At 58.3% G+C, this 56,659-nt stretch carries 55 protein-coding genes and 3 tRNA genes (2 of these 58 running past the window's edge); 16 read left to right on the top strand and 42 right to left on the bottom strand.

The genetic code is table 11. The features are described 5' to 3' along the window. The 6 genes from CQ018_RS08230 to arfB all read right to left on the bottom strand — a co-directional run. A protein-coding gene (locus CQ018_RS08230) for a bifunctional hydroxymethylpyrimidine kinase/phosphomethylpyrimidine kinase (protein WP_105549513.1) crosses the window boundary here: on the bottom strand, positions 1–133 show its start. The gene continues 680 nt to the left of window position 1, outside the view; the window shows 133 of its 813 coding nt (coding positions 1–133); it begins with the start codon at positions 131–133; the stop codon falls past the left edge of the window. Between the two features lie 12 nt (positions 134–145). After that, positions 146–961: a YggS family pyridoxal phosphate-dependent enzyme gene (locus CQ018_RS08225; RefSeq protein WP_105549512.1), complete on the bottom strand. Its 816-nt coding sequence runs from the start codon at positions 959–961 to the stop codon at positions 146–148. Between the two features lie 119 nt (positions 962–1,080). Next, on the bottom strand, positions 1,081–2,142 hold the full coding sequence (locus tag CQ018_RS08220) for an NAD(P)/FAD-dependent oxidoreductase (RefSeq protein ID WP_105549511.1): 1,062 nt from the start codon (positions 2,140–2,142) through the stop codon (positions 1,081–1,083). Between the two features lie 176 nt (positions 2,143–2,318). Beyond that, the gene (locus tag CQ018_RS08215; protein WP_105549819.1) at positions 2,319–2,669 is read right to left on the bottom strand and encodes a zinc ribbon domain-containing protein YjdM; all 351 of its coding nucleotides are present in this window, start codon (positions 2,667–2,669) and stop codon (positions 2,319–2,321) included. 75 nt (positions 2,670–2,744) lie between these two features. Beyond that, complete coding sequence (locus CQ018_RS08210) at positions 2,745–3,164, bottom strand: hypothetical protein (protein ID WP_105549510.1); 420 nt, start codon at positions 3,162–3,164, stop codon at positions 2,745–2,747. Between the two features lie 212 nt (positions 3,165–3,376). Further along, positions 3,377–3,799: an alternative ribosome rescue aminoacyl-tRNA hydrolase ArfB gene (gene arfB / locus CQ018_RS08205; protein WP_105549509.1), complete on the bottom strand. Its 423-nt coding sequence runs from the start codon at positions 3,797–3,799 to the stop codon at positions 3,377–3,379. A gap of 134 nt (positions 3,800–3,933) precedes the next feature. Here arfB and CQ018_RS08200 point away from each other — a divergent pair, with 134 nt between their 5' ends. Further along, complete coding sequence (locus CQ018_RS08200) at positions 3,934–4,713, top strand: alpha/beta fold hydrolase (RefSeq protein ID WP_105549508.1); 780 nt, start codon at positions 3,934–3,936, stop codon at positions 4,711–4,713. A 43-nt stretch (positions 4,714–4,756) separates the two neighbouring features. Here the strand turns inward: CQ018_RS08200 and CQ018_RS08195 are convergent, their stop codons facing one another. Then, the gene (locus CQ018_RS08195; protein ID WP_105549507.1) at positions 4,757–5,206 is read right to left on the bottom strand and encodes a carboxymuconolactone decarboxylase family protein; all 450 of its coding nucleotides are present in this window, start codon (positions 5,204–5,206) and stop codon (positions 4,757–4,759) included. 207 nt (positions 5,207–5,413) lie between these two features. On the opposite strand from CQ018_RS08195, the gene CQ018_RS08190 reads away from it, so the two are divergent. The 6 genes from CQ018_RS08190 (at position 5,414) to CQ018_RS08165 (ending at position 12,082) form a co-directional block, all read left to right on the top strand. After that, entirely contained in the window at positions 5,414–6,916 is a 1,503-nt protein-coding gene (locus tag CQ018_RS08190; protein ID WP_105549506.1) for an amino acid permease, read from the top strand. A gap of 270 nt (positions 6,917–7,186) precedes the next feature. Continuing rightward, the gene (locus CQ018_RS08185; protein ID WP_105549505.1) at positions 7,187–7,510 is read left to right on the top strand and encodes an SdpI family protein; all 324 of its coding nucleotides are present in this window, start codon (positions 7,187–7,189) and stop codon (positions 7,508–7,510) included. Positions 7,511–7,959: 449 nt separating this feature from the next. After that, positions 7,960–8,367 carry a hypothetical protein gene (locus CQ018_RS08180; RefSeq protein WP_146111850.1) on the top strand — a complete coding sequence of 136 codons (408 nt, stop codon included), beginning with the start codon at positions 7,960–7,962 and terminating at the stop codon, positions 8,365–8,367. Between the two features lie 181 nt (positions 8,368–8,548). After that, complete coding sequence (locus CQ018_RS08175) at positions 8,549–10,525, top strand: AarF/ABC1/UbiB kinase family protein (RefSeq protein ID WP_105549503.1); 1,977 nt, start codon at positions 8,549–8,551, stop codon at positions 10,523–10,525. A gap of 319 nt (positions 10,526–10,844) precedes the next feature. Continuing rightward, positions 10,845–11,447, top strand: coding sequence for an FAD-binding oxidoreductase (locus CQ018_RS08170; RefSeq protein ID WP_105549502.1), 603 nt, complete (start codon positions 10,845–10,847; stop codon positions 11,445–11,447). Then, positions 11,381–12,082, top strand: a complete 702-nt coding sequence (locus CQ018_RS08165) for a hypothetical protein (protein WP_181149795.1) — start codon at positions 11,381–11,383, stop codon at positions 12,080–12,082. The genes CQ018_RS08170 and CQ018_RS08165 overlap by 67 nt, the downstream gene beginning before the upstream one ends. Positions 12,083–12,141: 59 nt before the next feature. Here the strand turns inward: CQ018_RS08165 and CQ018_RS08160 are convergent, their stop codons facing one another. Continuing rightward, a complete protein-coding gene (locus CQ018_RS08160; protein WP_105549500.1) occupies positions 12,142–12,846 on the bottom strand; it encodes a TetR/AcrR family transcriptional regulator in 705 nt (234 codons plus the stop codon). 131 nt (positions 12,847–12,977) lie between these two features. Between CQ018_RS08160 and CQ018_RS08155 the strand changes: the two genes are divergently transcribed. After that, complete coding sequence (locus CQ018_RS08155) at positions 12,978–13,901, top strand: NAD-dependent epimerase/dehydratase family protein (protein WP_105549499.1); 924 nt, start codon at positions 12,978–12,980, stop codon at positions 13,899–13,901. A gap of 108 nt (positions 13,902–14,009) precedes the next feature. Here the strand turns inward: CQ018_RS08155 and CQ018_RS08150 are convergent. From CQ018_RS08150 to CQ018_RS08090, 11 genes are all read right to left on the bottom strand, one after another. Further along, a tRNA-Ala gene (locus CQ018_RS08150) sits at positions 14,010–14,085 on the bottom strand. A gap of 73 nt (positions 14,086–14,158) precedes the next feature. Continuing rightward, complete coding sequence (rsfS, locus tag CQ018_RS08145; protein ID WP_105549498.1) at positions 14,159–14,572, bottom strand: ribosome silencing factor; 414 nt, start codon at positions 14,570–14,572, stop codon at positions 14,159–14,161. A gap of 44 nt (positions 14,573–14,616) precedes the next feature. Further along, positions 14,617–16,317 carry a hypothetical protein gene (locus CQ018_RS20690; RefSeq protein WP_146111848.1) on the bottom strand — a complete coding sequence of 567 codons (1,701 nt, stop codon included), beginning with the start codon at positions 16,315–16,317 and terminating at the stop codon, positions 14,617–14,619. Between the two features lie 14 nt (positions 16,318–16,331). Next, the gene (gene nadD, locus CQ018_RS08125) at positions 16,332–17,042 is read right to left on the bottom strand and encodes a nicotinate-nucleotide adenylyltransferase (protein WP_374954182.1); all 711 of its coding nucleotides are present in this window, start codon (positions 17,040–17,042) and stop codon (positions 16,332–16,334) included. Then, on the bottom strand, positions 16,963–17,184 hold the full coding sequence (locus tag CQ018_RS08120; RefSeq protein WP_105549494.1) for a hypothetical protein: 222 nt from the start codon (positions 17,182–17,184) through the stop codon (positions 16,963–16,965). The genes nadD and CQ018_RS08120 overlap by 80 nt, the downstream gene beginning before the upstream one ends. A gap of 101 nt (positions 17,185–17,285) precedes the next feature. Further along, complete coding sequence (locus tag CQ018_RS08115) at positions 17,286–18,605, bottom strand: glutamate-5-semialdehyde dehydrogenase (RefSeq protein WP_105549493.1); 1,320 nt, start codon at positions 18,603–18,605, stop codon at positions 17,286–17,288. 109 nt (positions 18,606–18,714) lie between these two features. Next, positions 18,715–19,857: a glutamate 5-kinase gene (proB, locus tag CQ018_RS08110; protein WP_105549492.1), complete on the bottom strand. Its 1,143-nt coding sequence runs from the start codon at positions 19,855–19,857 to the stop codon at positions 18,715–18,717. Between the two features lie 6 nt (positions 19,858–19,863). Further along, the gene (obgE, locus tag CQ018_RS08105) at positions 19,864–21,429 is read right to left on the bottom strand and encodes a GTPase ObgE (RefSeq protein WP_105549491.1); all 1,566 of its coding nucleotides are present in this window, start codon (positions 21,427–21,429) and stop codon (positions 19,864–19,866) included. Between the two features lie 152 nt (positions 21,430–21,581). Then, complete coding sequence (gene rpmA / locus CQ018_RS08100; protein ID WP_105549490.1) at positions 21,582–21,836, bottom strand: 50S ribosomal protein L27; 255 nt, start codon at positions 21,834–21,836, stop codon at positions 21,582–21,584. Positions 21,837–21,884: 48 nt separating this feature from the next. Then, on the bottom strand, positions 21,885–22,193 hold the full coding sequence (rplU, locus tag CQ018_RS08095) for a 50S ribosomal protein L21 (protein WP_105549817.1): 309 nt from the start codon (positions 22,191–22,193) through the stop codon (positions 21,885–21,887). A gap of 195 nt (positions 22,194–22,388) precedes the next feature. Beyond that, positions 22,389–25,868: a ribonuclease E/G gene (locus CQ018_RS08090; protein WP_105549489.1), complete on the bottom strand. Its 3,480-nt coding sequence runs from the start codon at positions 25,866–25,868 to the stop codon at positions 22,389–22,391. Positions 25,869–26,486: 618 nt separating this feature from the next. Between CQ018_RS08090 and CQ018_RS08085 the strand changes: the two genes are divergently transcribed. Together CQ018_RS08085 and CQ018_RS08080 are read left to right on the top strand one after the other, a co-directional pair. Continuing rightward, a complete protein-coding gene (locus CQ018_RS08085) occupies positions 26,487–27,122 on the top strand; it encodes a vitamin K epoxide reductase family protein (protein ID WP_105549488.1) in 636 nt (211 codons plus the stop codon). After that, on the top strand, positions 27,115–27,522 hold the full coding sequence (locus tag CQ018_RS08080; RefSeq protein ID WP_105549487.1) for a DUF2809 domain-containing protein: 408 nt from the start codon (positions 27,115–27,117) through the stop codon (positions 27,520–27,522). The genes CQ018_RS08085 and CQ018_RS08080 overlap by 8 nt, the downstream gene beginning before the upstream one ends. On the opposite strand, the gene CQ018_RS08075 is transcribed toward CQ018_RS08080, so the two are convergent. The 5 genes from CQ018_RS08075 to ileS form a co-directional block, all read right to left on the bottom strand. Then, entirely contained in the window at positions 27,519–28,007 is a 489-nt protein-coding gene (locus tag CQ018_RS08075) for a hypothetical protein (protein ID WP_105549486.1), read from the bottom strand. The genes CQ018_RS08080 and CQ018_RS08075 overlap by 4 nt on opposite strands. A gap of 196 nt (positions 28,008–28,203) precedes the next feature. Continuing rightward, positions 28,204–28,620 (bottom strand): nucleoside-diphosphate kinase, encoded by a 417-nt coding sequence (gene ndk / locus CQ018_RS08070; protein WP_105549485.1) that lies wholly within the window; start codon positions 28,618–28,620, stop codon positions 28,204–28,206. A gap of 90 nt (positions 28,621–28,710) precedes the next feature. Then, positions 28,711–29,154, bottom strand: a complete 444-nt coding sequence (locus CQ018_RS08065) for a DUF4233 domain-containing protein (protein WP_105549484.1) — start codon at positions 29,152–29,154, stop codon at positions 28,711–28,713. A gap of 5 nt (positions 29,155–29,159) precedes the next feature. Then, on the bottom strand, positions 29,160–30,530 hold the full coding sequence (locus tag CQ018_RS08060; protein ID WP_105549483.1) for a folylpolyglutamate synthase/dihydrofolate synthase family protein: 1,371 nt from the start codon (positions 30,528–30,530) through the stop codon (positions 29,160–29,162). Then, a complete protein-coding gene (gene ileS, locus CQ018_RS08055; protein WP_105549482.1) occupies positions 30,527–33,832 on the bottom strand; it encodes an isoleucine--tRNA ligase in 3,306 nt (1,101 codons plus the stop codon). Before ileS ends, CQ018_RS08060 begins: the two co-directional genes overlap by 4 nt. Before the next feature lie 406 nt (positions 33,833–34,238). On the opposite strand from ileS, the gene CQ018_RS08050 reads away from it, so the two are divergent. Continuing rightward, a complete protein-coding gene (locus tag CQ018_RS08050) occupies positions 34,239–36,068 on the top strand; it encodes an HNH endonuclease signature motif containing protein (RefSeq protein WP_105549481.1) in 1,830 nt (609 codons plus the stop codon). Positions 36,069–36,141: 73 nt separating this feature from the next. Next, the gene (locus tag CQ018_RS20040) at positions 36,142–36,282 is read left to right on the top strand and encodes a hypothetical protein (RefSeq protein WP_181149793.1); all 141 of its coding nucleotides are present in this window, start codon (positions 36,142–36,144) and stop codon (positions 36,280–36,282) included. Positions 36,283–36,467: 185 nt separating this feature from the next. Here CQ018_RS20040 and CQ018_RS08045 read toward each other — a convergent pair whose 3' ends face one another. From CQ018_RS08045 to CQ018_RS08035, 3 genes are all read right to left on the bottom strand, one after another. Beyond that, positions 36,468–36,782 (bottom strand): YjgN family protein, encoded by a 315-nt coding sequence (locus CQ018_RS08045; protein WP_258142458.1) that lies wholly within the window; start codon positions 36,780–36,782, stop codon positions 36,468–36,470. Between the two features lie 126 nt (positions 36,783–36,908). Next, entirely contained in the window at positions 36,909–38,618 is a 1,710-nt protein-coding gene (locus tag CQ018_RS08040; RefSeq protein WP_181149792.1) for an alpha/beta-hydrolase family protein, read from the bottom strand. 97 nt (positions 38,619–38,715) lie between these two features. Continuing rightward, on the bottom strand, positions 38,716–39,480 hold the full coding sequence (locus CQ018_RS08035; RefSeq protein WP_105549479.1) for an SDR family oxidoreductase: 765 nt from the start codon (positions 39,478–39,480) through the stop codon (positions 38,716–38,718). A 158-nt stretch (positions 39,481–39,638) separates the two neighbouring features. On the opposite strand from CQ018_RS08035, the gene CQ018_RS08030 reads away from it, so the two are divergent. Both CQ018_RS08030 and CQ018_RS08025 read left to right on the top strand, forming a co-directional pair. After that, a complete protein-coding gene (locus CQ018_RS08030; protein WP_105549478.1) occupies positions 39,639–40,433 on the top strand; it encodes a helix-turn-helix transcriptional regulator in 795 nt (264 codons plus the stop codon). Positions 40,434–40,509: 76 nt separating this feature from the next. Beyond that, positions 40,510–41,799, top strand: coding sequence for an amidase family protein (locus CQ018_RS08025; RefSeq protein WP_105549477.1), 1,290 nt, complete (start codon positions 40,510–40,512; stop codon positions 41,797–41,799). A gap of 4 nt (positions 41,800–41,803) precedes the next feature. On the opposite strand, the gene CQ018_RS08020 is transcribed toward CQ018_RS08025, so the two are convergent. Then, positions 41,804–42,190 carry a DUF488 domain-containing protein gene (locus CQ018_RS08020; RefSeq protein ID WP_105549476.1) on the bottom strand — a complete coding sequence of 129 codons (387 nt, stop codon included), beginning with the start codon at positions 42,188–42,190 and terminating at the stop codon, positions 41,804–41,806. Between the two features lie 161 nt (positions 42,191–42,351). On the opposite strand from CQ018_RS08020, the gene valS reads away from it, so the two are divergent. Further along, on the top strand, positions 42,352–44,979 hold the full coding sequence (valS, locus tag CQ018_RS08015) for a valine--tRNA ligase (RefSeq protein WP_105549816.1): 2,628 nt from the start codon (positions 42,352–42,354) through the stop codon (positions 44,977–44,979). Positions 44,980–45,572: 593 nt separating this feature from the next. On the opposite strand, the gene CQ018_RS08010 is transcribed toward valS, so the two are convergent. The 11 genes from CQ018_RS08010 to CQ018_RS07960 all read right to left on the bottom strand — a co-directional run bounded on the left by CQ018_RS08010 (position 45,573) and on the right by CQ018_RS07960 (position 53,177). Beyond that, positions 45,573–46,196: a DsbA family protein gene (locus CQ018_RS08010; RefSeq protein WP_258142456.1), complete on the bottom strand. Its 624-nt coding sequence runs from the start codon at positions 46,194–46,196 to the stop codon at positions 45,573–45,575. A gap of 74 nt (positions 46,197–46,270) precedes the next feature. Further along, positions 46,271–47,563 (bottom strand): ATP-dependent Clp protease ATP-binding subunit ClpX, encoded by a 1,293-nt coding sequence (gene clpX, locus CQ018_RS08005; protein ID WP_105549474.1) that lies wholly within the window; start codon positions 47,561–47,563, stop codon positions 46,271–46,273. A gap of 172 nt (positions 47,564–47,735) precedes the next feature. Next, positions 47,736–48,395, bottom strand: a complete 660-nt coding sequence (locus tag CQ018_RS08000) for an ATP-dependent Clp protease proteolytic subunit (protein ID WP_105549473.1) — start codon at positions 48,393–48,395, stop codon at positions 47,736–47,738. 44 nt (positions 48,396–48,439) lie between these two features. Then, the gene (locus tag CQ018_RS07995; protein WP_105549815.1) at positions 48,440–49,033 is read right to left on the bottom strand and encodes an ATP-dependent Clp protease proteolytic subunit; all 594 of its coding nucleotides are present in this window, start codon (positions 49,031–49,033) and stop codon (positions 48,440–48,442) included. A 299-nt stretch (positions 49,034–49,332) separates the two neighbouring features. Further along, complete coding sequence (gene tig, locus CQ018_RS07990) at positions 49,333–50,697, bottom strand: trigger factor (protein ID WP_105549472.1); 1,365 nt, start codon at positions 50,695–50,697, stop codon at positions 49,333–49,335. Between the two features lie 85 nt (positions 50,698–50,782). Continuing rightward, positions 50,783–50,857: transfer RNA gene (locus tag CQ018_RS07985), tRNA-Pro, on the bottom strand. 282 nt (positions 50,858–51,139) lie between these two features. Then, entirely contained in the window at positions 51,140–51,640 is a 501-nt protein-coding gene (locus CQ018_RS07980) for a lysoplasmalogenase (RefSeq protein ID WP_181149791.1), read from the bottom strand. A gap of 2 nt (positions 51,641–51,642) precedes the next feature. Next, complete coding sequence (locus tag CQ018_RS07975) at positions 51,643–51,867, bottom strand: hypothetical protein (RefSeq protein ID WP_105549470.1); 225 nt, start codon at positions 51,865–51,867, stop codon at positions 51,643–51,645. A gap of 301 nt (positions 51,868–52,168) precedes the next feature. Further along, a tRNA-Gly gene (locus CQ018_RS07970) sits at positions 52,169–52,242 on the bottom strand. Positions 52,243–52,395: 153 nt separating this feature from the next. Beyond that, entirely contained in the window at positions 52,396–52,845 is a 450-nt protein-coding gene (locus tag CQ018_RS07965; RefSeq protein ID WP_105549469.1) for a MarR family winged helix-turn-helix transcriptional regulator, read from the bottom strand. A 47-nt stretch (positions 52,846–52,892) separates the two neighbouring features. Next, on the bottom strand, positions 52,893–53,177 hold the full coding sequence (locus tag CQ018_RS07960; RefSeq protein ID WP_146111846.1) for a hypothetical protein: 285 nt from the start codon (positions 53,175–53,177) through the stop codon (positions 52,893–52,895). Here CQ018_RS07960 and CQ018_RS07955 point away from each other — a divergent pair. Continuing rightward, positions 53,176–54,540, top strand: a complete 1,365-nt coding sequence (locus CQ018_RS07955) for an MFS transporter (protein ID WP_105549814.1) — start codon at positions 53,176–53,178, stop codon at positions 54,538–54,540. The two genes, CQ018_RS07960 and CQ018_RS07955, sit on opposite strands and share 2 nt — an antisense overlap. Before the next feature lie 39 nt (positions 54,541–54,579). Here the strand turns inward: CQ018_RS07955 and CQ018_RS07950 are convergent, their stop codons facing one another. The 3 genes from CQ018_RS07950 to CQ018_RS07940 all read right to left on the bottom strand — a co-directional run. Further along, the gene (locus CQ018_RS07950) at positions 54,580–55,548 is read right to left on the bottom strand and encodes an Fpg/Nei family DNA glycosylase (protein ID WP_105549467.1); all 969 of its coding nucleotides are present in this window, start codon (positions 55,546–55,548) and stop codon (positions 54,580–54,582) included. A 17-nt stretch (positions 55,549–55,565) separates the two neighbouring features. Next, positions 55,566–56,039 carry a ribose-5-phosphate isomerase gene (locus CQ018_RS07945; protein ID WP_105549466.1) on the bottom strand — a complete coding sequence of 158 codons (474 nt, stop codon included), beginning with the start codon at positions 56,037–56,039 and terminating at the stop codon, positions 55,566–55,568. A gap of 131 nt (positions 56,040–56,170) precedes the next feature. Beyond that, positions 56,171–56,659, bottom strand: the end of a protein-coding gene (locus CQ018_RS07940) for a DUF1648 domain-containing protein (protein WP_105549465.1). It continues 549 nt past the right edge of the window; 489 of the gene's 1,038 nt are visible here — the last part of the coding sequence; its start codon lies beyond the right edge, outside the window; it ends in the stop codon at positions 56,171–56,173.

Genomic DNA, 56,659 nt, shown 5'->3' with positions numbered 1-56,659 from the left:
CCACCCGGTGGTGGTGTCGTTCGATAAGTCGAGCGATAACGTTATTACCCACCGAGCCGAAGGCCAGTTGAGAACTGATGACCACGGCTGCTACCGAGCGCTGGTCAAGCTCATAGGGAAGCGAATGATTCATGCTTTGAAGTGCTTACTCGGCTGCTGGCGTGTTGGCAGCAGGCTTTTCACCAGCAAAACCAGGCCAGTAGTAGCTATCCGGTAGTGCTCTGGCACCAAAGATTCCCTGCCCAACGCGTACGACAGTTGCACCTTCTTCGATTGCTAGTTCAAAGTCTCCACTCATACCCATGGAGAGCTCTTCAATCTTCATGCCAGCTGGGGCGGTCTCACGGAGCATGTCGCGAATTTCGCGCAGACGGATAAAGCAGGCACGAACCGCTTCTTTATCGTCGCTAAAGAGAGCAAGAGTCATCAGGCCCTTGACGTGCAAGCGATCAAATTGTGGGAGCTGGTCAACGAATTCTTGGACAGCCTCCGGCGCCAATCCAAATTTGCTTTCTTCGCTTGAGGTGTTCACCTGAACGAAGACATCAAGTTGACGATCCTCAAGTTCAAGGCGGCGCTGGAGTGCTTCGGCCTGCCGGATGTTATCTAGCGCCTGGAATTCGTCGGCGAACCGGGCAACATACTTAGCCTTATTCGTTTGCAGGTTTCCAATGACGGAGAACTTAAGTCCTGGGATATCTGCGAGGTTTTCTGCCTTACGGGCAGCTTCCTGAACCTTATTTTCACCAAGGAAAGTTGCTCCGGCAGCAATGGCCAAACGTAGTCGATCTTCCGGAACTGTCTTACTCACTGGCAGTAGTCGGATCGATTCCGGGTCACGCCCGGCCTTGATCGCCGCTGTTTCAATGCGGCGTTTAATCGAGGCAAGGTTGTGTTCGAAGTCTTCGATCGAATTTGCGTGTTCAGCAGCCGGGCCGGAGGAATTAGTTGACTGAGTCATGAGGGCGAGAAATCTTTCACACTAAGGAACCATTAAGGCACGATGAAACCCATGAACCTTCATGGATGCACCACCGCCAACTTAGCATGTTGTGTTCGGCTCCGCCCTAAGGGCAACTCCTATGAGGCGCGCGAGAATGCCAAGTGACGCACCAAATACCCAGCGTCGCGAGCAACTCCACCGATGATGCCAGAGCTTAGTCCGTACTGAAAAGGCAATCCCATAAATCCAAGCCCGGGAAATTGCTCACTAATCCCCCGGTGATGGATTGGCAGACCATAGGCATCGGTGCGAAGTCCTTCAATCCAGGAAAAGTCTGCCCGAAAACCTGTGGCCCAGATTACCGTCGCTACATCAAGCTTTTCGCCCTCAGCAGTAACCATCGCTCCATCAAGTACGTCTTCGATACGACCCGCACGTAGCACCCCAGCCGCTTCGGTATCCGCCACCGAGGTTCTAATGAGCGGTGAGCCATGATCGCCAATCTTCGTTGCAAGTTTTCGCCCGACTGGAGTTCCTCGGGTCAGGATGTGGTGAATGAGAAACCAATAAAGTACTGGTGCGTAACGAATCAGCCGTTCGGGAACCTCCGGTGTAGGGGTTCCACACAAAGTCACTGGATGGGTTGTTGCGAGCTCGCAGGCAATCTGTGCTCCTGAGGTTCCAAACCCAATGACTGCAACTGCTCCGCTAGCCACCGAGTCTGGATTTTTGTAGTCACTGGAATGCAGCTGCCGAATGCTACCGTCCAGCTTTTCGGCAACGGTCGGAATATGAGGTATCTGATGTCCACCGGTGGCGACGACTACGCGTCGGGTATGAATTGGGCCATCCGCGGTCTCTAACTCAAAGCCACCGGCAGGATCAACGCGCAGCTTACCGACTTGAACATTGGTGTGCACCGGTAATTGAAAATTCCGTGCATAATGCTGCAAATAGTCGACCATTTGGTTTGCGGTGGGGTACAGACCATTTTTGGCGGGGAAGCGACTGCCCGGAAGCCCGTCGTGTTCGGCTGGTGTAAAAAGCTCTAGGGAGTCCCAGCGGTGACTCCAACTGCTTCCCGGCTCCGAATTCCCCTCAAGCACGAGGCATTCTTCATCGCGTTGATGCAAGAGATATGCGATCGCCAAGCCGCATTGACCAGCACCAATAATTACCGTATCCATCATGCTTTTCATGGGGTTCACCAACCGGCAGAGCGCTTAGATCTATTACTGGTTATTAGACTACGCTCCGTGAAAGCAGCGAAGTAGAAATAGTGCCATGAAGTTTGTACGTTAGAGGTATCCGGTGGCTCGGGCACCCTAGCTTCGGGTCCGTCATCAGTGCTGACGGACCCGACATTAAAGAAATCTTAGACCTTCTTAACAACCGAGGATTTCAGGTGCATGGGACCAAAGCCATCAACCTTGCAGGAAATATCGTGGCCATCAATCGGATCGACAAGGCGGATATTGCGCACCTTGGTACCGACCTTGATTGACTGGGCCTGACCCTTGACTTTGAGGTCTTTCATCACCGATACGGTGTCACCATCGGCAAGCACATTGCCAACCGCATCCTTGACCACAGTTTCCTGTGGCTCATCGGCTTCGGCGACCTCGGCCGACCACTCGTGGGCGCATTCTGGGCATACCAGGAGGGCGCCCATCTCGTAGGTGTAGGGACTTGAACATTGTGGGCACGCTGGCAGAACATCACTCATGCCCATAAGTTTAGGTGGCTTTATTCAATCGTGCTCAGAAGAGCTCGCGTGCGGCGTGCCCGTTGGTGCTGACCATCACAGAGCTTCGGTTTTGACCTTGAAAAGGACTACAAAGTAGCCGATAGCCGCCAAGATCAAACAAAGGACTCCGCTGCCCACCGCAACGAGAGCAGGAATCGTGAACCCTTGTGCCAACTCGCCAAAACTATTCATGCTCCCTCCCCCGGAAATCATAAACAGAACTACCGGCAAGACGTAGATCACCAGTCCAAGCGCGATAAGGGCAGGACAAGCAATGAGCAAGGAAAAGCTGAGCTTGCCTAATTTACATCGAGATTCTGTGGAGTCCTGCACCAAACCTCGTAGGGAACAGCAACTGGTCGTAGCGTCGGCCCGAATATCTAGGCCCGGCGCTGCAACGGCAAAATGAGCAGGGCTCTGAGAAGTTGGCGTTGACTGCACGCCTGCCGCCAGCTTCCTCTTCGAATCGCTCATGTTCCCAAGCCTACGTTGCCAAAGCACTGTATGTACAGTGAATGGATTTTATGTTTCAAGCTGTGACAACCCGACCATTTGGTAACTCTCGATGCATTCTTGAGAACTAAACCGCTCATTGTGCGGTGCCTAGACAACAATATTTGCGGCCAATCGGAACGAATATATCCATCCACGAGCCAGAACTTCCTAGCTACCTCGTAGCTGGAAGATTAGTCGGAGCTGGGGCGCTGACGTTGTTTCTTTGTTTCCGATCGGCGACCCTTGGCAGCAAGCCTTCGTTTCACCGATCCGCGTGTGGGTTTTGTTGCACGGCGTTTTGCGGGCCCCGGTGCAAGCGCCAAAACAATAAGCTCGGCCAGTTTTTCCAACGCAATCTCACGATTGCGCAGCTGGGAACGCTGAGTTGAGGAGGCGATAGTGAGCACACCGGCAATCAGGCGAGAATCGAGTCGGTCTAAAACCCGTTCCCGTTGCACATCTGTAAGGACCTCTGAATGTGCAATATCCCAAGAGAGTTCAACACGCGAATCCGAGGTATTGACGTGCTGCCCACCGGGTCCCGAGGAGCGTGAAAACCTCCAGCTAAGTTCGGCAGCCGGAATACTCAGCGTCTTTGAGACTTCAAGAACCATGCTTCAAGCATCCCATGCCACCTTGCCCAGCGCCCCCATTCATTGCCTAGCGTCGAATGCGGGCATAGCATCCAAAGTAGAGAGGAAAAACACAAGCGTACTCATAACAAAAGTACTAACCTCGTGGGGTAGCAATGACAAGTAAAAGGATCGCCCGTAGTGAGGACTCGGTCATTTCCTATACCGTTTCATCGGGGACGGGCCCCGAAGTATTCTTCCTCAATGGTGCATTTTCCGGTAGCAAGAGCTGGCACAAGGTGTTGCAAGCACTACCCACAGATTTTCACACAGTCACCTTTGATGCTCGCGGTCGCGGGCACTCCCCCAGCCACACGGATTATTCGTTCGCCGGAGCACTAGAAGACGTTGGATCTGTTGTTTCGGCAGCAAAGCTTTCCCGACCCATCTTGGTGGGCTGGTCCCATGGCGCAACACTTGCCCTGCGCCATGCCGCCACCCATCCGGGCACGGTTGCCGGGATCGTACTGATTGATGGGGCATTTCCCATACGCGTTTTCCACGAAAAAGCGCAACGTCGTATCCGCCATCAATATCGGCTGCTCAGGGCACCCATGGCGGCGCTCGGCGCCTTGGGAGTTCTGTCCAAGATGGCCCACGATCAGGCGGCCGAACTTGTCGTTGAACTCGATGAGATTGATGCAGGATTGATTCCCGATTACCAGGTTTTGGATTGCCCGGCATTGCTGATCGTCGGTTCTGGGCCTCATCCGGGCTCACCCTCCCAGGAAATGCTGTTAATGCGTAGCGCGGCTTCTACCGCCTGCAAGGCCAACAAGTTGGTAAGGGTTCAGGCAACTGTTGACTCGAACCACCTACAGATCCTGCGTCGTGACGCTGATGTAGTGGCTCAGGCAATCATTTCCATCGCTTCGGGAGTCACGTTCGCTTCCTAGCAGCCCATTACCAATGGGCACCCCGGTTTCCAAGATCCGTCTACTAAGGATTGGGTAGTGCCTGATGGGTTGCAATGGCCAACCGATTCCAAACATTGATAGCCGAAATTGCCATCAGCAGTTCAACGGTTTCCTGCTCGAAAAATTTATCTTTCACGAAATCCCACACCTGCCGTGAAACCCCGTTTTTACTGATTAAAGTGACGGCCTCGGTCAGTGCCAACGCTGCTTGTTCACGGGCAGAATAAAGTTCCTTGGCTTCATGCCATCCCGTCAGCACGTCCATGGAACGCTGGGAAACTCCGGCTTCCCTACCTTCGCGCGCTTGCATGTCCAGGCAATACGCACAACCATTAATCTGCGAAGCCCGGAGCTTGATCAACGCCAAGAGGTTTTCGCCCAAGATCCCAGCACGGATGTATTTCTCCATGGCAAACATTGGTTGGTAGGCGGCAGGATCGATCTGTTGGATCTCGATGCGTTGGGAATCCATGATTCCTCCGAAACAATAGCTGGGAGTCTGTAATTCCACCTTCTCGCTGCAATGACACGGACTCAAGGTTTCGGTAGCAAAACGACTGCAAAATCACATTCGCACAAAAGCTCCAATCAAGGACTATTTCCCCTATGCGCTTCACCTGTCGCGGGCGTAATTTGTTGCCCAGCACAGCTACTTGCACGTGTATGGGAGGAGTGCATCATGTCGTTGGGAATTTTCCGTACCAAGACCATCGAACAGACGATGGCAGAAACCGAGGAACCCGGGCACCAGCTCAAGAAAAACCTTGGCGCACTGGATCTAATAGTTTTTGGCGTTGGAGTAAGCATTGGTGCCGGTATTTTCGTGCTCACCGGACAGGCAGCTGCATCCAACGCTGGTCCCGCTATTTCCATTTCGTTCCTCATTGCCGGGCTCGGCTGTGGACTGGCCGCCCTTTGTTATGCGGAGCTAGCCTCCAGCGTCCCTGCCGCCGGCAGCGCCTACACTTATACCTACGCAACGATGGGTGAGCTCTTGGCCTGGATCATTGGCTGGGATTTGATTCTGGAATTCACTGTTGGGTCCGCGGCGCTTGCCACCTCATTCAGTCAATACTTGGGTGTGGTCCTCAATAACACCCCCTTTGCCATCCCCGAAGCAATCGCCACCGCAGAACACGGCGTGTTGAACTTACCGGCAGGACTACTCGTGGTGGGCTTATGCATCGTGCTGATCTCCGGAGTCAAGCTCTCCAGCCGGATCAACCAGGTTGTCACGGCCATCAAAATCCTTGTGGTGTTGGCAGTGATCGTTGTTGGTGCGTTCTTCATCAATGTTTCTAACTGGGTTCCATTCATTCCGCCGGCCTCGACCCCCGCGGCGTCCTCGGGCGGGGCGCTACACCTTCCTTTGGTACAGACAATCTTTGGTCTTGATCCAAGTGTCTTTGGTATCGGCGGGGTCTTCGCCGCAGCGGCAATGGTATTTTTTGCTTTCATTGGATTTGATGTGGTCGCCACGACCGCCGAAGAGACCCGTAATCCACAACGAAACATGCCCATCGGCATCTTTGGTTCGTTGGCTATCGTCACGGTGCTCTACATGGCGGTATCGCTGGTGATCACCGGAATGCAAAGTTATAAGGACATCGACCCTGCCGACGGTGCGCCATTGGCAACTGCCTTTGTGAATGCTGGGCTACCGGTAATGGGCGATTTAATTGCCATAGGTGCCTGTATCGGTTTGATCGTTGTGTGCATGATCCTATTCCTGGGGCAAACCCGCGTGGGCTTCGCGATGGCCCGTGATGGGCTGCTACCGGCCGGGTTGGCTAAGACTCATCCACGATTTGGTACGCCATACCGGTTCACCATTCTCGCGGCAATCCCGATTGCCATCCTTGCCACCTTCGTTCCCCTCTCAACGCTCGCGGAACTTGTCAACATCGGCACCCTCGCCGCGTTCGTACTCGTCTCCATCGGAGTGATGATGTTGCGGCGCTCGCGTCCAAATCTGCCACGTGCCTTCCGCGTTCCGTGGGTTCCGGTTATTCCTATTGCCTCGGTCATCGTGTGCTTCTACCTGATGTTGAACCTTGCACTGGAAACCTGGATCCGTTTTGTGATCTGGCTGATCATCGGCTTCATCGTCTACTTCGCTTACTCGCGGAAGCACAGCAGGCTCAATGCACCCACGCTAGAGTCACATACCGATCGACAATAAACATGGGCTCGCCGGAAAACATGACTCAGCATGTTCAGACAACGGAGCTTTTGGGTATACACCCTCTGTCTGGCCGTGGTGTGGGCCGTGCGACTCGTTACAGTCTTTCTATTCAAGGGACAGTCAAGCGGACACGTCTTCCTGCTGGTTTTTGGCGGTTTCTGCCTTGGCTGGATCAGCATCACTATCGCCAGATATCTTTACCCTCCGGCCAAACGGTGGATACTGCCGCAAAGGCAGTAGCCCAGCAAAGAAAGGCAGTGATTCCTCATGCAGCCTCTACCCCTCGTGGCCTGGGTTTTTACGACCTTATTGTGCCTCCTTCTTGGTGTCGCACTTGCGGCAAGTAGAGGAAGTATCCCAATCAATCATTTCCTAGGTATCCGTATACCCGCGCTGAAACGCAGCGAAGCCGCGTGGCGTGCCGGGCACCGGGCCACGATAATCCCCACGGCACTCGCACTTGTACTGAGCCTTGTTTTTAGCATTCTCGGTCTGCTTGACCCTCTGGCATATGCGGGAACCATTATCGTTTTCGTGTGTGCCGTGATCTGGACGTTCATCGCTGCTTCGAAGGCCGCCCGCGCGCAGTGACCGTCCCGGCCGGAGCCCTCAGGCAAGGCAACAGCACCCACGACTGGACCTGACGAATACGTGTCAGCATGAACGAATCGACCGCAGAAGACACCATCAAGGGTTCTGGTATCCCGAGTTTTATTCTCTTCTCACCCTGGTTCCTTCAAGAACCTCAAAGTACTAGTCGGCATGCATTTTAGTTTCGGGTGCCTATTTTTGAAAGGTGTCCTATGTTAGGAAGCACTCGGCCCCCGTGTGGGGACCAAAGCACATGCTCGACGCTACTTGGTCAGCCGAAATCAAAGACTGAGTGGGGGAATCATGGGTTTCTTCGGTTGGATCAAACGCAGCATGGGCGGCGGAGGCGGGGTTGGCATCGATCTTTCAATCCCGTCGATTTCACTTGGGACGATCCGCATTTGCCGGTGAAAATCACCCTACAGGGACACAAGTCCGAGCCCCGAGTCGTGCAGAAGATTAATTTTACGTTGCGCGATAACGAAGAGACTGACACACAAAACTCGAGCGGACCGCGCGACTATGTGGTGGACCATCTCTGGGCACAAGAAGGTCCATGGGAGCTGACAGCGGATCAAGAACTGGTTCTCGAACTGCTCATGCCGCTGCCATTCAATGATCAGGACATCGCCACGGCCAAGGAAGCACTTACCGATACCCTGCCTGAGGGAAAAATGGGCAAATTCGTTGGTGGCATGTTTAGCATGGCCCTCCACGTACCCAAACATATCCGTCGATATCTCGTTCAGGCATCGGCGCACGTTGCAGGGGCAAAGCGGTCGGCCAAGGCAGGCAAGGACATCAGATTCGGTGGATCGTTCTATGAGATGCCAACCCGAATCACTTTTGGCGGGTAAAACCACGCCGAAATCCCTGATGAGCGCGCCGGTCTTGCCTGAGCACTCTCCCCCGTTACGGCTTGACCGTCCCGGTACCGCAACAGCAGGTTCATTCTTCCCGACCGTGCACTAAAGTTTAATCCAGAGCCCACCTACGGGGTCTAGTAACTACGTTGCACCCCGTCAACAGGAGGATCACATGGAGTTTGCCGACATACTGGGACGGATTCTGTTCACTGCGCTCATCGCCGTGATCTACATCGCGATCCTTTCCATGTTTGTACGCCGATTGCTCGGGGTCACCGTGGGGTGGGGCAGAATTATCGTGGCCGGCCTGATCGGACTCGGTGCCGAGGTTAGCTTCGAATCGCGTTTTGTCTGGCGAGATCCAAGCGCGGGTCTGGCACTGTTACCGGTACAGATCGGCATCGTGTTCATTGTTGCCACGTTGTTCTTGGTGCTGGCCGAACTCGTTCTTCCCTCGGGCACCATCATGCGTCCCGACCAATGGATCGCCTCACTAAGATCACGTTTCTCACGTACCCGGCGTTACGCCGAGGTTACCCGCATTGCCCTGTCCCACGGCATTCTTCCCGCCAAGCGTCCCAGCACCACATCGACACCGGAGGCCATTGCCGAGCGTACGGCCAACGGAAAGTCACTGCGTCTGGCGTTGCAGGAATCCGGGGTGGCCTTCGTGAAGTTCGGACAGGTGCTCTCCACCCGCGCAGAATTGCTACCGGCGGAGTACATCACAGAGCTTTCCAAACTTCAACAAGCCGTTCCTCCCGCGCCATGGGATCAAGTACGCGAGGTATTGGAATCCGGACTCGGTGAGGATATCGAAAGTGCGTTTGCCGAATTTGATCACGAACCGTTCGCCGCAGCCTCGATCGGGCAGGTTCACAAGGCAAGACTGCACACCGGCGAAATGGTTGCCGTGAAGGTCCAGCGCCCCGGAATCATTCCGGTGGTTGAACGTGATCTGGATATCACCATCCGCATGGCCAAAACTCTTGAGCGCTCCACCGACTGGGGCCGATCGTTGGGCATTGTGCAGATAGCAGAAAGCTTCGCCGATTCGCTGCGTGAGGAACTCGATTACGAGGTCGAGGCCATGAATATCGCCGCGCTACGTACCACCCAGTTACGGCACCCCGATTCCGAACGCGTCGAAATCCCCCAACATTACCCGGAATTCAGCGGCCAGCGGGTGCTGGTGATGCAGATGGTTTCCGGTGCCACGCTCAGTGCCCCGGGAACCATCGAAGGACTCTCCACGGAGCAGCGCACCAAGCAGGCCGCGGCCTTGTTCCGTTCAATGATGCATCAGATCATGGATGACGGAATCTTCCATGCCGACCTGCACCCGGGAAATATCGTGGTGCAACCCGATGGGAGCATCATGCTCCTTGACTTTGGTTCGGTCGGACGTTTGGACTCCGAACTACGCTCCCTGGTTGCCGAAGTCCTGTTGGCCTTCTACCGCGGTGATTCACGGGCCATCGGCGATGCCCTACTAGAAATGGCAACACTTCCTGAAGACTTCAATGAAGATATGCTCCGGCGTGAGCTGAGCCGTTTTGTCTCACGCTATATGGGTCCCGGTGCGGATGTGAAGGCCGAGGTGTTCACCATGTTGGTGGCGCTGTTGGCCAAGCACCGAATCGCGATACCCGGCGAACTTGCCGGGTCCTTCCGTGCCGTGGCGGTACTCGAAGGAACGCTGCGCCAGCTTGATCCGGACTTTGACTTGATCACCGAGGCCCGTGCCTATGGCAAGGCTCGCGCCAAGGATACCTTCCGGCCTTCCTCACTGCGTGAGGCACTGAACAATGAAGCACTTTCCCTGCTGCCGGTCCTCAAACGGATTCCCCGGCGCCTTGACGCGATCACCGGGGATTTAGAAGCCGGGCGACTTGGAATCAATATGCGCTTGCTGGCGCACCCGCAAGATCGCAAGATGGTCCGTTCGATGCTGCATGAGGCCATCTTGACTTTCTTGGCCGGGGTCACGGGGATCATGGCCACCATACTTTTGGTGAGCAATGGGGGCCCACAAGTCACCGAAAGCCTGACCCTGTACCAACTCTTCGGCTATACTCTGGTCATCTTCGCTACCATCTTCGCCTTGCGTGTGGTCTTTGATATCTTCCGGCGCCGGCGCGGAGAATAGCAATCCATCGTAGCTGCTACCCTTCGCGTGTCCTGTCCCATGAGCCAAATATTCGGTGCTGAGAAGACCTCTAAGTCCATGCCTCAACTAGTCCGCGTACCGCCTACCGATGCTGCACCGTTTACCTCTTCTACACTGCCGCCAAGAGGTCTACCGTTGGGCGCAGGACTTAGAAGGAGACGACGGTGAAAGAACGCACAGATTTTGGCACAAACCTGTTGGCACCGCTGCTTGATGGCAAGGCACTGGCCAAAGGGGATCCCGGTTTCGCGCAAGCCTGCAGCGGATTTAATACGGCACATTCAAGCAGCCCGGGCTCGTGGTCATGGCCGCTTCAACGGCCGACGTGGTGGCCGCTATCTGCCATGCCAAGGTCCGCGATCTACCGGTCGGCGTTCACTCGACGGGACACGGGTACGCGGGAAGCAGCACCGGGGGCATGCTCATCAATACCTCGAACATGCAGTCGCTAAGCGTGGATACATCCACCGGCAGCGCCAGGGCTGGTGCCGGGGTACGCTGGGAATCGGTGATCGCCCAGGCCGCACCACATGGACTGGCACCGCTGAACGGGTCCTCGCCCGATCTCGGGGTCATCGGTTACACCCTGGGCGGCGGCATGGGCCCGATGGGCAGGACCTTTGGTTTCGCCGCCGACCACGTCAACGCCATCGAAATAGTCACCAACGACGGTTCGCTGCAACATGTCACCGCCGACTCCGAGCCCGAACTCTTTTGGGCATTGTGCGGAGGCAAATGTGCGGTCGGTATCGTCACCAATATCGATTTCAATCTCATGCCGGTGCCAGAGGTCTACGGCGGGCCATCTTCTTTTCCCCGTCGGATGCCGCCGCCGTGCTTCACGCGTATGGCGACTGGGTGCGTTCGCTGCCCGAATCCACCACGGCATCCATTGCCCTGATCCGGTTGCCCAATGAGGAAGCGTTCCCTGCACCGTTGCGCGGCAAAACCAATGTGCACCTTCGCTATGTGCATGTTGGCGATGAGACGAGCGGGGCCGCGCTGCTGGCACCGTTGCTGCAAGCCGCGGCACCAGTGATCAACTTGGTGGGTATGATGCCGTATGCGGCAATCTCCTCGGTGCATCAGGACCCGTCCGACCCCATGCCCGGCTGGGACGGATCTCTATTGTTGCAGGAGCTTCCCCCGGCCGCCATCGATGCGCTGCTAGGTGCGGCCGGTCCACAGGTCGATGTTCCGCTCATTATTGCCGAGCTACGGCACCTCGGTGGTGCCTTCGCCCGTGGTCCGGTCGATGGCATCGCGGTGGGCGGTCGCGATGCGGCGTTCAATTTCGGCGTCATAGGTCCCTATCCGCCACATTTGCGAGATGTAGTGGACGCGGCAGCCAATGCGGTGCTCGATGCCCTGCGCCCATGGGCCCACGGCGGCACGCAAATCAACTTCGAGGGATTCGCGGCTGCACCGCAGGAGGTCCGCAAGGCCTGGGCCGAACCAACCCTGCGGCGGTTGCGTGCGGTCAAATCAGCATGGGATCCCGAGCAGCGCTTCAGCTTTGGGTACTCCTTAGACTGAGAGCCAGCGTCGACCGAATGGCCCGGCCGAGGATTAAGGAGCAATGCCCCGGCTACACCTCACCCACGGAAACCGAGGTTCGCTGCAAGAACTCGCATCGATAGTTCAAAGAGTTCGCTTGCATCGCTGAGCGTGTTCGGTCCGTATTGCCCAAATACCTCGAAGCTCACCGCGCCAAACAGGGCCGACCATACGCCCAGCCCTCTAGCTATCAGCCATCCCGGTGAATTGAGATCATACTCGGTCCGCAGAGCCTCGACATCCGCGGCCAACCCGGGCGATAAGCTCGGGACGGTCGGTGACGCCGTGATATCCCCGGCATTCCAAGCATCTTCAATAATTCCCATCAAGCGGACCACGACACGTGTTCCGGCTTCTACCGTTTGCCCGGCCGGTGCGTGGTAACCAGGAACCGGTGTCCCAAATAGCAGGCCATAGCGGGCGGGTTCGGCGATTGCCCAGGCGCGTACGGCCCGTGCGAGGAGCACAAACCTTTTCTCGGCCGCTAGTGGTGCTCGCTTCAAGGCCGTATCAACGGCATCTCCAAGATCGCTGTATGCCTCAACGACGAGCAGTGTCAGCAGTTCATCCCGGCTTGCAACGTAGCGATATACCGCGGAGGAGACGATACCCAGGTCCTTGGCCACGGCGCGAAGCGATAGCGCCGCGGCACCATGGCTGGCCAGTTGTTCGCGGGCCAAGCGCATGATTTCGGCCATGGTACGCTCGCGCGCAAGTTCACGTGGACTTCGTATTTCCTGCATAGTCCCATCCCACACCTTCTTAGTGAGCACAGTCAACTTAAGTGAGCACCGCTCTTGACTTTCGTGTCACTCAACTTCTAATCTACAAAAGAGAGCGATGCTCTCATTTGTAAACTCAGGAGAACTGCCCCATGCCCAACAAATATCTCGTCACAGGCGCCGGACCCATCGGATGCACCGTCGCGCTGACCCTGGCCAATCAGGGACACAACGTTACGCTCGCAAGCCGCTCCGGAAACGGCCCTGAACACCGCGGAATCAAGAAAATTCGCGCCGATGCCCTGCAACCTACCCAGCTAGACGCTGCTGTTGATGGTGCCAACGCGGTGTTTCACTGCATCCACGCCGCATACTCCGCCAAGGCGTGGGCACAGACGCTTCCTGTCGCCGAAGAAGCGATACTTGCACTGGCCGGGAAACATGGAATCCCGGTGATTTTTCCCGAAAGCCTCTACTCTTACTCAAAGCCCGGAGAAGTCATGAGGGAAGACTCACCGCGTAACGCAACAGGCGGCAAACGCGGGATTCGAACTGCTCTATTGCATGCCCGTGCCGCTTCAGACACCAATACCGTTTCGGTTGTGGCGTCCGACTATTACGGACCCTATGCGCAGATGGTGCATGCCGGAACACGAATGCTCGAAGCGGTCCATAGCGGTCGGCGGCTGGTTGCCGTTGGCAATCCGATAGTGCCTCATTCATTCACCTTCCTGCCAGATCTTGCCGCCGCGATGATTCGTGCGGCGCTGCGCGAGGATCTGTGGAACAACGTGCTTCATGCGCCAACCGCTCCCCCGGCCAGTCAACAAGCCATGCTCGAGGCTTTCGCCGAAGCGGCGGGACGTCCCGCACCCAAGATATCGGGAATCTCAGGCCATCTCCTGCGCGCGGCCGGACTGGTTCATCCGGCGACCCGTGAATTGGCAGAAATGGCGTACCAGTTCGATAAACCCTTTGCGATGAACTCCGCGCACAGCCAAGCGCTCCTCGGATTATCCCCCACGCTGCTGGCCGAGGGAGCACGCAGAACCGTTGAATGGTGGCGTAAATCCTAAGCCCACTAAGCCTGAGGGCTACGGTGCGCGATCCGGAATATCCGCCCCAAATATCAGTTGGATGGGAACGAAAAAGGTCTCCGACCGAAGTCGGAGACCTTTTTCATTTGGTGGAGGTAAGGGGATTCGAACCCCTGACCTTCTGCATGCCATGCAGACGCGCTACCAACTGCGCCATACCCCCAAATGGGAGCCACCCTTGCGAGCAACTCATCCATCATAGGCCACGATTAACACGTGGCGCAAATCGAGGACTCTTAGAGGGAGTCGGGCAGGGTTTCAACGTGTGACATGTCGCTTGCCGGCTCACCGGTGGTCGGCAGCTCGATCAGTGGGCAGTCGCCCCACAGTCGCTCGAGTGCGTAGAAGACACGGTCTTCGTTGTGCTGGACGTGAATGACGACGTCCGCGTAGTCAAGCAGTACCCAGCGACCGGCACCGCGGCCTTCACGGCGTACCGGGCGGATATCGAAGAGCTCGTCGAGCTTGTCTTCGATCTCATCAACGATGGCGTTGACCTGGCGCTCGGAGGCTGCCGAGGCGATCAGGAAGGCATCTGTGACACCAAGGCGTTCGGAAACATCAAGGGCTACAAGGTTTTCGGCAAGCTTGTCTGCTGCGGCCAAGGCAGCTGCCTTGACCAGGTTCAGGGAATGTTCGTGGGCGCTCATGGGGGTTCTCCTTGAGAAAATTGTTTGCGACCTTCGTGGGGGCGCTAGTTTGAGTTCAGGATCATAATGAGACCGGCAACTAACGCCGCGCCTCCGACGGACAGGGCCGCAATCACCATCAGGTACATGTTGTTGGCACGGCGCATACCGGCGGTTTGCGCGTCAAGTGGTTCAAGTCCCTGTGCGCGAACGGCACGCACCGGGGGGTGAGTCACCTCGGGCTCAACGTCGGGGGCCGGGGCCTGCACCTTGGGTGCTGGCTTGGCCGCCGTAGCTGCCGCAGGAGCGGACTTAGCCGCCGCCTTTGGCTTGGTGGCAGCTGGACCGGTTTGAGGGGCCCTTGCTGCCGATGCTGCTGCAGCAGCGGGTTTCGCTCCGGTTGCCTTGGACGCAACGGGAGCTGCCTGGGCCGGAGTAGCAGCCGCAGGCTTTTCAGCAGGTTTAGCCGTGGGTGCTGGCGCACTAACGGCCGAGTTCTTGGGGGCTCCGGCTTTGGACGCCGGAGCCTTGGTTACCGGTGCTTTGGGTGCAACAGTGGGTGAAGATTTTGCGGGCGCCTCAACGATGGTGCCCTGATCGGTCATGGAAATGTGGAAGCCACGTGTTTCCGGACCGCTAATTCCCGTATTGATGAAGGCACGTTCGCTGTCTTCATCACGTAGGTGATGCATGGCCCCGGTGAACGGGTCAGAACGACGTGCCCCGGCGCGCGCAGAATTTGATTCTTCGAGGCGTTGGCGCTCGGCCGCGCGACGACCAATAATTGCCGCACGGGCAGCGAGTTCACGCTGTTGGGCGAGTACCTCAAGGTCTACGTCCCCCAGATCCTCCTGAACTGGTGTCGGAGCCGGATTTATGGGTGCTCCGCCACCGGACCGACGACGCAGGGCAAGTGCTTCTTCAACGCTTACCTGCTCGACCTCGGGTACTGATTTTCCTGCGGCAGGTTTTGCCACGGATTTAGCCGTTGCAGGTGTGCCGGCTGGTGCCTTGGAATCGGAAGGCTTACCAGCCACCGGCTTACCAGCCACCGGCTTGCCGGCCGCTGGTTTAGCAGTACCCGGCGTCGCGGCCTTCGGTGCGCTGGCAACATTGCCTGCTGCTTCCTGAAGCATCTGCAGTCGCAATTGCTTACGTGTCAGCGGGGCCGGATCGTCCCCGGGCGACGGCTCGTTTACTGAAAGATTCGAAACTTCTTGCTCGAGGCGGCGGCGCGTGCGTAGTGCTTCACGATCACGGGCGCGTTGCAGAGTTGCACGTTCAGGAAGTGCGTCGACTTCCCCTCCCGCTGCGCGACGGCTTCGGGTCGGTATCTGCGCTGAGTCTGCAGCAGGTTCAACAGTCTTGGAGGTGGTGACTGGCGCCACTGACGCTGGTTGTGCCGCGGCAGGCTTCGCCGCTGCCGGGGTGGCCTTTGGCGCGGCAGTATCCGGGGCTGCCGGTTTTACTGCAGGCTTTGCCGCGGCCAGTTTAGCAGCGGTTGGCTTTGCGGCCACCGGCTTGGATGCGGCTGGCTTAGCAGCTGCAGGTTTAGCCGCAGTGGCCTGAGGCGCACTTACCGCTGGATTCGCGGCAGGGCTCTGAGCCGGAGCAGGCACTGCCGGAGTGATTCCGGTCGATGGCGCTGGCGTACGGCCCAGTTCCTCTGCCTCACGGGCAAGCTGGGCTTCGGCCTCGGCACGGCGCTGCTCACGCAGGGCTCGCCTGCTGAGCGCGGGCCCGGTCTCGTCGCTCATCTTGTCCATTTCCCGACCATGAATTACTTCTGGCCGTTTACTGCGTAGTTCTTATCGTTGTAAAGCTTGTACTTGCCGATGTACTGGACCACGCCGTCCGGTACCAAATACCACACCGGATGCCCCGTGCGAACACGTTCGCGGCAATCGGTGGAAGAAATTGCCATGGCTGGCACTTCCATCAATGACACATCATTGCGATCAAGCATTGGAAGTTCGTGCCCGGGTCGGGTGACACCCACAAAGTGTGCAAGTGTCCACAGTTCCTCGGCATCCTTCCAACTCATGATCTTTGCCATCGCATCGGCACCGGTGATAAAGAATAACTCGGCATCCGGGCGCTGGGCGCGCAAGTCGCGCAGCGTATCGATGGTGTAGGTCGGGCCGGGACGATCAATATCCACCCGACTGACAGTAAAGCGTGGGTTCGCGGCGGTAGCGATCACCGTCATCAAGTAACGGTGTTCGGCCTCGGCAACTTCACGATCGGATTTCTGCCAGGGTGTGCCGGTAGGCACGAACACCACTTCATCAAGGTCGAACACCGAGGCAACCTCGCTGGCGGCAACCAAGTGACCGTGGTGGATTGGATCGAAGGTACCGCCCATGACGCCTAGGCGAAATGGGCGGTCCGTACGCTCGGCCGCTAAACGACTACTGATGGCCGTGCTTGTTAGCGTGCTGGCGGTGCGTGTCTTCCGGCTCTGCCTTGACCTGGTGGCGGTTGCCAACATTGGTGTAAGACATGGTGATCAGCAGCATCAGCATGAACAGGAGGAAGATGCCGCCACCGATGATCAAAGCCATGGTACCGGTGGGGATGCCGCCGGTGGACTCCGATGCAAGGATTGCCGCGTTCAGGGACTGGGTAAACATGTTTCTCCAGGATGTTGTGTGCCGGGCATGCTCGATGCGCACAGCACGGTGTTCAAACTATTTATCTTCTTAGCATCTATCGTACCCACTTTGGGCCGAGGCTAAGAACGAACATGCCCATCACCTTGGACAATCCACTTGGTGGTTGTCAGTTCGCGAAGCCCCATCGGGCCACGAGCATGCATTTTTTGGGTCGAAATGCCTACTTCGGCGCCCAGACCCAGCTGTCCACCATCGGTGAAACGCGTCGAGGCGTTCACGATGACGGCTGCCGAATCAACCTCGGCAATGAATCTTTCGGCATGAGCCAGGTTATTGGTCAAGATTGCCTCGGTATGCCCGGTGCTGTGCGCACGAATGTGGCTAATAGCACCATCGAGGTCATCAACTATGGCCACCGAAAGATCAAGATCCATGTATTCGGTGTCCCAATCGGCAGCAGTTGCAGCAACCGTGGGGATCTCTCCGGCAAGTGCTACCGCACGCTCGTCGGCGTGCAGCGTGACCCCGGCCTTGGCCAGCGCGGCAAGAACCTGTGGTGCCGCAGCGGCCTTGGCATTGATCAGCAGGGTTTCAACGGTATTGCAGACCGAGGGACGCTGGGTCTTGGCGTTGAGCAGGATCGGCACTGCCATCTGCGCATCGGCCGATTCATCAAGATAAATGTGCACATTACCTTCACCGGTTTCAATGACCGGGACACTCGCGGTGGTGAGCACTCGCTGGATCAGTTCGCGGCCTCCACGTGGGATCAAGACGTCAATCTTGCCGCGGGCACCCATCATGGCATCTGCTCCCTCGCGGCCGTAGGCATCAACCGAGGTTACCGAATCGGCGGGCAGTCCAACGGATTCAAGCGCATCACGGATCAGACCCAGCAATGCCTTATTTGATTCTGCAGCAGCACTGCCACCACGCAGCAACACAGCGTTGCCACTTTTGAGGGCCAATCCTGCAATATCAACAGTAACGTTGGGGCGCGCCTCATAGATGGCACCGATGACACCCATTGGAACGTGAACCTGACGTAGGCGCAGACCATTGGGCAGGGTTTGTCCACGCAGCACGGTTCCTACCGGGTCCGGCAATCCGGCAAGTTCTTCAAGGGCCGAAATCAGCCCATCGACTCGCTCATTGGTCAGTCGCAGGCGATCCAGCATGGCCTGCGAGGTGCCGTTGGCGCGGCCGCTTTCAATGTCTTTTGCATTTTCGGCGATCACATAGGCGCGCTTTTCGTCAAGGGCCGTTGCTATGGCTAGTAGCGCGCGGTCCTTCCAGTTGCGGTCGGCACGGGCCAGGACGCGAGAGGCCAAGCGGGCGCGGTCAGCCATCGCTGCTACAGCCGCAACTGCCGGCGATGGTTGGAGGTCCGTCGATGCATCGTCGCTCTGCAGGGGGTTTTCATTGACTATCTGGCTCATGTACTCAAGTCTACGCAAGAAGCATCATGGCCCGCCCCTTTGTGTTAAGGGAGCGAGCCATGATTGATACGAAACCTGAAATTACTGTCCTGCTACACCGAGCATGATTTTAGACGACCACTAGGTCATCGACGTGCACCACTGCACGTTCATAACCGCTACCTAGCGCGCCGGCTAGTTCGTGGGTTGAGCGTCCCAGCATTTGTGGCAGCTCGGCTGATGAGTAGTTCACCAATCCGCGCGCCACCACGGTGCCGCTTGCATCGGTAATTTCTACGGCGTCTCCGGCTTCAAAGGAACCGTGTAACCCGGTAATGCCTGCGGGCAACAGCGAGGCAACGCCCGAGGAAATTGCCTTCACGGCACCCGGATCAAGCAGGAGCCGCCCCTGCGTTGCTGCAAGGTGGGCGAGCCACAGCATGCGTGTTGAACGGCGTCCCCCGCGGGCGGAGAACCAGGTTCCCACGTTTTCTCCAGCCAGTGCGGCTGCCGCATTGGCCGTTGAGGTGACAAGCGTTGGAATACCGGATTCGGCGCTCATGGTTGCCGCCTCCACCTTGGTGGCCATACCCCCGGTACCCAGCCCTGCACCACCGGTAGATCCAATGCTCACCGTTGCTAGGTCTTCTGCGCTATCGACCCTATCGATGCGCACTCCCCCATCATTAGGTGGTGCGTCATAGACGGCATCAACGTCGGAGAGCAGCATCAGCGCATCGGCCTTAACCAGGTGAGCCACCAGTGCGGCGAGCCGATCATTATCGCCAAAACGAATTTCATGGGTGGCCACAGTGTCATTTTCGTTCACGATGGGCACCACGCCCAGGGCCAGCAAGCGGTTTAATGCACGGAATGCATTTGCGTATTGCTGGCGACGGATCAGATCATCTGCGGTGAGCAGCACCTGCCCCACGGTGACACCATGAGCGGCAAACGCCTGAGTGTATTTGGCCATGAGTAGTCCCTGGCCCACCGAGGCTGCCGCCTGCTGGGTGGCCAAATCGCGCGGCCGACGTCCCAGGTTCAGTGGTGCGAGCCCGGCGGCAATAGCACCGGAGGAAACCAAGATCAGTTGGGTTCCCGCGGTGGCACTTGCCGCCAAGCGATCCACAAGATTGGATAGCGATTCCTCGGAGATTCCGCCATTAAGCGTTGTCAGCGACGAGGACCCGACCTTCACAACAATGCGTGAAGCACTGGGAATCTCGTGGCGTTCATTAATGCCCGAAGGCAGGTGATTGGCTCGCACCATCAGGTCCTACTCTCCCTTTTTCGGAAGCTCGTGCTTGTAGTTCACCGACTCGGTCCAGATGCCGGCCTTGCGCTCCGCTTCAAGCTCGGCGCGTGTTGCAGCCTTGGCATCCTTACGTTGTGCGTGAAGTGCCTTCTTTTCATCACGTGAGGGGCGTGCACCGTATTCGGCAAGACGCTCATCCTGGCCACGGCGTGAACCCAGGAGTTCGGCGCCGGCAGCCATCGTTGGCTCCCAGTCAAAGACAACAGCGTCATCGTGCGAACCAATGACTACCGCGTCTCCCGCCTGAGCACCAACCTTGTAGAGCTGATTCTCGACGCCAAGCTTGGCCAGGCGGTCAGCGAGATAGCCAACAGCTTCGTCGTTGCGGAAGTCGGTCTGCTGAATCCAGCGCTCGGGCTTTTCACCGATGACGCGGTAGAGCGGTTCTAGGTTGCGCTCTTCCTTGCGGATAAAGAAGCCCTGGCGGTTCACCGCACGGGGGCGGATGACGGGGACCGGAACAATTTCCGGTGCTGCCTCAAGCTTGGCGCGAGCCTCTAGGACAAGTTCTGCCATCGCGAAGGAAAGTTCGCGCAGGCCCTCACGGCTCATGGCGGAGACCTCAAAGACGCGGTAGCCGCGCTTTTCAAGTTCCGGTCGCACGAATTCTGCCATGTCACGCCCGTCGGGCATATCAACCTTGTTCAGGGCGATCAACCGTGGGCGTTCGTTCAGCGGGATGATCTGACCATCGGCACCGGCAAATGAGGAGTCGGTCTCGTAGGCGTCAAGCTCGGCCTGGATGATATCCAAATCGGTGACCGGGTCGCGGTCGGCTTCCAACGCACCACAGTCAAGCACGTGTACCAGTGCTGCACAGCGTTCAACGTGGCGCAGGAATTCGTGGCCCAAGCCCTTACCCTGGGAGGCTCCGGGGATCAGACCCGGGACATCGGCTACGGTGTAGCGGGTTTCTCCGGCCTCAACCACACCAAGGTTTGGAACCAGGGTGGTGAAAGGGTAATCGGCGATCTTGGGGCGAGCGGCCGAAAGCGCCGCGATCAGCGAGGACTTGCCAGCCGATGGGTAACCCACCAGGGCAACGTCGGCAACCGATTTCAGTTCAAGGACAATTTCTGCCTTGCCGCCAGGAATACCCAGCAGGGCAAAGCCCGGTGCCTTGCGCTTTTGGCTGGAAAGTCCGGCGTTACCCAGGCCGCCCATGCCACCGGCGGAGGCAATGTATTCGGTGCCATCACCAATCAGGTCGGCAAGGATTTCGCCATCGCGGCTCTTGACGACGGTTCCTTCGGGAACCGGAAGAATAAGAGTTTCACCGTTTTTGCCCGGGCGCAGATCGCCCTTGCCGCCTTCGCCGTTTCCGGCATGACGGTGCGGTGAGTGGTGGTAGGACAGCAGCGTGGTGGTTTGCGAGTCAACACGCAGGATGACGTCTCCGCCGTTACCGCCGGAGCCTCCATCGGGACCACCGAGAGGCTTGAACTTTTCGCGTTTGATGGAGACACAGCCGTGTCCACCGGTACCACCGGAGACATGGAGGACCACTCGGTCAATAAAGGCTGCCACGGGTTGAAGCTCCTAGCAAAAAGGGGGTGATGCGGTTCTACCGGAACGCTAGCCAAAGCGAGTGGTTAAAACCCTAATGATCTTATAAAACCACATAGAGGGTGAGCCGTGCGGCCCACCCTCTATGTGTAATGAATGCGGTTATGCGCTAATTAGTCAGCGATAACGATGTTCACGACGCGACGACCACGACGGGTGCCGAATTCGACGGCCCCGGCCTGCAGTGCGAACAGGGTGTCGTCCTTGCCACGACCCACGCCGGCGCCCGGGTGGAAGTGGGTGCCACGCTGGCGAACAATGATTTCGCCGGCCGATACAACCTGGCCACCGAAGCGCTTGACGCCAAGGTACTGTGGGTTGGAATCGCGGCCGTTACGAGTGGAGCTTGCGCCCTTCTTACTTGCCATGGAATGTGCCTACCTTCAGGTAATGAGAATTCTTGGAATCAACCGCAATTAAGCGATCGAGGTGACCTTGACCTGGGTCAGTGAAGCGCGGAAACCCTGACGGCGCTTGTAACCGGTCTTGTTCTTGTACTTCTGGATGACAATCTTCTCACCACGAAGGTTCCCAATGACCTCAGCGGTCACCTTTACCTGGGCAAGTTCTTCGACTGCCGAAGTTACCTTTTCGCCATCAACCAGCAGCAAGGCTGGGAGTTCGATGGAGGCGCCTGAGGCAGCCTTCAGGCGATCAAGGGTAATGAGGTCTCCAACAGAGACCTTTTCCTGGCGGCCGCCAGCGCGGACAATTGCGTACACCACGTGGGTACTCACTTCTACTCGACGTTCAATATGTCTTACTGCGCATCACTACCTCAACTACTAACGAGGATTGCGCTGTGCTGGCACGCCGAGCGGAAGAATCCGAAAGCTGGCGTTCGCACCGAGGATCTAGACTACGCTAAAAAGCGCTACCAGAGCAAATACAACTTACCCTAGTGAGTCGTCAAGACCCAATTATTTTAATTCGTTAACCGGTACCCCGACGCCCAACATGATCGGCGCATTCGCGTCTTTCCGGGGCTGAGCGGCCTTTGGGATATCTGCTAACGATGCAACATGGGCGGAACCCGCTGCTGCCTGCGTGTCCGACGACACAGAAACTGTGCTATCGGATCCGCCTTGCGGGCTCGTTGCACGGCGGCTGCGCTTGACGCGTGCCACCGGCTCGATACCCGAAGTCTTTATTTCTGCAACCTTGCCGGTGGGCTCGGAGGACCCCTTGGCCGACGCCTGACCCGCAACACCAGAAATTACTGGTGCCGCTGATTGCTGCTCCTCGGCCGAGTTCTCGGTTGCCGGAACGGAGTCGGCGCTCTTAGAACGCGCCTTACGGCGTGGGCGGCTACGCGAGGCACGTGTGGCACCCTGCGACTCCCCCGCTGGCACCTGAACCTCCATGACCGCCTCTGGCTCAACCACCGGCGAGTGATCGGGAAGCGCGGCTTCCAGATTCTCCAGGGTCAACTCCGGGGCACTGACTTCGGAACCGGCACGGCGGCGACGACGTGTGCTGGGAACCACCACCGGCTCGCCACCAACAGTCAATGTTGCCCCATCGGCGTCCTGAACCTCGTGGGCGGCATGCGCGGCGGCGGCAATATTAGCAAATGCCGTGCGTGCGGCACTTGCCTTAGCATCGTCGGCTTCCGGCTCACCGTTCAGCTCAGCAACAGGAGTTACCGGAGCTGGCTCTGTGTGAGCCTCGGTTTCCGGGCCGCGGTTGCGGCGACGGCGTTCGGCACGCGATGGCTTATCCTGTGCGCGTTGGGCCGAGGCGTGCGGTTCACCAGCGGAGTTGAAGGCACGACGGTGCTCAACTGGCTCATCGTGGGTGATCACACCGCGGCCATGGCAGGCCTCGCAATCCTCGCCAAAGACCTCTAGCAGGCCGGTGCCCATGCGCTTACGCGTCATCTGCACCAACCCCAGGGACGTTACCTCGGCTACCTGATGCTTGGTCCGATCGCGGCCCAGGCATTCAACCAGTCGGCGTAGCACCAGATCGCGGTTGGACTCGAGGACCATGTCGATGAAGTCGATGACGATGATGCCGCCGATGTCACGCAGGCGCAGCTGGCGAACAACTTCCTCGGCAGCCTCAAGGTTGTTCTTGGTGACTGTTTCTTCCAGGTTGCCGCCCGAACCGGTGAATTTACCGGTGTTCACGTCAACAACTGTCATGGCTTCGGTGCGGTCGATGACCAGCGAGCCACCCGAGGGCAGGAAGACCTTGCGATCAAGTGCCTTGTGAATCTGCTCGTCAATGCGGTAGGAAGTGAAGATATCTTCCTCACCCTCCCACTGTTCCAGGCGTGAGATCAGATCGGGGGCCACGTAGGTCACGTAGGCCTCGATGGTGTCCCAGGCCTCCTGACCGGAGACGATCAGCTTGGTGAAGTCTTCGTTGAACACGTCGCGGACCACCTTGATGGTCAGATCTGGTTCGCCGTAGAGCAGTTCCGGTGCCAAAATCTTGGTGGAGGTCGAGGCGGCCTCGATGCCTTCCCACTGGGCGCGCAGGCGGTTGATATCATTCATCAACTCTTCTTCGGAAGCGCCTTCGGCTGCGGTGCGCACGATGACACCGGCATTTTCCGGAAGGTGATCCTTGAGAATCTTCTTCAAGCGGTTGCGCTCAACATCGGGAAGCTTGCGTGAGATACCGGTCATCGAGCCGCCCGGTACGTAGACCAGGTAGCGGCCCGGAAGCGAAATCTGGGAGGTCAGGCGGGCACCCTTGTGACCCACCGGGTCCTTGGTGACCTGCACAAGTACAGTATCGCCGGACTTCAGAGCGTGTTCGATACGACGTGGCTGACCGTCAAGGCCGGCAACATCCCAGTTGACCTCGCCCGCGTAAAGAACCGCGTTGCGTCCGCGACCAATGTCGATGAATGCTGCTTCCATGGAGGGAAGCACGTTCTGCACCTTACCGATGTAGACGTTGCCGATCAGCGAATCCTGTTGTGTCTTGGACACGAAGTGCTCGGCCAGGATGCCGTCTTCAAGCACACCGATCTGGATGCGGTCTTCACGCTGACGCACGATCATCTGGCGGTCAACGGATTCGCGACGTGCCAAGAACTCGGCCTCGGTGATCACCTGACGGCGACGACCAGACTCACGCGAATCACGGCGGCGCTGACGCTTGGCCTCGAGGCGGGTCGAACCCTTCACGGCGGTGACCTTGTTGCTCATCACCGAATCCAGTGAGGTGCGCGGGGCGCGTACCCGGGTAATGGTGTTCGGTGGATCATCTTCGCCGCCACCGGCAAGTTCAAGATCTGCATCTCCGCGACGACGACGGCGACGACGGCGCGAAACTACCGCATCGTTATCTGCATCTTCATCCTCGGTTTCGGTGCTTTCGCCCTCGCTGCGAGTGCGGCGGGTACGACGGGTGCGGCGATTGCCACCTTCCTCATCGTCCTCATCGCTCTCGGCCACCGGTGCAACAGTTGAAAGATCCGGTGCCTGGAAGAGCACGGAGAGTGCAAGTTCCGGAATCGCGAAGGGGTCGGTGATGGCTGCTGACTCAACTGCCGCCATGGCCTCGGCAGCGATCGACTCTACTGCCGTTGCTGCGGCGGCGTCCTCGAGGGGCTCCGCTGCGGCCTTTTCGGCACCGACTTCTTGTGCTGCGGACTTGGAGCCGCGGGCCGACCGGGTGGGGCGTCGACGTGCGGAACGGCTTGGTGCCTTGGATGCTTCATCTGCCTGGCTTGTTTCGGCCTCACCTGTCACTGCCTGGGCAGGTGCCTCGATGACCTCAGGACTTTGCCCAACGACGGGCACCGAGACAACGATCTCTTCGGTAGTAGCGCTCTGCGTCGCGGCGGTTGTCGCATCTCCTGCCGGAGCGGTGGCGCGGCGTGAACGCGAACGAGTTGGGCGCTTGGCCGGGGCCTGGGGAGCCTCTCGCACCTCTGCACTCGGTGCTTCGGGGGCAGTCGCAGCCTGGGCCGTTGGTTCCGCTGCCGAAACAACGACCGGCGCCTGGATAATGCCGGAGGTTGCTACCGGCGAGGTGACCGCCGAGGTGGCACGGCGTGGGCCACGCTTGACCGGTGCCTTGGTTGCCGGCTCTGCGACAACGGGTGCGGCAATTGCCGCCTCGCTGGCGGCTGCGGCAACCGATTCGACAGTTGCTTCGGTCTTTGCCGCGGCACGGGTGCGCTTGGCTGGAGCCTGAGTTGTCGAGCTTGCCGGGCGACGACGAGCCGCCGTGGTGCGCGGGGCTACATTGGCTCGGGTCTTACTGGTGGGTGCGGCTGCCGCTTCATTGAGCTCGGCGAGGGTCATGGCCCGTCGCGCCGGACGTACCGGTGCGCTTGCCTCGTTGTTGCGTCCACGACTGGTGCGGTTCCGATTATTTGAACCCTGGTTACTTGCTCCTTGAGCGGCGCCCTTGGATTCGTCACGATGTGCTGCCATTTTAAAAAGAGTGCTCCTCATGGTTCGACGGCTCCCACAGATAGCTCGTCGAGCCTTAGTCAGTTCGCGGTAACCGGGCCCAATTGGCCGCGTGTCCCACGGAAGTCATTTTCGAGTCTTACAGGGTGCGCCAACCTTCTCGGGGCGCGGCATCCGGTAAAACCAACGGCGCTTTTTCAAACAAGCCGCTTTGTGTTGCGGCGGCCAAATCGCGGTATTCGCTCGGACCTTCATATAGGCGGTCACTTCACAGCAGATGCATCGCAATTGGGCTTGAAAGCCTGTCGTTGGGCTGAAAGCAGACTGTGGATCCGCGAACAACCATTCTAATTGTCTCATACGGCACAACTTCAATTGACATTTAGCTGCAAACGGCTTGACTCGGGCATGTCGCCCGGTATTCCTCGCGACTATTCACGCCTACCCCTTCCCACCGCGGGGTTTCTTCACCACCCTACCGGCGGTCAAAGATGTGAATCCCCTTTGACTTGCACGTCTATCTACGTCTTTAGCTCATTTCTGGCTCGCCGTCCGGTTAGACTGCAAAGACCGGTGCTCCCCTCGTGGTGCGCCCGAAACAGCACAGCATTTCAGCACCAACCCCCATGGGAGCCTTCAATGAATACGTCCCGAGCCGACGGCAAGGCGCTAGCCGGTCAGGAATCATCTCTGCCGACCTTGAGCAGGAATGCCCCGTTTGGCATCCTCTTGGTTCTTACCGGTGCCGTCGCCTGGATCGCCTCGGGCATCCTGGTCCTCGAACGCCTGGCCCTGTACAAAAACCCCGACTATGTGACTAGCTGCGATTTCAACCCGTGGGTATCGTGTGGCACCATCATGAAGTCCTCACAGGCGGCACTGCTGGGCTTCCCCAACCCGTTCTTGGGCATCGTGGGCTTTGGCATCGTGATCACCATTGGCATGGCTCTGCTGGCAGGCGCCAAATTTGCCCGCTGGTACTGGCTGGGACTGCAAGCCGGGGTTACCCTGGCGATGGTCTTCATTATCTGGCTTTGGTCCCAGGCGCTGTATGAAATCAATGCGTTGTGCCTCTACTGCATGGTGGTGTGGGCCATGATGATTCCGATATTCAGCTATACCACTGCCCGCAATATTGCTCACGGGGTTATTCCGGCGTCCGCGGGGTTCAAACGCTTCACCGCCGAATGGACCTGGGTCATCACCATCGTGTTGCTGCTGCTCACCGCGGCGTCCGTCTTCATACGCTTTCCTCAGGCCTTCCTCGGTGGCTAGAGGTGTAACCCGCAGGCGCATCGGTGCCGCGGCGCTGATACTCCCCATCATCGGGCTGGGTCTTGTGGCCCGCTTCTTGGGCAGCGGATTACTTGCCGATCTTTCCGGGGGAATTCTCTACGCGATACTGATCTATGTGCTGTTGGTATTCCTGCGCCCCGCCGGATCCATACTCTCAAATGTCTCGATCGCGCTGGGCTTTTGTGTTGCAGTTGAACTGCTACAAATCACCTCGCTGCCGGCAACACTTGGCGCCGCATTCCCACCCATCAGGCTGCTGCTTGGTTCCACCTTTGTAGCACTTGACCTACTTGCTTATCTGCTGGGTGTGTTGCTGGCGCTGGGTGCCGATCACTTGATCCGTCTCTTGCGACGTACCCCCGCAACGCTCACCGGCTAACCTCTGACCACCGTCCACCCCGTGGCACCTGCCGCATCGACACCCCGCGCGAATTCAAGTCGCTGCCCCGGGGCAAGCTGTGCCGCAAACTCAAAATCGGCTGGGCATAGATCAATATCGGCTCGCGCTAACGCAATAATCCCAGAGACTTGCTGACCTTGTACCAAGAGAATGCTGCCCCTTGATTCATCATCAAGGGCTAATTTCGCCGCCAGGTCCCAAGCGAAACCCAGGTCCCGTTCCACATCTGCGACATCGGTGTAGGGACACACGTTCACTGCACGATCAAAGGCAGTTTTGTCCCCGTAGACCGATCCCAGCGTGGCAATGCGTTCGGGATTTGTCTCGATGGCCTGTACCAGGGGCTCGGCCGAAAGCCGTACGGATTGCATCTGGTCGTGTTCTCCGCATGCAGTCAACGACATTAACCCGGCCAACCACAAGGCGCCGAATATCGCTGTCTTCGCCTTAGTCTTGATCAACATCTCATCCTGCTTCCTTCGGCTCCGGTCAGGGGGGCCACCCGCGGCATGAAGCCACCTCGTAGATGGGCACCTGTTCTATCTAGAACTACGAGCATCCGCACCCACAGGTTCCCAGAAACAACAAAGAAGCCCCACACGAAATCCCCCCCGAAAGGAAAATCGTGCGAGGCTTCTTACCCCCTCACGGGGCAACGATTTAGGCGAACCAGATGCCGATCTCGCGGGTTGCGGATTCAACCGAGTCCGAACCGTGAACCAGGTTCTGCTGAACCTTCAGTCCCCAGTCGCGACCCAAGTCGCCACGGATGGTGCCCGGTGCCGCGGTGGTCGGATCGGTGGTGCCGGCCAGCGAGCGGAACCCGGTGATCACGTTCTGACCCTCGGCAATGATTGCCACCACCGGACCGGAGAGCATGAATTCCACAAGTGGCTCGTAAAACGGCTTGCCCACGTGCTCCTCGTAGTGCGCCTCGAGCAGCTCGCGGGTCGCAGTGACCTGCTTCAGCTCGGCAATGGTGTAACCCTTGGCCTCGATGCGGGCCAGGATCTGGCCGGTCAGGCCGCGCTTGACGCCGTCCGGCTTGACCAAGATGAGAGAGCGTTCAATGCTCATGGAGTTGCTCCTTATAAACAGCTAATGAAAAGTTTGTTTAGTAATAATCCTACTGTTCGCCCCGGCATACTTCGGGCCGAACCACACCGTCTAGGACTCTTCTGGCTCCGGGTGTGCTGCTTCCCAGGCTTCTTGTTCCTTGGCGCGGCGCGCGGTTTCCAGATCCATGGTGCGCCCCTTGGTCACCGCGTACCACCAGGTTGCGGTGAAGGCAGCGCCAAGGATGAACATCGATGGCATGAGGAATCCGGTGAGGATAAAGACGATCTGTATGCCCCAGCCAATCTGATAGCCGAGCGGTTTGCGCAACAGGCCACAGGTCAGCAGGCAGGCAATCGCCAGCGCCACCCCGACGCTGAGCACCAGCACCGGTGGGATTGAATCGCGCTTGAGTCCAAAGACCGCAAGTGCGATGAAGATCGCCAAGAGGGCTTCGAGGCTGAGCACCGTTGAGGCGAAAAGTGCACGCGTCGAACGGGGCTTTTTCTTTTGTCCCGGACGCCATTCACGTTGCGCCTTGGTCATTTTTGCCATGGGTGTTACTTTCCTCCCAGCAACATACGGGTTTCCCCGACAAGGGTAATGGACCCGGTGACAAGCACGCCGCCACCAAAGTCTTCGGATGCCTCGGCGCGGCCCACAGCCCATTCGAGTGCATCGTCAAGGCGTTCGGTGACGAACAGATCGTCCTCGTTGAACCCTGCATCCAGGGCCATGGTGGCAAGCTCGCCGGCCGGGATAGCGCGTGGCGAATTGGACTGGGTGATGCAGATGTCTTCGACCAGGTCGATGTATTCTTCGCGCAGCTGATGCAGCATTGCTTCGGCGTCCTTTTCGGCCAGGATTCCCACCACTAGCACCAGCTTGGAGAACCCGAAGGCTTCCTTCACCGCGGCCGCTGAAGCACGAATGCCATCGGGGTTATGCCCGGCATCGAGCAGCACCGTGGGTGCGGTACGGATGACCTCGAGGCGTCCGGGGCTGGTTGCCGCACCGAACCCCTCAAGGACCAGCTCATGGTTGAGCTCGGTTTCTCCACCGCCGATGAATGCCTCAACGGCGGCCAGGGCAACGGCAGCGTTTTGTGCCTGGTGCTCGCCATGTAGCGGCAACAAAATGCCCGGGTAGCGCCCGGCCAGTCCCTGTAGGTCAAGCTGCTGACCACCGACGGCAACGATGCGGTTTTCTACACCGAATTCGACGCCCTCAAAACGGAAGGGAACCTCAAGTTCACGTGCCTTTTCGAGTAATACCTGCGCGGCATCGGCCGGCTGAGCGCTGGAGATCAGGAAGCCGCCGGGCTTCAGGATGCCAGCCTTCTCGTGGGCGATCAGCTCGGTGGTATCCCCCAGCAAATCGGTGTGGTCAAGCGAGATCGGGGTGAACACCGATACCTGGGCGTCACCAACATTTGTCGCATCGGTGATGCCGCCCAGGCCGACCTCGATGATGGCAACATCCACCGGGGTGTCGGCGAAGATCGCAAAACCCAGGATGGTCACCGCCTCAAAGTAGGTCAGCCGGTTTTCGCCCGCCGCAATCAACTCGTCATCGACGATTTGCAGGTAGGGGCGGATCTCATCCCAGATCCGCACGAACGTCTCATCATCAACGGGTTCCCCGTCAATGGCGATGCGTTCGGTGACCGAGACCAGGTGCGGGGAGGAGTAGCGTCCGGTGCGCAGGTCGTGAGCGCGCAAGAGCGACTCAATCATGCGCGCGGTGCTGGTTTTCCCGTTGGTGCCGGTGATGTGGATGATCGGGAAGGACTTATTCGGCTCCCCCAGGATCTCCATGGCACGAAACATTGGTTCCATGCGCGGTTCAATCTTGTTCTCCGGGGCGCGCGCCAAGAGTTCGGCGTACACGCTCTCTACCGAGAACCGATCGAATTTCTGTTCGTTGCTCATGTGGTGGGACCCATGTCTTTCCCTGCAGCCTCGGCGGCGGCGACGGTTTCGACAAACACCGTGGTCGCGGAGCCATCGGCCAGCGTATCGAGCACCAGGCCGGTGCTCAATGTTTCGTTCTTGATCAGCGCCGCGTTTGCATGCAGCGCGGCAACGGTCGCCGCGTCGGCACCAATCTCGGTACGGATGCGATCGCTCACCGCCAGATCAGCGTCCTTGCGGGCGGATTGGATGGCGCGGATCATATCGCGTGCCGTGCCTTCGGCGGCAAGTTCGTCGGTGACCTCGGTATCAAGGACCAGGAAGCCACCGCCGGGCAGCACCGCCGCGGCGATCGAATCTTCGCCCTCGGTTGCGGCGACAACTGTTTCAAGGGTGTACTCGTGTTCCTCAAGTTCCAGGCCACCGGCGGTGACCACGCCGGCATCCGAGACCGACCAATCACCGGATTTGGCTCCCTTGATGGCCACCTGCACGTTCTTGCCCAGGCGGGGACCGGCGGCACGGGCGTTGACGGCTAGGCGCTGGCTGATGCCATATTCGGCGGCGTTGGCCTGCTCCGCATCGATCAGCGTGACCGAACGTAGGTTCAGCTCATCCTTGATGATGTTGGTGAAGGTGCCCTCAAGCGTCGCGGCGTTGGGCACGGCAACTGTCATGCCGGCCAGCGGCAGGCGTACGCGCAGGTTTGCCCCCTTGCGCAGCGAGGAACCCACCGAAGCGATCTTGCGGGTGGCCTCCATGGCTGCGACCAATTCGACATTGCTGCCAAAGAGGCTGGCCTCGGGCCATGGTGCCAGGTGTACCGAGCGTCCCCCGGTGAGCCCACGCCAGATTTCCTCGCTGGCCAGTGGCAGCAGCGAGGCACTCACGCGGGTGAGGGTCTCTAGGCAGGTGTAGAGCGTGTCGAACGCCTGGGTGTCCTCGTCGAAGAAACGCTGGCGGGATCGGCGCACGTACCAGTTGGTCAGCGTGTCCATGTAGTGGCGGATGGTTTCGGCTGCCTCGGAGATGTCGTACGCATCGAGCTGCTCGGTGACCTCGCGGACCAGGTCCCCGGTGGCCGCGAGCATGTAGGCATCCAATGGGTCTTCGGAAGCATAGGCGAGCTTGGCCTGGTAGCCGGCACCGCCATTGGCCGCGTTGGTATACAGGCAGAAGAAGTGCCAGACGTTCCACATCGGCAGCAAGACCTGGCGCACGCCATCGCGGATGCCCTGCTCGGTGACCACCAGGTTGCCACCGCGCAGGATCGGGGAGGCCATCAGGAACCAGCGCATGGCATCGGAGCCGTCGCGGTCAAGGACCTCGTTGACATCCGGGTAGTTTTGCAGCGACTTGGACATCTTCTGCCCGTCACTGCCAAGTACGATGCCGTGGCTGATCACGTTCTTGTACGCCGGGCGGTCAAAGAGCGCGGTGGAGAGGATGTGCATTGTATAGAACCAGCCACGGGTCTGCCCGATGTACTCGACGATGAAGTCCGCCGGGTGGTGGGTGTCAAACCAGTCCTTGTTCTCAAACGGGTAGTGCGCCTGGGCGTAGGGCATCGAGCCGGAGTCGAACCAGACATCGAGCACGTCCTCGACGCGGTACATGGTGCCGTCCTCGGCACAACCCTCGTGCGCCTTGGTCAGCTCGTCGATGAACGGACGGTGCAGATCCGGCTGCCCCTCGTGGTTGCGTGGCAAGCGGCCGAAGCCGGCCTGGATCTCATCAAGCGAGCCGTAGACCTCGCGGTGGGTACATTCGGCACCATCGCATTCCCATACCGGGATCGGGGAACCCCAGTAGCGGTTGCGGGAAATCGACCAGTCCCGGGCATTGGCAAGCCACTTGCCGAACTGGCCGTCCTTCACGTTTTCCGGGATCCAGTTGATCTGCTGGTTATGCTCCAGCATGCGGTCCTTGATCTTGGTGACCTCGACGTACCAGGAGGAGATCGCGCGGTAGATCAGCGGCGTGCGGCAACGCCAGCAGTGCGGGTAGGAGTGCTCAAAGGAGGCCTGCTTGACCAAGCGTGCATCATCGCGCAATAGGTTGGTGATCGTCTTGTTTGCCTCGAACACCTGTACGCCGACGATGTCTTTCAGCGCGCCGTGCTTGAACAGCGGCAGGAACTTTGCACCCTCGTCGATCGAGAGGATCACCGGGATCCCGGCGGCCTCACAGATCTTTTGGTCTTCCTCGCCATAGGCGGGAGCCTGGTGGACGATGCCGGTGCCGTCGGTGGTTGTCACGTAGTCGGCGACCAACAGCTGGTACGCGTTTTCGGTGCCGTAGGTCTCGGTATCCGCGAAGGTGTCCCACAGCGATGCATACTTGATGCCGGCCAGCTGTTCACCGGTGTAGCGTGCGGTGATGGCATCCTTGGCGGCAGCCGCATCTTCGTAGCCAAGGTCCTTAGCGTAGGCACCCAGTAGGTCCTCGGCGATCATGAAGTTACCGGTGGCGTTCGATGCCTTGATGCCGATTTCACCGGCGGGAACCACAACGTAAATAACCTTTGGACCCACGGCCAGGGCAAGGTTGGTCGGCAGCGTCCACGGCGTGGTGGTCCAGGCCAGTGCCTGAACGCCCGCGAGCTTCTTGGAGATTTCGGACTCGCCGGCAAGCAGCGGGAAGGAGACCGTGACGGTCTGGTCCTGGCGGTCCTTGTACACGTCATCGTCCATGCGCAGCTCGTGGTTGGACAGCGGGGTCTCGTCCTTCCAGCAGTATGGCAGCACGCGGAAGCCCTGGTAGGTCAGGCCCTTATCGCTCAGCTGCTTGAACGCCCAGATGACCGATTCCATGTATTCGACGTTCAGCGTCTTGTAATCGTTCTCGAAGTCGACCCAGCGTGCCTGGCGGGTGACATAGGTCTGCCACTCGTCCGCATACTTCATGACAGAGGTGCGGCAGGCGTCGTTGAACTTGTCGATGCCCATGGCCTCGATCTGCGCCTTGTCGCTCATGCCCAGCTGCTTCATGGCCTCAAGTTCGGCGGGCAGCCCGTGGGTGTCCCAGCCGAAGCGGCGTTCCACGCGGTGTCCGCGCTGGGTCTGGTAGCGGGCTACCAGGTCCTTGACGTAGCCGGTGAGCAGGTGACCGTAGTGCGGTAGACCGTTGGCGAAGGGAGGACCATCATAGAAGACGAACTCGTTTGCACCCTGATCCCCGGCATCGCGGGCATCGATGGAGGCCTGGAAAGTTTCATCGTTCTTCCAGTAGGAAAGGACGCGTTCCTCAATCTGCGGGAAGCGCGGAGAGGATGGCGTGGTGCCATGCGGGTCGGTCGAGGCCTTGGGGTAAGTGGTCATCTGCGGCAGTCCTGGGATCGGTGGCGATTTAACGCCGGGCGTTCTCCAACACAGGGACGAATGATTGATGATTGGTCATCAAACCTCGCGGTACCACCCCGCTTGCCCGATTCTACGTGGATCTCCCACGTCAATCTGGCCGCTCATTAATTGCTATAACGGGCATACCCGCTCGGTTCTACTGGGCGCATCCACCCACATGAGGAGAAAAGCGCCGTTCTTCCAAGGACTCACCGGTGATGGCCGGTTCAACGTCGTGATGTATCTAGTCTAACGCCACCTGCGCTCCGGCACAGAATCCAGTCTCATCCGCGCTGCAAGCACCAAACACCGTGCGACAAAAATACTTATCCACAGATTTTCTTTTCCTCGCCCATGCACTTTCCCACGGGAGCACACTTGAACTATGTCCAGCACCCCAATGCTTCCCACCGAGGCGATGACGGTACTCACCTCCTTGGTGAACCGTTTCTCGGATGCCCCGGAAGGACCGGCAGCCACGCCAGATCCCCGGGGCGATGCGTTGCGCCTGTTGGCCCTACTCATCCCCACCTTGCGCATGGCCCTAGAACATGCGGCGGCCAACTTTGGTTCCTCCCCGGTGCGCTCCGCCGTCTTCCTACGGTTAACCGAAAGCCTTTACCGGCAGGCCGGTTACGGGCAGCTGCTCGCCGTTTCGCGCAGCGTCGATGCCCAGGTTCATCAAATCACCGAGGAACCACTCGCCGCCCTAAATCAAATTCTTGAGGATTCCGATGCAGCCGCAACACATACGTTGCCTGCCGATGTGCCAACCCCTGCGGGACGCAAACCGCTGTTCCGCGAGGACTGCGACTTTCTGGAAGACCAACTAAACCTCACGCATTTCCAGGCGCAGCACCGGGTCGAAAGCGCCGAAAATTTACTTCCCCACACCGGATTCAATGGCCAACCAATTCCGCCAAAATTCCCGCATCTGGGCAAGGTGCTCAGCGATGGTGCGGCAGATCCCAAGTCCTTGGCATCCCTCGCCAAGAAATTCGAGGGGCTCGGGCCCGCGGCGGGTAGTGGCATGGAGCGCGAACTTGCCGACGCGGTGCGCACCCGAAATAGCAAGGGCACCGAACAATTGCTCAAAGACCAGGCCAAGCGACTCAACGAACATACTGTGGCCGAACGTGAGGAGTTCGAGGACTACTTCATTGGCATCGATTTTTTGGGCCATACACCCAAGGGATACGAATATAAGATCATCACCACCGCCGAGGGGCACGAGCTGCTGTCATCGGCGGCAGATATTCTCAACAGCCCACGGTCCAAGGCGGGCACCAAGCCCAGCACCGATACTCCAGCCAGTACGCAAGCCACGCCACCGGCCACAACACCAGAACTGCCCGCCGAGCCTGCCGAAACTTCCGGGAGTGATCATGCCGCCGACTCCCCCAGCATTCCTGCACCCAAGGGACCGCCGCTTCCGGAATGGGCGGCGGCAAAAGGCACGGCACTTGAGGATCGCCCCGTTGGTGGCATTGCGGACCCCCTGGTTCCTTGCGTTCCAAATCTTTATGATCAGCTCGATCCAAATACCGAGCTGCGTCCGGGTGAAAGCATCGAATCGGCTCTGACCCGCCAACGTGCCCGCCGTTTGCATCAGCTTGTTCTTGACGCCTTGCGCATGATCACCACCCCGGACGGAATACCACCTAGCAGAGAAGGCAAACACGGAGCAGTCGGTAACGATGAGGAAATGCCGCTACCACCTAACGTGATGCTAAACGTGACAATGAGTTACGAAACGTTCATCGGGCAACTCGAGAAGGCAGGGGTCAGCGATCATGGGGCAGATATTTCACCGGCGAATTGTCGGCGGCTCGCATGTATCGCCGGCATCATTCCAATAGTTCTCAACGGGGAGGATGTCCCGCTGGCCTTGGGTCGCACCCGAAGATATTTCAACCGTGCCCAACGTCGGGCCATCGCGGTGCGAGATAAGGGATGTATCAATCCGGGCTGCACCGTGAAGATTGGGCGTTGCGAGGCGCACCATATCGATTTGTGGATTCTCGGTGGAAGAACCGACGTTGATCGCGGATGCCTACTATGCCCGATGTGTCACGCGGCCTATCACGCGGGAAAATTCAAGATCAAGGTCATGGGTGGGATACCGCACGTGATTCAACCAAGATCTCGAGATCCGTTGCAGCTACCCCGCCGCAATTGGATTTTCCATCCCACCGCATCGGCAGCCGCCGCCTGATCAACGCTACCCAGCCGGTACTTCACGGCCCAAATGCTGGAATAGTCGCGGCCAGATAACTTAGGCTCGATACATGGAACTCTCAACATGGATCAGCTTGGCATTGGGCATTAGTTTCCCTGCACTGCTGATTTATTGGGCGATCGTGAGGTTTCGACAGCGCCACAAGAACCCATCAATGACCGCTGCGGGACTCGACGGTGGAATGTACTAGCCCAACGCCGTGGCTTCATCGATTGTCTGGCAGCAAAACGTAAACCGCATCGACGAGGTTCCCATCACCCTGGATATCAAGGCTCCACGCTCCGACGAATCGTCCAACGGGAACTAGGGGGTTCCTAGCTAAGTACCGTGTTTTCAACGTTCCACTTGGTTAGTCGCGGGTACACCCAGAAGCTATCAATTCCTAGGGTAACGATACACAGCAGGAACCGTTTGATCCACAGCCCAAAGGATCCCCCACCCCGTGCCATCAAAGCGCAGCGGGCGGCCCAACAAGTACGTGTTTTTGGCACGCCAGCGCTCCGCCAGAACCACGGCGAACGGATAACAGATGCCTAGAGTAACCACGGTGATCAGCACCCCCAGTATTTGGGTGCCAAACCATGTTGCGGCTCCCCCGCGAAACTCCATAATGCGCACGCCGGGAGGAATCTGCCCTACCGGTGAAATACCAGTTCCCGGGAGTGGTGCTCCACGTGGACTAGATTCCATGCTCACGGTACTGCTCCCTTGCTAAAGGCGCATGTCATCCGACTCATTGTCGAGTTGTTTAATCGCCTGAATTGATGCTATTCACCCCCCAGACGATTCCTTCCTCAAACGCAACGGGTCTGCGAATTACTCCCAGCTGGGGTTATGCGTATCAATTTGCTCGATAACCGACTGGATCGAATCAAGCACTCCCTGACTCAAGCCATGCTGCGGAAGCACCTGCGCCCAACCATCGAGGGCAACATCGCCAAAGTTATGCCCATGACTTGGTGGAACTGCCTCGCTGACCAGCATGTCGGTGACCAAGTGCAGGAAGGTCACCCCGGGGATCCAACGCATTGAATCGCTCACATCGGCGCCGCGCCCGCCCTCGGCAGCGGAACCGGCAAGCCATTCGGGTCGTTGCCAGATCACCGATGGATCTAGCCAGGTAATTGGATCTGTTGCATGTTGTAGATAGCCCACGCGTGGCTGAGCCCAGGTACCGGTCAATGCCGCGAAGTCACCCGGGTTGGACTGCCAGCGAACCTGGGTTCCGTCTTGATAGACCGGTTGCCAGATCGGTGTTCCGACATCACGGGCAGCTTGTAGCACGCGCCATGGCTGTGAGTTTGCTGGCGGCCCGGTAAAGAGGGCCGCATCGGTACGTTCAATCAGGTCAGCAAGATCGGTGAAGTGCCCCTGCATACCTTGCGCGCCGAGACTCAACCCATAGACGGCAAGCTTGGGCCGGGTTGCCGCGGGCAATTGTTCCCAACGATTGTGAACCGCATTAAAGAGCGCTCGGCTTGCCTCAGTAGATAGTTCGGGATCAAAGAGGAAGGAAACCCAGCTTGGCTGGAATGAGTATTGAAGCGAGGCCGTAGCAGTATTTCCGCCGTAGAGATACTCGAGTGAGGCGATGGCCTGAGGTTCCAACCAACCCGAACCTGTCGGGGTTGCCACCAACAAAACTTCACGTTCAAAGGCACCGGTACGTTCAAGTTCTTCAACGACCAACGCCGCGCGAGCCGCTAGATCCTCACCTTGGGATAGTCCGGCATACACCCGAATCGGGTCAATGCCCTGGGCTCCGATGATAGTGGAGATGGCGGCGGCACTTGGTCCACCGCCCACAAAGGCGCGGCCTTGGCGTCCCAGGCCTTCCCAGAGAACATGAGAATCCGGGGAACCGGAACGGGTGGGTCGTTCGGGCTTAACGCTACCTTCCAGGGTTCCGGTGTCGCGCGCTGCGTAGATCGATCCCACCGCGCCCAAACCACCGGCGATCAGCCCCACCACCAGCAAAAGGCTAACGCCAATCCCGGTTAAGAGCCCTGCGGTCTTGATGGTTATTGCTCGGGCTCCTTTACGGGTAGCAATCTTCTGTGCCACACCGCGCAACGCACCGATTCCGCGGAAGACCGAGTAACTCAAACCCATGGTCACTATCATCGTCACCAGGAAGGTCGCCTGCCCTAGTCCATCAATGGGTTCCATTTCCACCAGCGAACGCACATCGTTTTGCCACCCCACCACCAACGTTGCATAGATGATGACGTAGGCAAGCAGTAGCAGCAACGCCAACAGACGTAAGCCGCGAGTAACCCGCGGCGCAGCCTTCCCGGTAGCAGGAAGCAGGCGTACGGCACGCAATTTCACCCCAGCCCACAGCACTATCCGATGCACCGGCAGGCCCAGGCCGTAGCCGATCATGAACCAGAGTCCGGCCAAGAACCCCTGGAATACGGTGGGGCGCGGGACCAACGAAGGGGTCAACGCCAGTGAAGCAAGCACCACCGCACAAACGAATTGGGTGACCCGGGTACCTGTGATGATGCGAGAAACTGGCTTCATACGAAGTGCCCCTTTGGTTGTGTGCCGCAGCGGCATTCAATCGTTAGCGGAACGGTTGCTGCATATACGGCAAGTGCCCCCTACTGCACTCTAGCGTTTAGCTGCGCAACAATTTGTGGTTGGCCGCTTGGACCACCGGGCGCACCACAATTTCATCGAGGTTGATGTGGTGTGGCAGATTCACGGCATAGGAAATGACATGCGCAACATCGTCGGCGACCAATGGTTTCTCAACTCCTTGGTAGACGGCATCTGCTGCCGCAGCGTCCCCGCCCATCCGGCGTAGCGCAAATTCCTCGGTGTGTACCAGCCCGGGCAACACCTCAATGACTCGCAGGTTGTGCCCGACCTCTTCTAGGCGCAAGGCCTTGGTCAGTGCACGCTGAGCAGCCTTGGCCGCGTTGTAGCCCGCTCCGCCCTCATAGCTTGCAAGTGCCGCCGTAGAGGTCAGGTTCAACACGGTTCCATCCCCGTGGGCGCGCAGCATGGGCAGGAAGGCACGGGTCATTTTCATGGTTCCCATGACGTTGGCCTGCAACATGAAGTCCCAGTCTTCGTCCTTCGCCTCGCCCACATAGGAGGCGCCACGAGCACCACCGGCAATATTGATCAGCGTATCGATGCCGCCACTGATCTCAACCTCTGCCAATAACGCAGCAATGTGGGCATTGTCGGTAACATCGGCCACCACGGGGATGACCCCGGTCTCCGCAGCAAGCGCATCCAAACGGTCCGCGCGTCTAGCTACCGCATAGATCTTCCAACCCTCCGCGGCAAGGATCCGGGCTGTGGCCTGCCCAATTCCACTGGAGGCTCCGGTGACGACTGCCGCGTGTTGGGGCGCTTTGTTAGTTGAGGTCATGCTTTGATTCTAGTCTTCGCTTAGCCCCTGGCAGAGTAGGATGACTGTGATCGGAGGCACTCGCTGGCGCGGGGGCGCAGCGGGCCCGTCTGCCCCGTGAAGGGGTAAACACCGAGTTACCCGGCCTGGTTGTAAAGAGGAAGGTTCCCATTCTCCCCTTGGTCTCACTAGATACCTGCACACGACTGCTTGATTCCTTGCAAGCATCTGCTCATGAGGATGAGCTCACTCGCAGAAGACGCATTGGGCATGCCTTGCTGCGGCTCTTCGATGCCGATGTATTTGTTTCTTGCCGTAGTGATACTGCGGGGAAGTTCGTCGACCCGGTATGGATCGGGATGTCCGATTCTAATATGCAGAAGTACCAGGAATACTTCCAATTCCATGACCCACTCACGCCCAAGATGCGTGCACTGGGCCGTGCAGCAGCGGTGCATGAAAGCATGGATCCCACCGATCTGCGGCGAACCGAGTTCTACACAGACTTTTTAGAACGTGACGGGTTGCGCGAGGGCATGAACTATTTTCCTGCTCGGCCCCGCCCCGGCACCTTAGACCTACGCATTTGGCGCACGGGCACTCCACGAGAGTTCTGCGGCGAACAAATCCGGTTATTGCAAAGCAGTGGGGATCTTATCCAGGGGCTGCTGCCTGCTGGCAAGCATGAGCAGCTAGTTCCCCGACCCGAGGAACGTTCCTTGCCATCGGGGTTGGAGAATTTAACTGCTCGGGAGCTTAGCGTGGCCCGGGCGGTGGCCCGCGGTCTAAGCGACCGCATGGCCTGCAAGGAACTGGGGTGTTCCATGGGAACGCTTCGTACGCATTTGTCCAAGGTGTTTTCTAAACTCGGTCTCGGCAGCCGAGGCGAACTTATCGCGCTTCTAGCGCCCTACCAAGATACCGATGTCAACTCGGCAAAAGTACCGATGGCGTGGCTTGTAGAACCAGATTAGGCTCAGGGGTGATTCCCCAGCCGTTGGTCCCTCCCAAGCCCATCGGCTGTATCCCACCTGATCAAAAGGGCATGACATGGACTCGCAGGCGCACCAAGGTATCTGGACCTACCTCCCAAACAAGACCGAACCCGCAGCAAACAATCAAGGCACCGTGGACCTTGACGCTGGGTTCGACTTCGCCGTGAAAGCCAATATTGAGGTCGCAGGGATGCCCGCCTCTGCCGGCAGCCCGGTGTTCGAAGGACACCTGCCCGAGCTGGATTCACCCGTGGTGGCAATCTTGAAACGCCACGGCGGCCGGGTTGCTGGCCTGACCAATATGCATGAGATGGCCTTTGGTATCACCAGTAACAATGCCACCTACGGACCGGTGCGCAATCCCTTTGACCCCCTGCGAAGCGCCGGCGGTTCCAGTGGGGGCAGCGCGGCAGCGGTGGCCGCAGGTCTGGTTCCGATCTCGCTGGGCACGGATACCGGTGGTTCCATTTCGATTCCCGCAACCGTTTGCGGTGTGGTGGGTTTCCGGCCCACCACCGGACGTTGGCCGGGTGCCGGTTCCATTGGTCTGTCCTGGACGCGCGACACCATTGGTTTGCACACAACACTGGTGGCGCACGCGCAAACCATTGATTCGTGGATTACACACCATGACCGCGACGTAGCGCAGACTCACCACGAGCTGCCGGTACTCGGCATCCCCACGGCATTCACTAAGGATCTTGATCCATCGGTGGCACGGCGTTTTGCGCAGGTGCGTGAACATTTGTCGCGGCATCTACGCATTATTGAGGTGGACCTTGATGAGGTGTTTGCCGCGACCGATGCCGCCCAATGGGACATTGTTGGATTTGAGGCACCCCGGGTGCTGTCCGCGGCCCTCGCAGCAGCCCTGAACCTTTCGCTCTCGGACGCCTGGGAAAATGTGGTGGCACATGCCTCATCCCCGGATGTGCGTGGCATCTTGGAAGCCTATGCTGCTCATCCCATCGAAGCCACCGCCTACGCCCAGTCCCTAGAACATGCCGATAGTGCCCGCACCCAGTATCTGGAAGTACTCTCACAAGCCGGTGTCGATGCGTTAATCTTCCCCAGCATCCCCGCACTGCCCTCACTGATTGGGCAGGATGAGCTGATCGTCCACCAGGGCGAGCAAGTTCCGCTTTTCCCACTCTTTACCCGCCATGTAGGCCCGGGCACCGTATTGGGGGTTCCTTCCGTGAGTCTGCCCGTTGGCTTGGTTGATGTAGCGGCGAATCTTCCACGACTCCCGGTGGGCATCAACTTGCAAGGCTTCGCACATCGAGATCCGGAATTACTAGCTATTGCAGCGCGTGTTGAAGCCTTACTCAAGGAACTTCCCTAGTTTTTTAGGCGAGTTTTGTTTGGTTCGCGGCTTCGCGCTGTCGCTCATTGAGGTAATCAATGAGCACCACAGCATGGTTATGGACCGTGTCGCGGGCCGCATAGACAAGCACCACATCATTTTGCTGAGCGGCTATCTCCAACAAACGCGTGGCGCCCTCGGACGCCGAGCCAACCTCAAGTTCTTGAACGTAATGTTCGGTGAACTCCGCGAAACGTTCCGCCTTGTGACTGAACGCGACACGAAGTTGGGGCGAGGGAGCCACATCTTTGGCCCAATCGTCGATTGCTCCGCGTTCCTTACTCAACCCTCGTGGCCATAGCCTGTCTACTAAAATCCGATAACCACCATTGACGGGTTCATAGGCACGCAATAATCGAAATGTTCCCATACTTTTCACTTTAGGCCTGTTCAGATACGTCTTCTAGGGCATAAAGACCGCACTCACCGGTCCCGTCTGACCCACCTACCTACGGTGCACGGACCCATATGTGTCGGGCATCAACCGTGCCCAACTACTGGGAACGGTGCGGGCATGGAAGAATGGAACCCATGGCTGAAGACACCTTGGGCACAGACACGCCCACCACCGTTTCCGTTCCTGACAAGCCCGCTTTGGAGGGCTTGGAGGAACGCCTCGACGCCCGCTGGCGTGCCGAGGGAACCTATAAGTTCAACCCGCAGACCACGCGCGAGCAGGTCTACTCGATCGACACTCCCCCTCCGACGGCTTCGGGCTCGTTGCACGTGGGACACATGTTCTCCTACACGCAGACCGACGTTTTGGCTCGCTACCAGCGCATGAACGGTAAGAACGTGTTCTACCCCATGGGCTGGGACGACAATGGCCTGCCCACCGAACGTCGCGTGCAGAACTACTATGGCGTGCGTTGCGACCCGACCTACCACTATGTCGAGGGCTACCGTCCCCCGGCCACCCCGGCGAAGAACCAGCGCGACTGGGATGTTGTCTCCCGCAAGAACTTCATCGAACTCTGCGAGGAACTGGCAGTCGAGGACGAGAAGGTCTTCGAGCACCTCTTTAGCACCCTGGGCCTGTCTGTTGACTGGGATCTGACCTACCGCACCATCGATGATGTTTCCCGTTCGGTCTCGCAGCGCGCTTTCCTGGCAAACCTGAATGCCGGCGACGCCTACATGTCCGAGGCCCCCACCCTGTGGGACGTTACCTTCCGCACCGCGGTGGCCCAGGCCGAGCTCGAGGACCGCGAAATGCCCGGCGCCTACTACCGTTACCCGTTCACCGCTGAAGACGGCACGCAGATCTTCATCGAGACCACCCGCCCGGAACTGCTTGCAGCCTGCGCCGGCCTTGTGGCAAACCCGGATGACGAGCGTTACAAGCCGCTCTTCGGCAAGACAGTCACCTCCCCGCTCTTCGATGTGCCGGTGACGGTTTACCCGCACGCGTTGGCCAAGGCCGACAAGGGCTCGGGCATCGCCATGGTGTGTACCTTCGGTGATTTGACCGATGTGACCTGGTGGCGCGAACTGCAGCTGCCAACCCGCGCCATCATCGGCCGCGATGGCCGCGTTATTGCCGATACCCCGGAGTGGATCACCACCGATGCCGGGCGTGAGGCGTACGCCGCGATCGCCGGCAAGACGGTGTTCTCCGCCAAGGAGGGCGTCGTTGCCCTGCTGACCGAGGCAAACCTGCTCGATGGCGAGCCGAAGAAGATCACCCACCCGGTGAACTTCTTTGAAAAGGGCGACAAGCCACTGGAAATCGTCTCCTCACGCCAGTGGTACATCCGCAATGGTGGCCGCGACGAGGATCGCCGCGAGCGCCTCATCAACCGCGGTAAGCAGATCGAATTCCACCCTGCCTTCATGCGCTCACGCTACGAAAACTGGATCTCGGGCCTCAACGGCGACTGGTTGGTTTCCCGCCAGCGCTTCTTCGGCGTCCCGGTTCCCGTCTGGTACCCGCTGGATGCCTCCGGCGAACCCGACTACGAGAACCCAATCCTGCCTACCGACGAGATGCTCCCGGTTGACCCGGCAGCGGATATCGCCCCCGGGTACACCGAGGATCAGCGCAATGTTGCCGGCGGTTTCGTTGGCGATGCCGATGTGCTCGATACCTGGGCCACTTCCTCGCTGACCCCGCAGATCGTTGGACGTTGGAGCCGAGACGAGGACTTCTTCGCCAAGGTCTTCCCGTTTGATCTGCGCCCGCAGGGCCACGACATCATCCGCACCTGGCTCTTCTCCACCGCCGTGCGTGCCGATGCACTGCACGATGTTGCCCCGTGGAAGCACGCGGCAATCTCCGGCTGGATCCTTGACCCTGACCGCAAGAAGATGTCCAAGTCCAAGGGCAACGTGGTGGTCCCCACCGATGTGCTCAACGATTACGGCTCCGATGCCGTACGGTACTGGGCGGCAAGCGCCAAGCTGGGTGCCGACACCGCGTACGAGATCAACCAGATGAAGATCGGCCGTCGCCTGGCCATCAAGATCCTCAACGCCTCGAAGTTCGTGCTGAACCTCGGTGCAACCCAGGCCGATGTGCTCACCGGCGATGCCTCGGTCATCACCAATGGTTTGGATCAGTCACTGCTCGCTCGTCTGTCCCAGGTCATCGACGATGCGACTCGTGCCTTTGATGCCTACGACTACGCTCGTGCGCTTGATATCACCGAGTCATTCTTCTGGTCATTCACCGATGACTACGTGGAGCTCATCAAGGACCGGGCCTACGGCGCGCGCGGAGAATCCGAGCAGGCTTCGGTTCATGCAACGCTTGCCACAACACTTGATGCTGTGTTGCGTCTTTTCGCACCGTTCCTGCCGTTTGCCACCGAAGAGGTTTGGGGTTGGTGGCGTGCCGGTTCGGTGCACACCGCGCCGTGGCCGGGTTCGGCTCACCTTGCCGATGCCGCAGAAGGTGCAGATACCTCGGTGCTGCCGCTGGTCGGCGAGGCACTTTCGGGTATCCGCAAGGCCAAGTCCGAGGCCAAGGTCAAGCAGCGCACCGAGGTGCTCTCGGGTGTCATCACCGCCCCGGAAGCAACCCTTGAGTTGCTGCGCCGCGGTCTGGGTGACCTGTTAGCAGCCGGTAATGCCAAGGATCTGACGCTAGAAATTGGTGAGGGTGAACTAAGCGTGAGTGATGTTCTCTTGGCTCCGGCCGAGGACGCCGTTCAGGCCTAAGTAGCTGAACGCCTAGCGCTGAAGCGTTAAACAACGAGGTCGGTGATCTTTTCCCTTCATGGGGATGATCACCGACCTCATCATTTCATCCGGTAGGAGTCTTCCCTTAGGTCTCTTGCCTTGGGCAGGTCCCGTCGTCTACTGAAAATTTCAGCGGGCCTACTTGCGGGCAGAGGGGAAGCCCCTTCGGCGTACAAACACTTATGTCGCAGGGGCTTCGACTCGGCAGGTTCTCTCTCAGCGATGATTCGAGAACCGGACAAACTCCTCGGCTCGACAGGTCGTGTTGTATCGCTGTTACAACCGTGTGCGAAGAGAATCCTCGTGCACGTCACTGGGGCTTCGGTTTTTGTTCGGCAGCATTTCCGGTCAATGTTGCGTATCTATTGTTATACGCATCTTATGAAGCAACGGCAAGGGTCGGCAGCGAAGTTTGTGTTCGACACCGATCCCTGTCCATAAACATTAGAGGCTGTGCCTCTTGACAGGTATTTGAGCTATTTTTAGCTGCCATCTTTGCCTGTCTATCCCCCGACGCCACCAACATCAAGGTGACCATCAATTTCGAGCAGACTTGCCCCCGGGCAGAGGTACTAGTTGGGCTCGAAGCGTGGGCGTTCATTGCGGCTACGCTTGAGTTCGAAGAAATACGGGTAAGAGGCCAGTGCGAGAGCCGCATCGAAAAGTTTTCCTGCATCTTCACCCGTGGGCACCCGGGTAATGACCGGGCCAAAGAATGCACTACCTTCGATGGCCACAATGGGGGTACCAACATCCTGGCCCACCTGGGTCATTCCCGGTTCATGGCTGGCACGCAGCGCGGCATCGAATTCGGTGCTCGTGGCAGCTGCGGCTAGTTCGGCCGGCAGTCCAGCTCGTTCAAGGGCTTGGGAAATGACAAGCGAATAGTCTTTGATCTTCTCGTGGTGCAGGATCTCGCCCATCGCCGTGTATAGCTCGTCAATGACGCCAGCTCCGTGAGCTTGTGCCGCTGCAATAAGCACTCGCACCGGATGCCATGAGGTGGAATCGGGGCTACCGTGCTTTCCTCCTCGGCCCGTATTCAGCACCGCCAGCGACATGACATTCCAGACGATCTGCACCTCGCGAACCTTTGCCACCTCGATCATCCACCGAGAGGTGGCCCAGGCGAAGGGGCATAGCGGATCAAACCAAAAATCAACTTGCGTCGAATCCGGGACTTCCGTTGCTGACACCACTAGTACGATTCCTTGACGGATAGGCAGATTCTGGGTTCGTGAGGTTCACCGGGTTGCATGGCAATAAGTTACTACGCGCTCCGCTTCCCACGCTTGGTGGCAACCTGCTCGGAAATCATCGTGGGTTCTGCACCGTTGAGCACCACATCGGAGGTGATAACTACCTCCGCAATGTCATCACGGCTGGGCAGATCAAACATTGTGGCACTGAGAGTTTCTTCAAGAATTGCGCGCAATCCACGCGCACCTGTGGCGCGAGCCAACGCAAGGTCGGCAATTGCTTCCAAGGCGCCGGTCTCGAAGTTCAATTCGACACCATCCATGCGGAACATTTTCTGGTACTGCTTGACCAACGCATTTTTGGGTTCAGAGAGGATCTTAATCAACGCCTCACGATCAAGCTTTTCAACCGTGCTAATCACCGGCAGTCGACCAATAAACTCGGGAATCAGCCCAAATTTCAGCAGATCCTCGGGACGTACATCGGAGTACGATGCCTCCTCAGATTTGAGCGCCGAAAGCGGAGCACCAAAACCAATGCCCTTACGCCCTGCACGTGAAGAGATGATTTCCTCGAGCCCGGCAAAAGCACCGGCAACAATGAATAACACATTCGTGGTGTCCAGCTGGATGAATTCCTGGTGAGGGTGCTTCCGTCCGCCTTGTGGCGGAACCGCGGCAACGGTGCCCTCCAGAATTTTCAGGAGCGCCTGCTGCACGCCTTCGCCCGAGACGTCACGGGTGATAGAGGGATTTTCGCTCTTGCGGGAGATCTTGTCGATCTCGTCAATGTAAATGATGCCCTGTTCGGCCTTCTTCACATCGTAATCAGCTGCCTGAATGAGCTTGAGCAGGATGTTTTCGACATCTTCGCCGACGTAGCCGGCCTCGGTCAATGCCGTGGCATCGGCAACCGCGAAGGGAACATTGAGTCGGCGGGCTAGGGTTTGGGCCAGGTAGGTCTTACCGCAACCGGTGGGACCGATCAGCAGAATGTTGGATTTAGCAACCTCAACCTCATCCAGCGAGCTGGCATCGGAAAGTGCCGTGACGGGTTTGGAAGCCGCGCCACCCTGAATGCGCTTGTAATGGTTGTAGACGGCCACGGCGAGGGATCGTTTGGCGCCTTCTTGCCCGATGACGTATTCCTGCAGGGACTCGAAGATTTCCCGCGGCTTGGGCAACTCAAAGTCCGTGTTTTCTTCGACCTCGGCAAGCTCTTCTTCGATGATCTCGTTGCAGAGCTCAATGCACTCGGTGCAAATGTAAACACCGTGCCCCGCGATTAGCTTGCGAACCTGCTTCTGGCTCTTCCCGCAGAAGGAGCACTTGAGCAGATCCGAGCCTTCACCCATGCGTGCCATAGTGGTTGGTCCCCTTTTTCTGGTACCGGTCGGACCGGTCCGAGATGACCGGAAATGCTGAACTGTATTAACTCTAAGTCTAAGGTGCGTCAGAATGGGCGAACGGGCGGCCCGTGGTGCGAATCTCACACACCGCGAACCGCCCGTTAGCACTGCGCAGTAGTTGCAAAAATTACTGAGAAATAGCCTGTGGCTTGATCTTACGTGGGGTCAAGACCTCATCGATCAGGCCATAGGTCTTGGCCTCTGCTGCCGTCATGTACAGGTCACGTTCGATGTCGTTGCCGACTTCTTCCGGCGTCTTGTTGCTGTGCCCGGCAAGTGTGTCCTCCAGCCAAGCACGCATGCGCATGACTTCTTCTGCCTGAATCTGTAGATCCGAGGCAGTGCCGCGCTCTCCGCCACCCATTGCTGGCTGGTGAATCAGGATGCGTGCGTTGGGAAGTGCAAGGCGCTTACCCGGTGCACCGCCGGCAAGTAGGACCGCTGCAGCGGACGCCGCCTGGCCCAGGCATACTGTCTGTACTTCTGGGCGGACGAACTGCATGGTGTCGTAGATCGCGGTCATCGCGGTGAAGGAGCCACCGGGTGAGTTGATGTACAAGGTGATGTCGCGCTCCGGGTCCATGGACTCGAGAACCAGCAGCTGTGCCATGACATCGTCGGCCGAGGCATCGTCAACCTGGGCACCAAGGAAAATGATGCGGTCTTCGAAGAGCTTCGCGTACGGGTCCTGACGCTTGAAGCCGTACGGGGTACGCTCCTCAAACTGCGGAAGGATGTAGCGTGCCGAAGGCATTTCGCCGGTCGTGGCGTGCGGGGTGAAATTCATCGTTTCTCCTGGAAAATCAGTTAGGTCTGTAAGATTCCGTCGCGTTACTTGGTGACTCCGCCGCCACCGGAGACGATGCCGGCGGACTGAGCGATGTGGTCGAAGAAGCCGTATGCGAGGCCGTCGGTGGCCGTAAACCACTTATCGCGCTCGTTATCCTTCAAGATGGTCTCGACGCTCTGACCGGTCTGGGTAGCGGTCAGTTCGCTCATGACCTTCTTCATGTGAAGGATCAGTTCCGCTTGGATGCGGATATCGGAAGCGGTGCCGCCGATACCACCGGATGGCTGGTGCATCAGGATACGGGCGTTCGGGGTTGCATAACGCTTGCCCGGGGTGCCGGAGGAGAGCAGGAACTGCCCCATCGAGGCCGCAAGGCCCGTTGCCACCGTGACTACATCGTTGGGGATGTACTGCATGGTGTCATAGATGGCCATGCCGGCGGTGATCGATCCACCCGGGGAGTTAATGTATAGGTAGATGTCCTTCTCCGGGTCTTCCGCGGAGAGTAGGAGCAGCTGCGAGCAAATGGCGTTCGCATTGTCGTCTCGGACTTCCGAGCCGAGCCAGATGATCCGCTCCTTCAGGAGACGATTGTAAATGTAATCCTCACGTGCGGCCGGATCTACCGAAGCCATCGTGGGAGTGCGGGAGTCACTGGACATGTTCTGATACCTCTCCGTGATGCCGTGGCCCGATGTTTGCTCGGACCGCTGGCGCTTTACTTCTTTGAACATTACTGCCTTGACTTGCCGATGTGGGAGCCTAAAGGCAACTGTTCGCTGTCGGCGCATGGGTAGTAGCTTTGCCATCGCCGAGGGCTTAAAGACTGGCTATTTTTCTCTAATTGTTGCGCTGTTAAACAACTTGCGGGGCCACCAATCAAGGTGACCCCGCAAGTTGTTAATTCTTACCGCTGACGCGGAGGGTGCAGAAATTACTCTGCTGATGCCGATGAGGCGGAGGAAGCTGAAGATGCCGACGAAGCCGAGGATGCGGATTCTTCGTCTTCGGCCTTCACGAAGGAAGACAGATCAACGGCGTTGCCGTTGGAGTCGGTCACAACTGCGAGCTCAAGAACCTTGGCAAGTGCCTTGCGGCGGCGAACTTCGCCAACCAGCATTGGAACCTGGCCGGCGCCATCGAGCATCTGAGCGAACTGGTTCGGGTCCATACCGTACTGACCAGCGGTCTGTACGATATAGTCGATCAGCTCGGACTGGGCAACGCCAATCTTCTCTGCTTCGGCAACAGCGTCAAGCACGATCTCGTTCTTGAAGGCCTTTTCGGTGTTCTCGCGAACCTCCGTGCGGTGCTCTTCGGTGTCGTGCTCTTCACCCTCGTTGTGTGCACCCTGTTCGAAGTGCTGCTCAACCTGTTCGGTGATGACGGATTCCGGAACCGGAACCTCAACCAGTGCCATGAGCTTGTCAAGAACGATGTCGCGAGCTGCTACGCCCTGCTCCATGACCTTGGACTCGGCTGCATCCTTGGCGAGGGACTCGCGCAGTTCAGCCATGGTGTCGAATTCCGAAGCAAGCTGAGCAAAGTCGTCGTTAGCTTCCGGAAGCTCGCGCTCCTTGACAGCGGTAACGGTGACCTTGACCTGTGCGTCGGCACCTGCGTGCTCGCCGCCGGCCAACTTGGTCTCGAAGGTTGCATCCTCGCCTGCGGAAAGGCCGGTGACTGCCTCGTCCATGCCCTCGAGCATGGTGCCGGCGCCGACCTGGTAGGAAAGACCGGTTGCCGAGTCAACTTCTTCGCCGTCGACCGAAGCGGTCAAATCAAGGGTGATGAAGTCATCGTTGACTGCCGGGCGCTCGATGGTCTTGAGCGTACCGAAACGGCCGCGCAAATCCTCAAGTGCCTTTTCGATGTCTTCCTCGGAAGCTTCAACGGCGTCGACGGTAACTTCGAGGCCCTTGTATTCCGGAAGCTCGATGCTCGGGCGGATGTCGATCTCTACCTGGAAGGTGAGCTGGCCTTCGCCAACAACCTCAGCGGACGGAGTTTCGGTGATTTCTACCTCTGGGCGGGAGAGCGGAACGATTTCGTTCTCGGTCACTGCCTGCTGGTAGTAAGTGTTCATGCCTTCGTTGATGGCAGTCTCCAGGACATAGCCACGGCCGACGCGCTGATCGATCATGCGTGACGGAACCTTACCGGCGCGGAAGCCGGGAACCTGGATCTGCTTGGCGATGGTCTTGTAGGCCTCATCAATGCGTGGCTGTAGTTCCTCATAAGGAACTTCGACAGTGAGCTTGACCCGAGTAGGGTTGAGGGTTTCGACGGCGCTCTTCACAGCGTTGTACTCCTGGTGTGTGATGTTTGGTCTAACTGGACTTCAACCCCGTAACGGATTCCGTTACGGGGTTGAAGGTACAGAGTCGGGGTGACAGGATTCGAACCTGCGACCTCACGCTCCCAAAGCGCGCGCTCTAGCCAAGCTGAGCTACACCCCGATTAGTGCAGAAATAGTATATGTGGAACATACTTGTTTCTACTAATCGGCCCACCAACCAGAAGTTTTGCTTTCGTTGGCGGCGCGGAATAAACATATCGAACTTTGGCCCAGAAACAAATTCAGGGACAACTTTCGGTAAATTCCGCGGAATCTCGCGGTTTCCATCGCACAAAAGGGTCAAAAAGGGGTGTTTTGGGCTGTTTTTGGGTCAAAACACAACTAAAAAACCGTTTCTGACCTGCGTTTTGTGATGAGCGTTACTAGAAATTGGTGCAAATTCTTAGTTTTTGGTTGTTTTTTCTTTCGGGCGACCACGTGAAGTTCTCTTTTCGTGTTGCCACAACAGGGCTGTTGCACCACAAATGATCAATCCCTGCCCGATCGTGTAGCAAAACATGATGCCCAGATCACTTTGCCAGAAGTTGAAATTGGGAATGAAGAGGGTGAGCGACAAGATCGCATCGGAAATTACGAACAGAGCGGCTCCGAAGGCTACGGCCCTATTTCCGGCGGTACCCACCGCTGCAGTCAATAAAATCAAAACCGCGTAGATGATGACCGGAATCTGCATGGAACCGGCGTGCGGCAGAACCAGGAACAAGATCAGCCCCAGTAATGGCAGATAGGCAAGTGCCCAGACTCGGATACTGCGTGCCTGAAGTTTCAGTGCCCACACGAAGAATGCAAGGTAGGCAAGGTGAGCAACGGCGAAGGCACCGAGCCCCCGGATGAACTGTGCTCCCCCAAGATCTGAGTTACCTCCCAGCGCCGAGCCCAGCAAGGCTAGGGAGCCAAGTACTCTAGCGAGCCACGCACCCGGGGGGGTATAGCCAGCAGGAAGCCAAAGAGCAGCACAACCATCAAAAAGGATTGGGTGTTATCGGCAAGTTTTGAGATTCCTACAGCCAGTGCATAGAGATGTACGAACGTCAGGAAGGCGAAGGGGACAAATGCCCACCACTTGATCCGCGGATGGCCAGTGACCTGAACGGGAGATTCTATGGGCATGGATCAAAGACTAGGTCTTGTGTGATCACTTGGGAACAGGCAGTTGGACTCGAACACGGTTGGCTACATTCCGGCCTCATGCGATGACTGCCATATATAGCGGCCCGCATGGCCTGCGGATTTGATATCAAGTCCTGTTATTAGGCAATAACTGGGGAGGTTGACACTTTTCTGAGCACGGCTCGGGGTGATACCGCGAAAGCCGATCAGTTCTAAGCCGCACTTAGTCGGTACAAGGAATGCTACAGAAACAAGAAAAGCGACTCTTGTTTCCTGGGAAACTAGAGCCACTCTCTCAATATGGAGGGGATGACGGGAATCGAACCCGCGTAATCAGTTTGGAAGACTGAGGCTTTACCATTAAGCTACATCCCCGCGTTGTTTCACCTTGTCGGTGGCAACGGATAAAACAATAGCACCACATTTCCGCTCCATGCAAATCGAGCCCCAAACTTACCGCGATCCTTGTCAACACGGAAGTTTTTGCTGCTTTTGGCACGCCGAGTGCACGGTGTACCAAAAAGTTTTTTAGGTACCGTACGGACGCGGCCAACGCTTACCCTCAAGTGCTTCCACTTGCTCATTGAAATCCCGCAGCAGGGATTCGAACTGCTCCTGCTTAGGCTCAGGCCAGTTGCCCACAACGCTCTCCAGCCCCTGCTCGAAGATGCGTCGGGTCTCGGCCAGCGCGGCCAGACCCGCTACGGTCGGGCGTACGCGTCTTGCCACTTGACCCTGCCCCGGTGCCACGTGCTCTAGGTGCGCAGCCTTGAGTAGCGCGGAACTTTGTCGATGGATCGTCGAGGCGTCCAATCCCAACGCTTCGGAAACTTCTTTCAGGGTCAGGGGTTCCGCGAATTCGAGCCTCGAGAGCAAGACGTAGGCCGAGCGATCTAAGACCTGCTCTTTACTGTGATGCGGTTTGAGGTAGTTGCGGGAAAAGAGCATGAGCTCATATTGCAGGTGGGTCAGTGTCATGAGGTGATGCCTTTAGTGATGTGTGGATGGCGAAGGTGGGGCAGTGACTAAATGGTATCGCTGAGCATGACATCGATTCCTTGTGTATGATACATAAGCCTTCGCTTCGGATGCATCGGTGCGCCGATGCCGTACCCGCAGACATCGCTTGCGGCAATACAGGCTCCCATAGCATCGGCATAAACCCTCTCCATCAGACGTTCTAGGAGCACCACTATTACTCGGTTAAAAACAGTCTCCAGCACCGAAAACACGGCGAAGAACGGCAATGCGCGCGGCGGATCACTCATTATCTGGGTCTTAGCCTTCGTGGGCATTGTCGTCTCACTCATGCAGACAATTGTTGTCCCGCTGATTCCCAACCTGCCCGCCATGCTCAATACCAGTGCGGCCGACGCTTCTTGGGTCATCACAGTCACTTTGTTGGCCGGAGCGATTATCACCCCGATTGCCGGGCGGCTTGGCGACATGCTTGGCAAACGCTTGGTATTGCTCCTCTCCTTACTCATCCTCACGGGTGGATCGATCATCTGCGCGTTGAGCGATTCGTTGCTGCCGATGGTGGTGGGTCGCGGTCTGCAGGGGCTAGCCATGGGAGCGATCCCGCTGGGCATTGGGATCCTGCGCGATGAGCTGCCTCGCGAAAAGATGGGTTCGGCGGTTGCGACAATGAGCGCCACCATGGGTGTGGGAGGCGCGATCGGGCTGCCAGCATCGGCGGCGGTTGCTCAATTTGCCGACTGGCACACGCTCTTTTGGGGCGCCGCGGGTCTTGGAGCAATCTCTTTTGCCGCCGTGTTGTTCCTGCTCCCCCGTTCGACGTTGCGTACCCCGGCACGGTTTGATTTCTTGGGGGCCTTGGGGCTTGCCGCGGGCCTGGTGGCACTACTACTGCCGATATCCAAGGGATCCACATGGGGGTGGGGAAGCGTGTTAACCCTCTCTTGCTTCGCCGCGGCACTGGTGCTGCTGCTGCTCTGGGGTTTCCACGAACGGCGCACCGCTTCTCCCCTGGTGGACCTTCGCATTTCTGCCCGACCATCGGTACTATTTACAAACTTTGCCTCAATTGCCGTGGGCTTTTCGATGTATGCCATGAACCTTGCCTTCCCGCAATTGCTTATGGCACCGGCCAGCACCGGTTACGGAATGGGGCTAAGCATGCTGCAGGCAGGATTGGTGCTGACCCCCGGCGGGCTAATGATGATGGCTATTTCGCCGGTCTCGGCCCGGCTTTCGGCACGCAGCGGCCCCAAGATCACCTTGATCACCGGCACGGCGGTCATTGGCGCCGGCTATGTACTGGCCTTGGTTTTGAACTCGCAGATGTGGCATCTTGCGTTGGCTTCAATGGTGATCTGCGGCGGCATCGGACTAGCCTATGCCGCAATGCCGGCGCTGATCATGGGCGCCGTGGACCAACGCGAAACCGGTGCTGCCAATGGGCTGAATGCGCTCATGCGTTCGGTGGGCACCGCGGTATCCGCGGCAGTGACCGGCGTGGTGCTGGCGAGCATGAGCATCATGGTGGGCAAAGTTCCGGTGCCCACCATGGCCGGATTCCAGATGAGCTTCATACTGGCTATCGCTTCTGCGCTGGTGGCAATTATCCTGGCGCTGTTTATCCCGCGAGCCGGCAAACTCTCGAGAGTTTCGACAAGCCCCAAGCGTGCGAGTGTATCTGCCAAGATTTAGCTGGCTACGGTGTGGAAGACCAGCCCCCGGGGCCCCTGCCTATCGCGTCGCGCGTTTGCGGGCCTTGGGCTGGCATCCTGGGCACCAATAGAGTTTGCGTGCGGCAACTTCCATCAGCGCAATCCCCGAATCGCAAATGCGGCATTGCTGGTGCTGACGCTGATAGGTGTAGTAGGCGTTTTCCGGCCACAGTGGACCAGCGGCGTTGCGATCTTCGATGCGTGTGGTGATGATTTTTCCATCACGCACCCCATCGTTCATGATGGAAACGATGTCATCCCAGAGCGCCGCGGCACGCGGTTTGGATAACTCGTTGCAGGGCATGAACGGGTCAATTTGGCAGCGGAAAAGCGTTTCTGCGCGATAAATATTTCCGACTCCAGCGAGCAAAGACTGGTCCATGAGTGCCGTGCCAATGGGTGTTTTTTTCTTGGCCAACCGGGCGATGAATTCCTTCTTGGCACCAAGTGCGTCCGCTGCAACATCTTCTGCGGTGCCACGGCCCTTAGCAAGATTGAATTCACCGGCGGCCCCCACCAGTGGATCTGGGCCAAGTTTGGCGCGCGCTATGAGCGCTTGTTCCTCGGTGATGACCTCGCAGGCGCTCGGGCCACGCAAGTCGGCCCAACCGTGCGCCGAGACCAGCCGGGCACGAACCTGGCCGACGGGTTCGGGCGGCCCATCGTAGGAGCCTTGATCCGCGTCCGGCCCCTGTTCAACCTCGCCGACACGGCGCGGGGCACCAATCGAGGAAGCACCGGAGAAGTGTTCGTCTCCCCCGAAACTCCAGGCCCCATAGAGGCCTAAGTGAATGCGCAGGATCAAATCATTCTCGAAACCCAAGAACAGTTGTTTGCCGTGGGCGTGCGACGAGAGAAGCTTCTGACCATCAATGAGCTTGGCGGCATCGGAGAAGCGTCCCTGGGGTGATGAAATGGCAAGGACTTGCCCGCCAAAGACGTCGTCAAATTGGCGGGCAAGTCGATGTACCGAGTGTCCTTCGGGCATGGTGCTAAAGCCTAAAGTTAGGCCACTACCTCGCCGGTGGTCTCGTAGGTGGCAATTTTGCCGATGCGGCGAATGTGGCGCTCAACGTTGGAGAACGGCTCTGCCAAGAACGCTTCGATGATCTCGGTGGCTTCTTCCAGCGAGTGCTGGCGGCCGCCAACTGCTACAACGTTTGCATTGTTATGTTCGCGGGCCAGGCGTGCGGTATCAAGGTTCCAGGCAAGCGCGGCACGGATGCCTGCCACCTTGTTGGCAGCGATCTGTTCGCCGTTGCCCGAGCCACCGAGCACGATGCCCAGTGAATCCAGCCCCTGTGCCTGATCTGCTACCACCGCAAGGGCTGCATTGATGCAGAACGATGGGTAGTCGTCCTCGGCGTCGTAGGCTGTAGGCCCGTGGTCGATCATCTCAAAGCCCTTGGCGGTGAGGTGCTCGATGAGGTGGGCGCTGAGCTCGAGGCCCGCGTGGTCGGTGGCAATGTGAACGCGCATGTGAAATATCCTTTGGCGCTTGAAAAGGGGAAGAATCTTCCCCAGCTTATCCGCTGGTTTAGTCCCGGGCTAAGTTGATGACCCGGCTAAACCCAGCTTGAGCGTGCGAGTGGCTTGTGCGCAGGAGGTGCTTAGGAGCCGGCAGCGGTGTTCTGGGCCGCGAGTCGATTCAGAATTGCCGCCATGCCTTGAGCGTCATCCATGGTGGCCACCGAGTAAATACGATCCGCGCCCTGTGTTTGGGTGACCAAGACACCGGGGCCGGTGCCGGTAATGAAGGCAATGCCGGCGCCGGAGATCCGTAGCCCCCAGCCGCCGTATTCCATGGGACGGATTTCGCGAGCCTCTGCCTTTTTGATTTTGTTGGGTCGCACATGCAGGAGCTTGAAGATCCCGCCTCCGTAGACCCGAATTCCCTCATCATCTGTTACGACCTTGCCGGACATTAGCAGCACGCTGACGGCAATTAGTAGCAAGAGCCCTGGCGCTGCCATGAACCAGATGGTTGGGTCTGACATGTCGGTGGAAACCATGAGATAGATGGCACCGATGACGGTTACCAATAGAATCAGGGAGAGCCACAACGGGCTGTTGATTGACGACGAAATGCGGGTGCCGGG

It is taken from the genome of Arthrobacter sp. MYb227, from assembly GCF_002975435.1.
Lineage (GTDB): Bacteria > Actinomycetota > Actinomycetes > Actinomycetales > Micrococcaceae > Paeniglutamicibacter.
Note: the sequence above shows the minus strand (reverse complement) of the source record. Positions and strands in the feature narration are given on the sequence as shown.

Bases quoted from the DNA above. Each gene is read 5' to 3' on its own strand.
- CQ018_RS08225 (WP_105549512.1), bottom strand. From the start codon at position 961: ATGACTCAGTCAACTAATTCCTCCGGCCCGGCTGCTGAACACGCAAAT.
- CQ018_RS08220 (WP_105549511.1), bottom strand. From the start codon at position 2,142: ATGAAAAGCATGATGGATACGGTAATTATTGGTGCTGGTCAATGCGGC.
- CQ018_RS08215 (WP_105549819.1), bottom strand. From the start codon at position 2,669: ATGAGTGATGTTCTGCCAGCGTGCCCACAATGTTCAAGTCCCTACACC.
- CQ018_RS08210 (WP_105549510.1), bottom strand. From the start codon at position 3,164: ATGAGCGATTCGAAGAGGAAGCTGGCGGCAGGCGTGCAGTCAACGCCA.
- arfB (WP_105549509.1), bottom strand. From the start codon at position 3,799: ATGGTTCTTGAAGTCTCAAAGACGCTGAGTATTCCGGCTGCCGAACTT.
- CQ018_RS08200 (WP_105549508.1), top strand. From the start codon at position 3,934: ATGACAAGTAAAAGGATCGCCCGTAGTGAGGACTCGGTCATTTCCTAT.
- CQ018_RS08195 (WP_105549507.1), bottom strand. From the start codon at position 5,206: ATGGATTCCCAACGCATCGAGATCCAACAGATCGATCCTGCCGCCTAC.
- CQ018_RS08190 (WP_105549506.1), top strand. From the start codon at position 5,414: ATGTCGTTGGGAATTTTCCGTACCAAGACCATCGAACAGACGATGGCA.
- CQ018_RS08185 (WP_105549505.1), top strand. From the start codon at position 7,187: ATGCAGCCTCTACCCCTCGTGGCCTGGGTTTTTACGACCTTATTGTGC.
- CQ018_RS08175 (WP_105549503.1), top strand. From the start codon at position 8,549: ATGGAGTTTGCCGACATACTGGGACGGATTCTGTTCACTGCGCTCATC.
- CQ018_RS08160 (WP_105549500.1), bottom strand. From the start codon at position 12,846: ATGCAGGAAATACGAAGTCCACGTGAACTTGCGCGCGAGCGTACCATG.
- CQ018_RS08155 (WP_105549499.1), top strand. From the start codon at position 12,978: ATGCCCAACAAATATCTCGTCACAGGCGCCGGACCCATCGGATGCACC.
- rsfS (WP_105549498.1), bottom strand. From the start codon at position 14,572: ATGAGCGCCCACGAACATTCCCTGAACCTGGTCAAGGCAGCTGCCTTG.
- CQ018_RS20690 (WP_146111848.1), bottom strand. From the start codon at position 16,317: ATGGACAAGATGAGCGACGAGACCGGGCCCGCGCTCAGCAGGCGAGCC.
- nadD (WP_374954182.1), bottom strand. From the start codon at position 17,042: ATGTTGGCAACCGCCACCAGGTCAAGGCAGAGCCGGAAGACACGCACC.
- CQ018_RS08120 (WP_105549494.1), bottom strand. From the start codon at position 17,184: ATGTTTACCCAGTCCCTGAACGCGGCAATCCTTGCATCGGAGTCCACC.
- CQ018_RS08115 (WP_105549493.1), bottom strand. From the start codon at position 18,605: ATGAGCCAGATAGTCAATGAAAACCCCCTGCAGAGCGACGATGCATCG.
- proB (WP_105549492.1), bottom strand. From the start codon at position 19,857: ATGGTGCGAGCCAATCACCTGCCTTCGGGCATTAATGAACGCCACGAG.
- rpmA (WP_105549490.1), bottom strand. From the start codon at position 21,836: ATGGCAAGTAAGAAGGGCGCAAGCTCCACTCGTAACGGCCGCGATTCC.
- CQ018_RS08090 (WP_105549489.1), bottom strand. From the start codon at position 25,868: ATGGCAGCACATCGTGACGAATCCAAGGGCGCCGCTCAAGGAGCAAGT.
- CQ018_RS08085 (WP_105549488.1), top strand. From the start codon at position 26,487: ATGAATACGTCCCGAGCCGACGGCAAGGCGCTAGCCGGTCAGGAATCA.
- CQ018_RS08075 (WP_105549486.1), bottom strand. From the start codon at position 28,007: ATGTTGATCAAGACTAAGGCGAAGACAGCGATATTCGGCGCCTTGTGG.
- ndk (WP_105549485.1), bottom strand. From the start codon at position 28,620: ATGAGCATTGAACGCTCTCTCATCTTGGTCAAGCCGGACGGCGTCAAG.
- CQ018_RS08065 (WP_105549484.1), bottom strand. From the start codon at position 29,154: ATGGCAAAAATGACCAAGGCGCAACGTGAATGGCGTCCGGGACAAAAG.
- CQ018_RS08060 (WP_105549483.1), bottom strand. From the start codon at position 30,530: ATGAGCAACGAACAGAAATTCGATCGGTTCTCGGTAGAGAGCGTGTAC.
- ileS (WP_105549482.1), bottom strand. From the start codon at position 33,832: ATGACCACTTACCCCAAGGCCTCGACCGACCCGCATGGCACCACGCCA.
- CQ018_RS08050 (WP_105549481.1), top strand. From the start codon at position 34,239: ATGTCCAGCACCCCAATGCTTCCCACCGAGGCGATGACGGTACTCACC.
- CQ018_RS20040 (WP_181149793.1), top strand. From the start codon at position 36,142: ATGGAACTCTCAACATGGATCAGCTTGGCATTGGGCATTAGTTTCCCT.
- CQ018_RS08045 (WP_258142458.1), bottom strand. From the start codon at position 36,782: ATGGAATCTAGTCCACGTGGAGCACCACTCCCGGGAACTGGTATTTCA.
- CQ018_RS08040 (WP_181149792.1), bottom strand. From the start codon at position 38,618: ATGAAGCCAGTTTCTCGCATCATCACAGGTACCCGGGTCACCCAATTC.
- CQ018_RS08035 (WP_105549479.1), bottom strand. From the start codon at position 39,480: ATGACCTCAACTAACAAAGCGCCCCAACACGCGGCAGTCGTCACCGGA.
- CQ018_RS08025 (WP_105549477.1), top strand. From the start codon at position 40,510: ATGGACTCGCAGGCGCACCAAGGTATCTGGACCTACCTCCCAAACAAG.
- CQ018_RS08020 (WP_105549476.1), bottom strand. From the start codon at position 42,190: ATGGGAACATTTCGATTATTGCGTGCCTATGAACCCGTCAATGGTGGT.
- valS (WP_105549816.1), top strand. From the start codon at position 42,352: ATGGCTGAAGACACCTTGGGCACAGACACGCCCACCACCGTTTCCGTT.
- clpX (WP_105549474.1), bottom strand. From the start codon at position 47,563: ATGGCACGCATGGGTGAAGGCTCGGATCTGCTCAAGTGCTCCTTCTGC.
- CQ018_RS08000 (WP_105549473.1), bottom strand. From the start codon at position 48,395: ATGAATTTCACCCCGCACGCCACGACCGGCGAAATGCCTTCGGCACGC.
- CQ018_RS07995 (WP_105549815.1), bottom strand. From the start codon at position 49,033: ATGGCTTCGGTAGATCCGGCCGCACGTGAGGATTACATTTACAATCGT.
- CQ018_RS07975 (WP_105549470.1), bottom strand. From the start codon at position 51,867: ATGCCCATAGAATCTCCCGTTCAGGTCACTGGCCATCCGCGGATCAAG.
- CQ018_RS07965 (WP_105549469.1), bottom strand. From the start codon at position 52,845: ATGACACTGACCCACCTGCAATATGAGCTCATGCTCTTTTCCCGCAAC.
- CQ018_RS07955 (WP_105549814.1), top strand. From the start codon at position 53,176: ATGCAGACAATTGTTGTCCCGCTGATTCCCAACCTGCCCGCCATGCTC.
- CQ018_RS07960 (WP_146111846.1), bottom strand. From the start codon at position 53,177: ATGAGTGAGACGACAATGCCCACGAAGGCTAAGACCCAGATAATGAGT.
- CQ018_RS07950 (WP_105549467.1), bottom strand. From the start codon at position 55,548: ATGCCCGAAGGACACTCGGTACATCGACTTGCCCGCCAATTTGACGAC.
- CQ018_RS07945 (WP_105549466.1), bottom strand. From the start codon at position 56,039: ATGCGCGTTCACATTGCCACCGACCACGCGGGCCTCGAGCTCAGCGCC.